The organism is Bradyrhizobium sp. CSA112, from assembly GCF_029051645.1.
Lineage (GTDB): Bacteria > Pseudomonadota > Alphaproteobacteria > Rhizobiales > Xanthobacteraceae > Bradyrhizobium.
Genome location: NZ_JAACFS010000018.1, coordinates 1 through 57,671 on the forward strand (window position 1 = coordinate 1; position 57,671 = coordinate 57,671).

The 57,671-nt window shown below is 63.0% G+C and carries 50 protein-coding genes (1 of these 50 running past the window's edge); 24 read left to right on the forward strand and 26 right to left on the reverse strand.

Translation table 11 applies throughout. The annotated features are described in order from the left end of the window. Positions 1 to 499: 499 nt before the first annotated feature. Complete coding sequence (locus GWE18_RS25455) at positions 500 to 1,519, reverse strand: LLM class flavin-dependent oxidoreductase (RefSeq protein WP_275188440.1); 1,020 nt, start codon at positions 1,517 to 1,519, stop codon at positions 500 to 502. 379 nt (positions 1,520 to 1,898) lie between these two features. On the opposite strand from GWE18_RS25455, the gene metF reads away from it, so the two are divergent. From metF to maiA, 3 genes are all read left to right on the forward strand, one after another. Beyond that, positions 1,899 to 2,813 (forward strand): methylenetetrahydrofolate reductase [NAD(P)H], encoded by a 915-nt coding sequence (gene metF, locus GWE18_RS25460; protein ID WP_275188441.1) that lies wholly within the window; start codon positions 1,899 to 1,901, stop codon positions 2,811 to 2,813. Positions 2,814 to 2,817: 4 nt separating this feature from the next. Continuing rightward, positions 2,818 to 6,681: a methionine synthase gene (gene metH, locus GWE18_RS25465; protein ID WP_275188442.1), complete on the forward strand. Its 3,864-nt coding sequence runs from the start codon at positions 2,818 to 2,820 to the stop codon at positions 6,679 to 6,681. 261 nt (positions 6,682 to 6,942) lie between these two features. Next, positions 6,943 to 7,602, forward strand: a complete 660-nt coding sequence (maiA, locus tag GWE18_RS25470) for a maleylacetoacetate isomerase (RefSeq protein WP_275188443.1) — start codon at positions 6,943 to 6,945, stop codon at positions 7,600 to 7,602. Positions 7,603 to 7,807: 205 nt separating this feature from the next. On the opposite strand, the gene GWE18_RS25475 is transcribed toward maiA, so the two are convergent. Then, the gene (locus tag GWE18_RS25475; RefSeq protein ID WP_275188444.1) at positions 7,808 to 8,440 is read right to left on the reverse strand and encodes a glutathione S-transferase family protein; all 633 of its coding nucleotides are present in this window, start codon (positions 8,438 to 8,440) and stop codon (positions 7,808 to 7,810) included. 181 nt (positions 8,441 to 8,621) lie between these two features. Between GWE18_RS25475 and GWE18_RS25480 the strand changes: the two genes are divergently transcribed. After that, a complete protein-coding gene (locus GWE18_RS25480) occupies positions 8,622 to 9,038 on the forward strand; it encodes a DUF6636 domain-containing protein (RefSeq protein ID WP_275188445.1) in 417 nt (138 codons plus the stop codon). Positions 9,039 to 9,216: 178 nt separating this feature from the next. Here GWE18_RS25480 and GWE18_RS25485 read toward each other — a convergent pair whose 3' ends face one another. The 7 genes from GWE18_RS25485 to GWE18_RS25515 form a co-directional block, all read right to left on the reverse strand. After that, a complete protein-coding gene (locus GWE18_RS25485) occupies positions 9,217 to 9,810 on the reverse strand; it encodes a GNAT family N-acetyltransferase (protein WP_275188446.1) in 594 nt (197 codons plus the stop codon). 6 nt (positions 9,811 to 9,816) lie between these two features. Next, positions 9,817 to 11,319 (reverse strand): glycerol kinase GlpK, encoded by a 1,503-nt coding sequence (glpK, locus tag GWE18_RS25490; protein WP_275188447.1) that lies wholly within the window; start codon positions 11,317 to 11,319, stop codon positions 9,817 to 9,819. A 239-nt stretch (positions 11,320 to 11,558) separates the two neighbouring features. Beyond that, positions 11,559 to 12,332, reverse strand: a complete 774-nt coding sequence (locus GWE18_RS25495) for an SDR family oxidoreductase (RefSeq protein ID WP_275188448.1) — start codon at positions 12,330 to 12,332, stop codon at positions 11,559 to 11,561. Between the two features lie 226 nt (positions 12,333 to 12,558). Further along, positions 12,559 to 13,701 carry a pimeloyl-CoA dehydrogenase small subunit gene (gene pimD, locus GWE18_RS25500; protein ID WP_275188449.1) on the reverse strand — a complete coding sequence of 381 codons (1,143 nt, stop codon included), beginning with the start codon at positions 13,699 to 13,701 and terminating at the stop codon, positions 12,559 to 12,561. Between the two features lie 293 nt (positions 13,702 to 13,994). Further along, positions 13,995 to 15,185, reverse strand: coding sequence for a pimeloyl-CoA dehydrogenase large subunit (gene pimC / locus GWE18_RS25505; RefSeq protein WP_275188450.1), 1,191 nt, complete (start codon positions 15,183 to 15,185; stop codon positions 13,995 to 13,997). A 183-nt stretch (positions 15,186 to 15,368) separates the two neighbouring features. Continuing rightward, complete coding sequence (pimA, locus tag GWE18_RS25510) at positions 15,369 to 17,060, reverse strand: dicarboxylate--CoA ligase PimA (protein ID WP_275188451.1); 1,692 nt, start codon at positions 17,058 to 17,060, stop codon at positions 15,369 to 15,371. A gap of 152 nt (positions 17,061 to 17,212) precedes the next feature. Next, positions 17,213 to 19,309, reverse strand: coding sequence for a 3-hydroxyacyl-CoA dehydrogenase NAD-binding domain-containing protein (locus GWE18_RS25515; RefSeq protein ID WP_275188452.1), 2,097 nt, complete (start codon positions 19,307 to 19,309; stop codon positions 17,213 to 17,215). 164 nt (positions 19,310 to 19,473) lie between these two features. Between GWE18_RS25515 and GWE18_RS25520 the strand changes: the two genes are divergently transcribed. From GWE18_RS25520 to GWE18_RS25560, 9 genes are all read left to right on the forward strand, one after another. After that, entirely contained in the window at positions 19,474 to 20,337 is an 864-nt protein-coding gene (locus tag GWE18_RS25520; RefSeq protein ID WP_275188453.1) for an IclR family transcriptional regulator, read from the forward strand. 69 nt (positions 20,338 to 20,406) lie between these two features. Continuing rightward, positions 20,407 to 21,204, forward strand: a complete 798-nt coding sequence (locus tag GWE18_RS25525; protein ID WP_275188454.1) for an ABC transporter ATP-binding protein — start codon at positions 20,407 to 20,409, stop codon at positions 21,202 to 21,204. Next, complete coding sequence (locus tag GWE18_RS25530) at positions 21,201 to 21,914, forward strand: ABC transporter ATP-binding protein (protein ID WP_275188455.1); 714 nt, start codon at positions 21,201 to 21,203, stop codon at positions 21,912 to 21,914. The genes GWE18_RS25525 and GWE18_RS25530 overlap by 4 nt, the downstream gene beginning before the upstream one ends. 11 nt (positions 21,915 to 21,925) lie before the next feature. Further along, entirely contained in the window at positions 21,926 to 22,804 is an 879-nt protein-coding gene (locus GWE18_RS25535) for a branched-chain amino acid ABC transporter permease (protein ID WP_275188456.1), read from the forward strand. Between the two features lie 2 nt (positions 22,805 to 22,806). Further along, on the forward strand, positions 22,807 to 23,820 hold the full coding sequence (locus tag GWE18_RS25540; protein ID WP_275188457.1) for a branched-chain amino acid ABC transporter permease: 1,014 nt from the start codon (positions 22,807 to 22,809) through the stop codon (positions 23,818 to 23,820). Positions 23,821 to 24,108: 288 nt separating this feature from the next. Continuing rightward, positions 24,109 to 25,338 carry an ABC transporter substrate-binding protein gene (locus GWE18_RS25545; RefSeq protein WP_275188458.1) on the forward strand — a complete coding sequence of 410 codons (1,230 nt, stop codon included), beginning with the start codon at positions 24,109 to 24,111 and terminating at the stop codon, positions 25,336 to 25,338. A gap of 161 nt (positions 25,339 to 25,499) precedes the next feature. Beyond that, a complete protein-coding gene (locus GWE18_RS25550) occupies positions 25,500 to 26,726 on the forward strand; it encodes an ABC transporter substrate-binding protein (RefSeq protein ID WP_275188459.1) in 1,227 nt (408 codons plus the stop codon). A 123-nt stretch (positions 26,727 to 26,849) separates the two neighbouring features. Then, complete coding sequence (locus GWE18_RS25555) at positions 26,850 to 28,139, forward strand: glycerate kinase (RefSeq protein WP_275188460.1); 1,290 nt, start codon at positions 26,850 to 26,852, stop codon at positions 28,137 to 28,139. Between the two features lie 180 nt (positions 28,140 to 28,319). Further along, positions 28,320 to 30,467: an EAL domain-containing protein gene (locus tag GWE18_RS25560; protein ID WP_275188461.1), complete on the forward strand. Its 2,148-nt coding sequence runs from the start codon at positions 28,320 to 28,322 to the stop codon at positions 30,465 to 30,467. Between the two features lie 118 nt (positions 30,468 to 30,585). Here GWE18_RS25560 and GWE18_RS25565 read toward each other — a convergent pair whose 3' ends face one another. After that, positions 30,586 to 31,116 (reverse strand): MarR family transcriptional regulator, encoded by a 531-nt coding sequence (locus GWE18_RS25565; protein WP_275188462.1) that lies wholly within the window; start codon positions 31,114 to 31,116, stop codon positions 30,586 to 30,588. A 174-nt stretch (positions 31,117 to 31,290) separates the two neighbouring features. Here GWE18_RS25565 and GWE18_RS25570 point away from each other — a divergent pair, with 174 nt between their 5' ends. From GWE18_RS25570 to GWE18_RS25580, 3 genes are read left to right on the forward strand one after another with little or no spacing between them, the layout of a single operon-like run. After that, the gene (locus GWE18_RS25570) at positions 31,291 to 32,331 is read left to right on the forward strand and encodes a branched-chain amino acid ABC transporter permease (protein WP_275188463.1); all 1,041 of its coding nucleotides are present in this window, start codon (positions 31,291 to 31,293) and stop codon (positions 32,329 to 32,331) included. A 4-nt stretch (positions 32,332 to 32,335) separates the two neighbouring features. After that, complete coding sequence (locus GWE18_RS25575; protein ID WP_275188464.1) at positions 32,336 to 34,105, forward strand: branched-chain amino acid ABC transporter ATP-binding protein/permease; 1,770 nt, start codon at positions 32,336 to 32,338, stop codon at positions 34,103 to 34,105. Continuing rightward, positions 34,102 to 34,833 (forward strand): ABC transporter ATP-binding protein, encoded by a 732-nt coding sequence (locus tag GWE18_RS25580; protein WP_275188465.1) that lies wholly within the window; start codon positions 34,102 to 34,104, stop codon positions 34,831 to 34,833. Before GWE18_RS25575 ends, GWE18_RS25580 begins: the two co-directional genes overlap by 4 nt. Positions 34,834 to 35,037: 204 nt before the next feature. On the opposite strand, the gene GWE18_RS25585 is transcribed toward GWE18_RS25580, so the two are convergent. The 9 genes from GWE18_RS25585 to GWE18_RS25625 all read right to left on the reverse strand — a co-directional run bounded on the left by GWE18_RS25585 (position 35,038) and on the right by GWE18_RS25625 (position 43,980). Then, positions 35,038 to 36,189: an ABC transporter substrate-binding protein gene (locus GWE18_RS25585; protein WP_275188466.1), complete on the reverse strand. Its 1,152-nt coding sequence runs from the start codon at positions 36,187 to 36,189 to the stop codon at positions 35,038 to 35,040. A gap of 108 nt (positions 36,190 to 36,297) precedes the next feature. Further along, complete coding sequence (locus tag GWE18_RS25590) at positions 36,298 to 36,717, reverse strand: thioesterase family protein (protein ID WP_275188467.1); 420 nt, start codon at positions 36,715 to 36,717, stop codon at positions 36,298 to 36,300. Between the two features lie 9 nt (positions 36,718 to 36,726). Next, on the reverse strand, positions 36,727 to 37,488 hold the full coding sequence (locus GWE18_RS25595; RefSeq protein WP_057848688.1) for an SDR family NAD(P)-dependent oxidoreductase: 762 nt from the start codon (positions 37,486 to 37,488) through the stop codon (positions 36,727 to 36,729). Positions 37,489 to 37,523: 35 nt separating this feature from the next. Then, positions 37,524 to 39,410, reverse strand: a complete 1,887-nt coding sequence (locus GWE18_RS25600; protein ID WP_275188468.1) for a feruloyl-CoA synthase — start codon at positions 39,408 to 39,410, stop codon at positions 37,524 to 37,526. 1 nt (position 39,411) lies between these two features. Next, the gene (locus GWE18_RS25605) at positions 39,412 to 40,212 is read right to left on the reverse strand and encodes a crotonase/enoyl-CoA hydratase family protein (protein ID WP_057848690.1); all 801 of its coding nucleotides are present in this window, start codon (positions 40,210 to 40,212) and stop codon (positions 39,412 to 39,414) included. Between the two features lie 258 nt (positions 40,213 to 40,470). Further along, positions 40,471 to 40,932 carry a DUF3237 domain-containing protein gene (locus tag GWE18_RS25610; protein WP_275188469.1) on the reverse strand — a complete coding sequence of 154 codons (462 nt, stop codon included), beginning with the start codon at positions 40,930 to 40,932 and terminating at the stop codon, positions 40,471 to 40,473. Between the two features lie 121 nt (positions 40,933 to 41,053). Continuing rightward, the gene (locus GWE18_RS25615) at positions 41,054 to 42,370 is read right to left on the reverse strand and encodes a TRAP transporter permease (protein ID WP_275188470.1); all 1,317 of its coding nucleotides are present in this window, start codon (positions 42,368 to 42,370) and stop codon (positions 41,054 to 41,056) included. Positions 42,371 to 42,375: 5 nt separating this feature from the next. After that, a complete protein-coding gene (locus GWE18_RS25620; RefSeq protein ID WP_057848693.1) occupies positions 42,376 to 42,885 on the reverse strand; it encodes a TRAP transporter small permease in 510 nt (169 codons plus the stop codon). Between the two features lie 78 nt (positions 42,886 to 42,963). After that, positions 42,964 to 43,980, reverse strand: coding sequence for a TRAP transporter substrate-binding protein (locus GWE18_RS25625; RefSeq protein WP_275188471.1), 1,017 nt, complete (start codon positions 43,978 to 43,980; stop codon positions 42,964 to 42,966). 221 nt (positions 43,981 to 44,201) lie between these two features. Between GWE18_RS25625 and pobA the strand changes: the two genes are divergently transcribed. Both pobA and GWE18_RS25635 read left to right on the forward strand, forming a co-directional pair. Beyond that, positions 44,202 to 45,371 carry a 4-hydroxybenzoate 3-monooxygenase gene (gene pobA, locus GWE18_RS25630; RefSeq protein WP_275188472.1) on the forward strand — a complete coding sequence of 390 codons (1,170 nt, stop codon included), beginning with the start codon at positions 44,202 to 44,204 and terminating at the stop codon, positions 45,369 to 45,371. Positions 45,372 to 45,614: 243 nt separating this feature from the next. Continuing rightward, complete coding sequence (locus GWE18_RS25635) at positions 45,615 to 46,034, forward strand: PaaI family thioesterase (protein WP_275188473.1); 420 nt, start codon at positions 45,615 to 45,617, stop codon at positions 46,032 to 46,034. A gap of 107 nt (positions 46,035 to 46,141) precedes the next feature. Here the strand turns inward: GWE18_RS25635 and GWE18_RS25640 are convergent, their stop codons facing one another. Further along, positions 46,142 to 47,035, reverse strand: coding sequence for a LysR family transcriptional regulator (locus GWE18_RS25640; protein ID WP_275188474.1), 894 nt, complete (start codon positions 47,033 to 47,035; stop codon positions 46,142 to 46,144). A gap of 116 nt (positions 47,036 to 47,151) precedes the next feature. Between GWE18_RS25640 and GWE18_RS25645 the strand changes: the two genes are divergently transcribed. Then, entirely contained in the window at positions 47,152 to 47,781 is a 630-nt protein-coding gene (locus GWE18_RS25645; RefSeq protein ID WP_275188475.1) for a pyridoxamine 5'-phosphate oxidase family protein, read from the forward strand. Between the two features lie 3 nt (positions 47,782 to 47,784). Here GWE18_RS25645 and GWE18_RS25650 read toward each other — a convergent pair whose 3' ends face one another. Continuing rightward, on the reverse strand, positions 47,785 to 48,519 hold the full coding sequence (locus GWE18_RS25650) for a glutathione S-transferase family protein (protein ID WP_275188476.1): 735 nt from the start codon (positions 48,517 to 48,519) through the stop codon (positions 47,785 to 47,787). Positions 48,520 to 48,582: 63 nt separating this feature from the next. Further along, a complete protein-coding gene (locus GWE18_RS25655) occupies positions 48,583 to 48,831 on the reverse strand; it encodes a hypothetical protein (RefSeq protein ID WP_275188477.1) in 249 nt (82 codons plus the stop codon). A gap of 103 nt (positions 48,832 to 48,934) precedes the next feature. On the opposite strand from GWE18_RS25655, the gene GWE18_RS25660 reads away from it, so the two are divergent. Both GWE18_RS25660 and GWE18_RS25665 read left to right on the forward strand, forming a co-directional pair. Then, positions 48,935 to 49,633, forward strand: a complete 699-nt coding sequence (locus tag GWE18_RS25660) for a YafY family protein (protein WP_275188478.1) — start codon at positions 48,935 to 48,937, stop codon at positions 49,631 to 49,633. 252 nt (positions 49,634 to 49,885) lie between these two features. Then, positions 49,886 to 50,233 (forward strand): YkgJ family cysteine cluster protein, encoded by a 348-nt coding sequence (locus GWE18_RS25665; RefSeq protein ID WP_275188479.1) that lies wholly within the window; start codon positions 49,886 to 49,888, stop codon positions 50,231 to 50,233. Between the two features lie 96 nt (positions 50,234 to 50,329). Here GWE18_RS25665 and GWE18_RS25670 read toward each other — a convergent pair whose 3' ends face one another. Both GWE18_RS25670 and GWE18_RS25675 read right to left on the reverse strand, forming a co-directional pair. Then, positions 50,330 to 50,734, reverse strand: coding sequence for a hypothetical protein (locus tag GWE18_RS25670; RefSeq protein WP_275188480.1), 405 nt, complete (start codon positions 50,732 to 50,734; stop codon positions 50,330 to 50,332). A 203-nt stretch (positions 50,735 to 50,937) separates the two neighbouring features. Beyond that, the gene (locus tag GWE18_RS25675) at positions 50,938 to 51,291 is read right to left on the reverse strand and encodes a DUF3307 domain-containing protein (RefSeq protein WP_275188481.1); all 354 of its coding nucleotides are present in this window, start codon (positions 51,289 to 51,291) and stop codon (positions 50,938 to 50,940) included. A gap of 416 nt (positions 51,292 to 51,707) precedes the next feature. Here GWE18_RS25675 and GWE18_RS25680 point away from each other — a divergent pair, with 416 nt between their 5' ends. Beyond that, positions 51,708 to 53,117: a TAXI family TRAP transporter solute-binding subunit gene (locus GWE18_RS25680; RefSeq protein WP_275188482.1), complete on the forward strand. Its 1,410-nt coding sequence runs from the start codon at positions 51,708 to 51,710 to the stop codon at positions 53,115 to 53,117. 100 nt (positions 53,118 to 53,217) lie between these two features. Here GWE18_RS25680 and GWE18_RS25685 read toward each other — a convergent pair whose 3' ends face one another. Together GWE18_RS25685 and GWE18_RS25690 are read right to left on the reverse strand one after the other, a co-directional pair. After that, on the reverse strand, positions 53,218 to 54,072 hold the full coding sequence (locus GWE18_RS25685; protein ID WP_275188483.1) for a DUF6537 domain-containing protein: 855 nt from the start codon (positions 54,070 to 54,072) through the stop codon (positions 53,218 to 53,220). A 19-nt stretch (positions 54,073 to 54,091) separates the two neighbouring features. Continuing rightward, positions 54,092 to 54,757 (reverse strand): cyclic nucleotide-binding domain-containing protein, encoded by a 666-nt coding sequence (locus GWE18_RS25690; protein WP_275188484.1) that lies wholly within the window; start codon positions 54,755 to 54,757, stop codon positions 54,092 to 54,094. Positions 54,758 to 55,049: 292 nt separating this feature from the next. On the opposite strand from GWE18_RS25690, the gene GWE18_RS25695 reads away from it, so the two are divergent. Together GWE18_RS25695 and GWE18_RS25700 are read left to right on the forward strand one after the other, a co-directional pair. After that, positions 55,050 to 55,835, forward strand: a complete 786-nt coding sequence (locus GWE18_RS25695) for an enoyl-CoA hydratase/isomerase family protein (RefSeq protein ID WP_275188485.1) — start codon at positions 55,050 to 55,052, stop codon at positions 55,833 to 55,835. Between the two features lie 333 nt (positions 55,836 to 56,168). Continuing rightward, positions 56,169 to 57,671, forward strand: partial view of a hypothetical protein gene (locus tag GWE18_RS25700; RefSeq protein WP_275188486.1) — the 5' portion only. The gene runs 138 nt beyond the window's last position; the window shows 1,503 of its 1,641 coding nt (coding positions 1-1,503); its start codon is at positions 56,169 to 56,171; the stop codon falls past the right edge of the window.

Sequence of the window (57,671 nt, forward strand, 5' to 3'; positions counted from 1 at the left end):
ACCCTGGACGCGGACCCCACCCTGGACGGGGCCCCCATCCTGGACGCGGACCCCACACGGGCCGCGGGCGCCAAGCTGGCCCGCCCCAAGCATAGGCGCCGCGCCATCCCGGACGCCACACGGGGCGCGGGCCCCAACCGCCGGCGACCCATCTCGGACCCGGACGCCACACGCAGCGACCCCAGGCGTTGCAGACCCAGCGGACCTGCTCGGTATTCGCAGCCTGGCGTGAGATCTGGTCGGCATGCGGAAGCCCGTTCGGCATCGCGGCGGAAGCTGAGCCGGCGGCGAGCATAACGCCGCCGAGGGCGGCCAACCCAACAACTGCAGATTTCAGTTCCATGCTTTTGTCTCCTTGGCTGGAGACTTCAACAACAGGTTGGACAACGCTTGGTTGCTTCTGAGGCTCGAACAAACGCAGGCATGCAGATCAGGAATGCTGAAAAAGCAGGAATGCTCAGGAGAATGAGATACAGATTCGCAGAAAAATCATCACGATCTAGGCGGCGGCTTTCTTGCTCGGCCCGAACGCTTCCGCGAGCAGGCTGTACGATTTCTTCCGCGCCTCGTGGTCGTAGACCGCCGTGATGATCATCAATTCATCCGGCTGACTTGCCGCAATCATCGGCTGCAGCTTCGCCATGATCGTCGCCGGACTGCCGACGAACAGCCGCGAGCGGTTGCGGGCGATGGAGGCGCGTTTGGCGTCGGTGTAGGGATAGGCCAGCGCTTCCTCGACGCTGGGCAGAGGCAGATACTGGCCGCGGTCGCGGCGCAGGCGGTTGAGGTCCATCGAGGAAGCGAGCTTCTCGGCCTCAGCATCGGTTTCGGCGGCGACCGCTGCGATGGCGAGGATGCCGTGCGGGGTCTCCCGCCAGCCGGACGGCTTGAAGTGGCTGCGATAGTTCGTCATCGCCGCGATCGCATCATAGGACGCGAAGTGGTGCGCGAACGCGAAGCCCATACCGACTTGTGCCGCCAGCTCCGAACTGTAGTCGCTAGAGCCGAGCAGCCAGATCGGCGGCAGCGGCGTATCGTCCGGCATCGCCACCACATTGTTGTAGGGATGGCCGGCGGGGAAATCGCGGGTTTCCCACAACACCAGTTCACTCAGCCGTTCGAGAAAATCGTCGCCCTCGCGGCGGTCGAGCCGGCTGCGCAGCGCATGCGCCGTCGCGCCATCCGTGCCGGGCGCGCGCCCGAGACCGAGATCGATGCGGCCCGGAAACAGCGCCTCCAGCATCTTGAAGCGCTCGGCCACCACCAGCGGCGCGTGGTTGGGCAGCATCACGCCGCCGGAACCGACGCGGATGTTGTTCGTCACCGCCGCGATCTGCCCGATCATCAGATCCGGCGCGGGGCTCGCCACCGAGGCCAGATTGTGATGCTCGGCGAGCCAGTAGCGGACGTAGCCGAGCCCATCGACGTGGCGCGCCAGATCGATGCTGTTGCGCAGCGCGTGGGCCGGGCGGGTTCCTGTGGTGACGACGGAGAGGTCGAGAACGGAAAGCGGGATCATGGCGCTAAACTAGTGCGAGACGAGAGGGCGACAAAGGCCCGGCCGACGCAGATCAGGCCCGCGCCTGTGGGGAAAGGTGTGTCGCGCCGCATCCTGAGTGGGCCGATCTATGGCATATTCACGAAATACGCGCCTTTGCCCACAACGACCTGCCCTCCGCTAGATCGATGCCCTGCCTAATAGACTGTTTTGACTATATAAAATTTCAGATCCACTGCCCACCGAACAACCTACACGATCCATATTTCGTACATTTTTGTTCTGATTGGGCTATTTCCCATCAAAGATGGGCTGTTTGGTGGGCTCCATTTGGCTTATTTTGGCTGATGGCCGCTAGGCCTGATGTCCGCCCATCCTTTTCGGAGCCTCGTGAAGTGCCATGACCGAGATTACGCCCCCCGCTTTCGACGGCCATCGCGCGCTGCACTCGCCAAAAATCTCCTTTGAGTTCTTCCCGCCCAAGACGGAGGACATGGAGCGAAGCCTGTGGGAGACCATCAACCGGCTGGCGCCGCTGACGCCCAATTTCGTGTCGGTGACCTATGGCGCCGGGGGGTCGACCCGCGAGCGCACCCATTCGACCATCGCCCGCATCCTGAAAGAGACCAGCCTGACGCCGGCCGCGCATCTGACCTGCGTCGGCGCACCGAAGGGCGAGATCGACGACGTGGTAGCGCGCTACCACGAGATCGGCGTCCGCCATATCGTCGCTCTGCGCGGCGACCCCACCACCGGTATCGGCACCGCCTATCACGCTCACCCGGATGGGTATCAGAGCTCGCCTGATCTCATTGCGGGAATCAAGAAGCGCTATCCCGATATCGAAATCTCGGTTTCGGCCTATCCCGAAAAGCACCCCGAGAGCCCGACGATCGACGCCGACATCGACACGCTGAAGGCCAAGGTCGACGCCGGCGCGGCGCGAGCCATCACCCAGGTGTTCTTCGATAACGACCTCTATTTCCGCTATCTCGATCGCGTCCGCGCCCACGGCATCGATATCCCTGTGGTCCCCGGCATCATGCCGATGCACAATTTCAAGCAGGCGCGCAGCTTCGTGACCCGCGCCGGCACCACGGTGCCGGACTGGCTCGCCGACAAGTTCGAGGGCCTCGACGATGACGCCGAGACCCGCAAGCTGGTCGCCGCCACCGTTGCGGCCGGCCAGGTGCAGAAGCTCGCCAAGCACGGCGTCGATACCTTTCACTTCTACACCATGAACCGCGCGGACCTCGTGTTCGCGATCAGCCATTTGCTGGGCATTCGCCCCAATGGCGCACAGAAAGCCGCTTGATCCGATGAGTGTTTCGATTTCGCCCAAGAGTTCGCCGAAGCGAACTGCCCTGCTCGCCGCCGCCCGCGAACGCATCCTGGTGCTCGATGGCGCCATGGGCACCATGATCCAGGGCCTGCAGTACGACGAAACAGCGTTTCGCGGCGAGCGCTTTGCGGATTTTCATCGCGATGTCCGCGGCAATAACGACCTGTTGATCCTGACCCAGCCGAAGGCAATCGAGGATATCCACGCTGCGTACTTGCGCGCGGGCGCCGACATCGTCGCGACCAACACGTTCTCCTCGACCTCGATCGCGCAGGCCGACTACGACATGTCGGACCTCGCCTACGAACTGAACCGCGACGGCGCAAAACTCGCCCGCGCCGCGGCGATGCGCGTCAGCGCCGAGGACGGCAAACCGCGTTTTGTCGCGGGCGCGCTGGGTCCGACCAACCGTACCGCCTCGATCTCGCCCGACGTTTCCAACCCCGGCTATCGCGCCGTCACCTTCGACGATTTGCGCAAGGCCTATGGCGAACAGGTCAACGGCCTCTTGGACGGTGGCGCCGATCTGCTGCTGGTCGAAACCATTTTTGACACGCTGAACGCCAAGGCGGCGCTCTACGCCATCTCCGAAATCACCGAAGAACGCGGCATCGACGTGCCCGTAATGATCTCGGGCACCATCACCGACAAATCCGGCCGCCTGCTCTCGGGGCAATTGCCGGAAGCGTTCTGGAATTCGGTACGGCACGCCAAGCCGATCACCATCGGATTCAACTGCGCGCTCGGCGCCGAAGACCTGCGCGCCCATATTGCCGACATCGGCCGCGTCGCCGACACGCTGGTCTGCGCCTATCCGAATGCCGGCCTGCCCAACGAGTTCGGCCAGTACGACGAGACGCCGGAATACATGGCGCGGCTGATCGGCGAGTTCGCCGAGGCCGGCCTCGTCAACATCGTCGGCGGCTGCTGCGGCACCACGCCGGACCATATCGCGGCGATTGCCGCAGCCGTCGCGCCGCACAAGCCGCGCATCGTTCCCGCGATCGAGCCGCGGCTGCGGCTCTCGGGCCTCGAGCCGTTCGAACTGACGCCGGCGATTCCGTTCGTCAACGTCGGCGAGCGCACCAACGTCACGGGATCGGCAAGATTCCGCAAGCTGGTCACGGCCGGTGATTACACCGCAGCCCTTCAGGTGGCGCGCGACCAGGTCGAGAACGGCGCCCAGATCATCGACGTCAACATGGACGAGGGCCTGCTGGATTCGGAAGCCGCGATGGTGACCTTCCTGAATCTCGTCGCCGCCGAGCCCGACATCGCGCGCGTGCCCGTGATGGTCGACTCCTCGAAGTTCAACGTGATCGAGGCCGGCCTGAAATGCGTCCAGGGCAAGCCGGTGGTGAACTCGATCTCGATGAAAGAGGGCGTGGAGAAATTCATCCACGAGGCCCGCATCGCGCGCCGCCATGGCGCCGCCGTGGTGGTGATGGCGTTCGACGAGGTCGGTCAGGCCGATACGTTCGCGCGCAAGACCGAGATCTGCAAGCGCGCCTATGATATCCTGGTCAACGACGTCGGCTTCCCGCCGGAAGACATCATCTTCGATCCGAACATTTTTGCGATCGCGACCGGGTTGGAAGAGCACAACAATTACGGCGTCGACTTCATCGAGGCGACGCGCTGGATCCGGCAGAACCTGCCGGGCGCGCATATCTCCGGCGGCGTCTCGAACCTGTCATTCTCGTTCCGCGGCAATGAGCCGGTGCGCGAGGCGATGCATTCGGTGTTTCTGTATCACGCCATCCATGCCGGCATGGACATGGGTATCGTCAATGCCGGACAGATGATCGTCTATGACGACATCGACCCCGAGCTGCGGCAGGTGTGCGAGGACGTCATCCTCAACCGCGACGCGGGCGCTTCCGAGCGGCTCTTGGCGCTGGCGGAAAAATTCCGCGGCAAGGAGAAGCAGACCAAGGAGCAGGATCTCGCCTGGCGCGAATGGCCGGTCGAGAAGCGGCTCAGCCACGCGCTGGTGCACGGCATCACCGAATTCATCGAAGCGGACACCGAAGCCGCGCGGCTGACGGTCGAGCGTCCGCTGAACGTGATCGAGGGCCCGCTGATGGCCGGCATGAACATCGTCGGCGACCTCTTCGGCGACGGCAAGATGTTCCTGCCGCAAGTGGTAAAGTCCGCCCGCGTGATGAAGCAGGCGGTGGCCTATCTGATGCCGTTCATGGAAGAGGAGAAGGCGCGCAACCTCGCCAATGGCGTTGCCGGCGACGGCCGCAACGCGGCGGGCAAGATCGTGCTCGCCACCGTCAAGGGCGACGTCCACGACATCGGCAAGAACATCGTCGGCATCGTGCTGCAATGTAACAATTTCGAGGTGATCGACCTCGGCGTCATGGTGCCCGCCAACAAGATCATCGAAACCGCCAAGGCCGAGGGCGCCGATATTATCGGACTGTCCGGCCTGATCACGCCCTCGCTCGACGAGATGAGCTTTCTCGCCGGCGAGATGGAGCGGCAGGGCATGAAGATGCCGCTGTTGATCGGCGGCGCTACCACCAGCCGCGTCCATACGGCCGTGAAGATCGACCCGAACTACAAGGGCGGCCCGGTGGTGCATGTCAACGATGCCAGCCGCGCGGTGGGTGTTGCATCCTCGCTGCTCTCGCCCGACAGGCGCGAGGCCTATGCAGCCGACATCCGCGCCGAATACGCCAAAATTTCCGCGGCGCATTTCCGCGCGCAGGCCGACAAGAAGCGGCTGAAACTGGCGGACGCCCGCGCCAATGCGGTCAAGGTCGACTTCGCCAAGACGCCGCCGAAGAAGCCGTCGTTCCTCGGCATCAGGAGTTTTGACGCCTACGATCTGGCGGAGCTTGCCGAATACATCGACTGGACGCCGTTCTTCCAGACCTGGGAATTGACCGGGCGTTTCCCGGCCATCCTCGACGATCCCAAGATCGGCGAAGTGGCGCGCTCGCTCTATGACGACGCGCGCAAGATGCTCGACCGCATCATCAAGGAAAAATGGTTCACCGCGCGCGCCACTGTCGGCTTCTGGCCGGCCAATGCCGATGGCGACGATATCGCCGTTTATGCTGACGATACGCGAGCCAGGAAGATCGCGACCTTCCACACGCTGCGCCAGCAACTGGAGAAGCGCGAAGGCCGCTTCAACGCCGCGCTGTCGGATTTCATTGCACCGGTGGCGTCGGGCGTGCCGGACTATGTCGGCGCCTTCGTGGTCACCGCCGGGATCGGCGAGGACGTGGTCGCCGACCGCTTCAGGAACGCCAATGACGATTACTCCTCGATCCTGTGCAAGGCGCTGGCCGATCGTCTCGCCGAAGCCTTTGCCGAGCGGATGCACCAGCGCGTGCGCAAGGAATTCTGGGGTTATGCGCCGGACGAGGCGCTGGCCTCGGACCAGCTCATCCTCGAGCAATATGCCGGCATCCGCCCCGCGCCCGGCTATCCCGCCCAGCCCGATCACACCGAGAAGGCGACGCTGTTCCGCCTGCTCGATGCGGAGAACACCGCCGGCGTGAAGCTGACCGAGAGCTTTGCGATGTGGCCGGGCTCGTCGGTATCGGGACTTTATTTCTCCCACCCCGAAAGCTTCTATTTCGGCGTCGGCAAGATCGAGCGCGACCAGGTCGAGGACTATGCGGCACGCAAGGGCATGAGCGTCGCCGAGACCGAGCGCTGGCTGGCCCCGGTGCTGAACTACATCCCTTCGCAGGAGCAGGCGGCGGCAAAGGCAACGGTGGTGGCCGAGATCGTCCCCGCCAACGATGTCGCTTCGCATCCGCCCGGCTGCACCTGCGCCGTGCACCTGGCCTGGCGGAAGAAGGCGGTGGGGGCGTAACTGCCGCTTCCTTCTCCCCTTGTGGGAGAAGGTGGCAGCCGAAGGCTGCCGGATGAGGGGTCTCTATCCGCGGAGAGAACCCCTCACCCGTCTTCGCTTCGCGAAGCCACCCTCTCCCACAAGGGGAGAGGGGAAGCACTGCCGCCGCCGCGACAAGCTGTCATCGCCGGGCTTGACCCGGTGATCCATCTTCAAGAGTCTTACGAAGGTGATGGATGCCCGGGTCAAGCCCGGGCATGACACAGTGCCCGAGGTTCTCCCATGAAATTCTTTTCCTTCTGGCGATCGCTGGCGAGCTTTCGCGTTCGCATCGCGCTCAATCTGAAAAATGTTCCGGTCGAAGTGATCTTCGTCGACATCGACGCCAACGCGCATCGCGACGCCGAGTACCGCCGCGTCAACCCGCAGATGGCGCTGCCGGCGCTGGTGGAGGATGACGGCACCACGCTGTTCCAGTCGCTCGCCATCCTCGAATATCTCGATGAGAAATATCCCTCCCCTCCGCTGCTGCCCACTGACCCCAGCGGCCGCGCCCGCGTCCGCGCGCTGGCGCTGATGGTCGCCTGCGAGGGCCATCCGCTGCTGACGCCGCGGGTGCGGCGCTATCTCGACCACGAGCTGAATCTGCGCGACACGCAGCAGGCGGCGTGGCGGCGGCACTGGATCGCCGAGGCGCTGGCGGCGCTGGAGGGACATCTGGCTGATAACAAGAACACCGGCCGGTTTTGTCATGGCGATACGCCGACGCTCGCCGACATTTGCATGGTGGGGCACGTCACGATCGCCCTGAACCAGCAGATCGATCTGAAGATCTATCCCACCGTGAAGCACATCTTCGAGACCGCAATGGCGCTGCCGGAATTCGCCAAAGCGCATCCGCTGGCGCAGCCGGACACGCCGGAAGCGATGCGGATGAAGTAGGGTGGGCAAAGGCGCGCTTGCGCCGTGCCCACCATTTATCGGCAGACCATCCTGGATAGTGGGCACGCTGCGCTTCGCCCACCCTACGAAAGCCCCTCACCCCTTCGGCGGGGCCAGCGGCTGCTGAACAAATCGCGAAAACAACCCCATGCAAAGTAGGATTGGGCTGGCTGCGCGGCCGTGGCCGGGCGCGGCCCCGTCCAGCTCAATCGCCGCTCGGCGGGGCCAGCGGCTGCACGATTTCCCTAAACGGCGGCAGCGCCTCGCAAGTGGCGGAATGCGCTTTCAGCGCCCGATAGCTGGCGTCGAACAGCTCCGGATGCGCCTCGCCGACGAAGCGCAGCACGCAGGCGACCGCGATATCGGCGTGGCCGATGTTTTCGCCGAACCAATACGGCGTCTTGACCGCCGCGCGCTCATTTTCCAGCACGTCGAGCACGCCTGATATCTGCGACTTGCAGCGCTCGACCCAGAGATCGAGCTGCTTGTCCTTGCGCAGCACGCGCTCGTACAGCAAGCTGACGCCCTTGTCGCCGAGGCCCATTGCCAGCGCAGCGATCCGCAAATGCCGCCGCCGCGTCTCGCCGTTCCGCGCGATCATCGCCCTGTCGGCGCCGACGACATCATCGAGATAGTCCAGGATCATCGCGCTCTCGATCAGCGCCTCGCCGTCATCCAGCACCAGCGTCGGCACCCGCCGCAGCGGATTATACGGCGCGATCTTGTCGGCATCGCCGAAGGTCGACCACGGCTTGTGCTCGAAGGCGATGCCGTAGAGCCGCATGGCGATGGCGACGCGGCGAACAAAGGGGGAGTCGTATTGGCCGATCAGGATCATGATGTCTCACACTCAGGTTCGTCATTGCCGGGCTCGACCCGGCAATCGATCCTCTTCGAAAGAATCTTCCGGAGAGGATGGATGCCCGGATCAAGTCCGGGCATGACAGGCGGGGTCGGGGTTGCGCTCCTCGTCATCCTAAGTACGCTGCTTCACATTGCAACCAATGAGTCACAAGATGATGCGCGCCTTACCTATGCTTTCCGCGCTGTCCGTACTGACATTTGCCGCCACATCGCACGCCCAAGCTGCCCCAGCCGGCTTCCAGTCACCGTCGAAGAACATCGCCTGCCAGTATTTCGATTACGATAAGCAGAACATCCTTCGATGCGACATCAGCGCGATGGAAACAAAGCCGCCGCGGCCTGCCGATTGCGAGCTCGACTATGGCGGCGCCTTCGAGATGAACGCAAAGGGCCCCGCCATGCGGCTCTGCCACGGCGACACCGTGATGGACAAGTCGCTGCCGGTGCTTAGCTACGGCGAGGTGTGGCAGCGCGGTGGATTTACGTGCAAGTCGGAGCAGGCGGGCGTGACCTGCTTCAATGCGGATCGGCGTGGGTTTTCGCTGGCGCGGGCGAAGCAGGCAGTATTTTGAGAGAGACGCTTTGACGGGCCCAAGCACACATCGTCATACTCCGCGAAAGCGGAGTATCCAGTACGCCGCAGCGTCTCGGCTTTGTCGCAACTGCTCTGGAATACTTGGATCCCCGCCCCCGTGCGCAATTGCGCACTAGGCGGGGATGACGGCGGAGGGTGAGGATGCGTCTACTGCGTCACTCGATCACCGGCACATGCTTCGCCACATCGCGCGGCGCTGTGCCGTCGAGCCGCGGATCGTCGGCGATTTCGACCTGCCTACGGAACGGGCGAAAGCCCGAGCGCTGGTAGAAGGCGAGTGCGGCGGGATGATCGAAGGTGCAGGTGTGCAGCCAGACGCGCATCACCGGCCGCGACCAGGCGATTTCCAGCGCGCGGTTCATCAGCCAGCGGCCGGCGCCGGTTCCGACCAGTTTTGCAGTAACGCCGAACATGCCGATCTCGCATTGCCCGGGCTCGCGAAAATCCAGCTCCAACAAGCCCTCGTCGCGGCCGCCATCGACCAGCGCATAGACTTCGAGCTGCTGCACGTGAAGCCTTGCTGCGAGTTCAGCATCGGGCATCTGTATCCGCGAGAACCATAGCCATTCCTCACCGACGCGGCGATAGAGATCGCGAAACCAGTCGAGCGGCGGCGTCTCTTCCTGGCGCAGTGACCAGGCTCCGAGCGGATCAGAACGCGGCGCGGGGCGCGCGGTCATCTCCAGATGCGTGACGATCGCGGCGATCTTGCCGGCGGGGACGTCGGAATATCCGTCGGGCAAAATCATCCGGCGCTACTCCCCCTCATCGCTCGCCAGCACACCCTTCACCGCCCTCGCCCAACCCGCCAGTTTCCGCTCGCGCGTGGCCTTGCTCATCGCCGGCTTGAAGCGATGTTCGAGCCGCCAGTTGTCGGCGAATTTTTCCGGCTCGGGATAGACGCCGGCGTTCAGGCCCGCGAGATAGGCGGCGCCCAGCGCTGTCGTCTCCTGGATCATCGGGCGATCGACCGGGGCGTCGAGCAGGTCCGCGAGACGCTGCATGGTCCAGTCCGACGCCGTCATGCCGCCGTCGACGCGGAGCACGATGTTGGCGGCGGTCGCATCCGGCCAGTCGGCGCGCATCGCGGCCCAGAGATCGAAGGTCTGGTAGCAGACGCTTTCGAGGGCGGCATGCGCGAGTTCGGCCGGACCGGTGTTGCGGGTGAGGCCGAACAGCGCGCCGCGGACGCGGGGATTCCAGTGGGGGGCGCCGAGGCCGACGAAGGCCGGCACGAGATAGACGCTCTGCATAGAATCGGATTTGTCGGCGAGCGGGCCCGTTTCGGAGGCCTGCTTGATGATGCCGAGGCCGTCGCGCAGCCATTGCACCGCCGAGCCCGCGACGAAGATCGAGCCTTCGAGCGCATAGGTGCGTTTGCCGTTCAATTGATAAGCGATGGTGGTGAGCAGCTTGTTCCTGGAGGTGACCGGCGTCGTGCCGGTGTTGAGGAGTGCAAAGCAGCCGGTGCCGTAGGTCGACTTGATCATGCCCGGCGTGAAGCAGGCCTGGCCGATGGTCGCGGCCTGCTGGTCGCCGGCGATGCCGGATATTGCGATCGGGCCGCCGAACAGGTCGGGTACGGTTTCGCCGAACTTGGCGGAGGAATCCTTGACCTCGGGCAGCATCGAGCGCGGCACGCGCAGGATTTTCAAGAGCTCGTCGTCCCAGTCGCCGGTGTGGATGTTGAACAGGAGCGTGCGCGAGGCGTTGGTGGCGTCGGTGACGTGCACCTTGCCGCCGGTCAGCCGCCATAGCAGATAGCAATCGACGGTGCCGAACATCAGTTCGCCGCGGCCGGCGCGTTCGCGCGCGCCCGGCACGTGATCGAGGATCCATGCGACTTTGGTGCCGGAGAAATAGGGATCGATGATCAGGCCGCTCCTGGCCGAGATCGTCGGCTCGTGACCCTCCGCTTTCAATCTCGCGCAGATGTCTGATGTGCGGCGGTCCTGCCAGACGATGGCGCGGTGCACCGCCCGCCCGGTGGCGCGGTCCCACACCACCGTGGTCTCGCGCTGGTTGGTGATGCCGATCGCGGCGATGTCTTTTGCTTTCAGGCCGGCCTTTTCCAGCGCCTCGCGGCAGACCGTGACGGTGGAGGTCCAGATGTCCTCCGGCTCGTGCTCGACCCAGCCGGACGCCGGAAAATGCTGCGGGAATTCGGCTTGCGCCGTCGCGGCGACGGAGATGTCACTGCGGAACACCATGGCGCGCGAGGACGTGGTGCCCTGATCGATGGCCAGCACAAAGGACATGACGTTGCTTCCCCGGGAGGTTTTGGTTGCGCAAGAGGCAATCCGATTGGGAGGCGAAGGTCAATATGGCAGCGGCGAGCGGGCTCCCTTCCTTCTCCCCTTGTGGGAGAAGGTGGCGCGGATGCAATCCGCGCCGGATGAGGGGTCTGCATCCGCGGAGACAGACCCCTCACCCGTCTCAATCGCGCTTTGCGCGATTGATCCACCCTCTCCCACAAGGGGAGAGGGGAAGAAAGAGGCTACACCGACGCTGTCGTCACGCCGCCGTCCACCACGATGGTCTGGCTGGTCATGAAGGTGGAGGCATCGGAGGCGAGATACGCCACGGCGCCCGCGATTTCGTCGGGCTCGCCGATGCGGCGGAGCGGAGTCGTGGCGGTGCGGCGCTTGAGGTTATCAGGATCTTCCCACAGCGCGCGGGCGAAATCGGTTTTGACGAGGCCCGGCGCCACGCAGTTGACGCGGACGCCTTTCGGGCCCCATTCGCCGGCGAGGCTGCGGCACAGTGCGAAGTCGGCAGCCTTGGAGATGCCGTAGGCGCCGATCACGGTCGAGCCGCGCAAGCCGCCGATCGAGGAGATGATCACCACCGAGCCATTACCGCGCTCGGCCATTTGCGGGATCGCGAGCGCGCAGAGCCAGATGTTGCTCTTGACGTTAGAGCCCATGATCTTGTCGAAGGCCTCGTCCTTGATGTCGAGCAGCGGACCGTAATATGGGTTCACTGCGGCGTTGCAGACGAGGATATCGACCTTGCCGTAATGCTTCGTGGTGCCCGCAATCAGCGCCTCGACGTCCTCGCGGCGCGAGATGTTGCAGGGAATGACATGGGCGTCGCCGCCGGCCTTCTTGATGCCTTCGGCCACTTCCTGGCAGGCATCCGCCTTGCGGCTGGAGATCACGACCTTTGCGCCGAGTTTGGCGAGCAGTTCGGCGGAGGAACGGCCGATGCCACGGCTGGAGCCGGTGACGACGGCAACTTTTCCGGTGAGATCGAACGGGGTGTTTTTCATTGTTGTTTGATTCCTCTCTCTCCCCGTCATTGCGAGGAGCGAAGCGACGAAGCAATCCATCTATCCCCGTGCGGCACTATGGATTGCTTCGCTTCGCTCGCAATGACGGGGCAACATCTGCCCCGCAATAACAATGTGTAGCCCGGATGGAGCGAAGCGCAATCCGGGAGCGGCGTTGGAGTGGTCCCGGATTTCGCTTCGCTCCATCCAGGCTACGGCAGGATAACTACACCAGCCCGCCCGCGTCCGTGACGCGGCGGAGGTGGTAGTCGGTATCGCCAAAGGTGTTCTCGATCATGGTCAGCCGCTTGAAGTAGTGGCCGATCTTGGCTTCCTGGGTCATGCCGATGCCGCCGTGGAGCTGGATCGACTGCTGGCCGATGAACTTGCCTGATTTGCCGATCTGCACCTTGGCGGCGGCGACCGCGGTCGCGCGCTCCTTGGCACTGTCGAAATCGGCGGCCATGGTCGCGAACATCGACATGCTGCGGGCCTGTTCGAGCGCCACGAACATATCGGCGGCGCGGTGCTGCAGGGTCTGGAAGCTGCCGATCGGCACGCCAAACTGCTTGCGGGTCTTGAGATACTCGACGGTCGCCTTCAGCGATTCATCCATCGCGCCGACCGCTTCCGCGCACATCGCGGTGCGGGCTTCGTCCACCACGCGCTCGATCAGCGGCAGGCCGTTCTCGGGATCGCCGATCGCGGCATCTGCGCCGACCTCGACACCGGTGAACGTGATATCGGCGGCATGCAGGCCGTCCTGGGTCGGATAGCCCTTGCGGGTGACACCCTTGGCGTTCGCCGGCACGATGAACACGCCGATGCCGCTTCGGTCGCGCTGGCCGCCCTTGGTGCGTGCGGTCACGATCAGAGTGTCGGCGTTCTCGCCGTTGAGCACGACGAATTTCTCGCCGTCGATGACCCATACCGCGCCCTTCTTCTTGGCGGTGGCTGCGACATCGCCGAGATCGTAGCGCGAGTTCTTCTCGAGCTGCGCAAACGCAAAGGTCTTGCCGCCGTCGATGATGCCGGGAATGTGCTGGGCTTTCTGCTCGGCCGAGCCGCCGTGGCGCAGGAAGCCGCCGCCGATCACGACGGTGGCAAGATACGGCTCAAGCACCAGCGCCTTGCCGAGCGCCTCCATCACGATCATGGTCTCGACCGCGCCGGCGCCGAAGCCGCCATCGGCTTCCGCGAACGGCAGGCCCAAGAGGCCCTGCTCGGCGAGCTTGGCCCAGACGGCCTTGCTCCAGCCGCCCTTCTCTTTCTGATACTTCTTGCGCGCATCGAAATCGTAGGAGTCGGTCAACAGACCGTCGATGCTCTCCTTGAGAAGGCGCTGCTCCTCGGACAAATCAAAATCCATGTTCTTTTGCTCTCTCAAATCATGCCGGAGGCATGGAAATCGAACGAACCCGTAGGATGGGTAGAGCGAAGCGAAACCCATCGCACTGTTCGGACTTGCTGTGATGGGTATCGCTTCGCTCCACCCATCCTACGAACTGACTTTTCAACCTCGCCCCGCTTGCGGGGAGAGGTCGGATCGCATCGGAGATGCGATCCGGGTGAGGGGGTACAGGTCTCTCGACAATCATTGCTGGGAGAGAGGCCCCTCACCCCGCCCCTCTCCCCGCGAAGAGCGGTGAGAGGGAGAGGAAATCAAAGCCCCAGCACCGCCTTGGTGATGATGTTGCGCTGGATCTCGTTGGAGCCGCCGTAGATCGAGACCTTGCGGTTGTTGAAGTAGCTCGGCGCGATCTGGGCGGTCCAGTCCATGGTCTCGTTGGAACCGTCGTCGCCATGCACGTCGTAAGGCGCGGCGAACGGGCCGATCACTTCCATCAGGAGCTCGGTGGTGGTCTGCTGGATTTCCGAGCCCTTGATCTTCAGCACCGAGGACGCCGGGTTGGGCTTGCCCTTGCCGTGCTTGCCTTCGTCGGCGACGACGCGGAGCTGGGTGAGCTCGAGCGCCTTCAGTTCGATCTCGCAGGCGGCGAGCTTCTCGCGGAAACCCTGGTCCTCGATCACGGGCTTGCCGTTCTGTTCGACCTTGGAGGCGAGGTCCTTGATGCGGCGCAGCCGCTCCTTGGAGACGCCGACGCGGGCGATGCCGGTGCGCTCGTTGCCGAGCAGGAATTTAGCGTAATCCCAGCCCTTGTTCTCCTCGCCGATCAGATTCTCGACCGGCACCTCGACATCGTCGAAGAACACTTCGTTGACCTCGTGGCCGCCGTCGATGGTCTCGATCGGACGCACGGTGACGCCCTTCGACTTCATGCTGAAGACGATAAAGGAGATGCCCATCTGCTTCTTCGCAGTCGTGTCGGTGCGGCACAGGCAGAAGATCATGTCGGCGTGCTGGGCCAGCGTGGTCCAGGTCTTCTGGCCGTTGATGATGTACTTGTCGCCCTTGCGCTCGGCTTTGGTTTTCAGCGAGGCGAGGTCCGATCCAGAGCCGGGCTCCGAAAAGCCCTGGCACCACCAGTCGTCGACATTGGCGATGCGCGGCAGGTACTGCTGCTTCTGCTTCTCGTTGCCGAAGGTGTAGATGACCGGGCCGACCATGCTGACGCCGAAGGCGAGCGGCGCCGGCGCCGGATGCATCTGCAGCTCTTCGTTGAAGATGTAGTGCTGCACCGAGGTCCACCCGGTGCCGCCATATTCCTTCGGCCAGTGCGAGACGCCCCAGCCCTTCTTGTTGAGGATGCGCCACCAGGCGACCATCTCGTCCTTGGAGAGATGACGGCCCTCGACCATCTTGCGCCGCGTTTCCGGCGGCACGTTGTCCCGGAAGAAGGCTCTTACCTCCTCACGAAACGCGATTTCTTCCTTGCTGAAAGCGAGATCCATCGGATCCTCCTGTGAGCGAATGAATTACATTCGTAGTAACGCGAACTCTCTTTTCCGTCGTCCCTGCGAACGCAGGGACCCATATCCACCGTCGCTAGTGTTGCAAAAGCCGTCTCCCCAACTGCCTCAAACCAAGGCCGCGGCGTATGGGTCCCGGCTCAAGGCCGGGACGACGGCGGAGTGCTAAGAACGACCTCCTGATACGACTTGTTGTTTTGATGAAGTGCCCTGCGAAGGCTGTTGCTGCATCCGCAGTTCGTGGCGCGACAATTTTCCGACCGGTGTGCGCGGCAGCTCGTCGACGAAATCCACCGCAGCGGGCAGTTCATGCTTGCCGATCTTGCCGGTGAGGAACGCGCGCAACTCATCGAGCGTGAACGGCTTTGCGCCGCTGCGCAGCTTGATGAACGCCTTTGCGGCCTCGCCGCGGTAATCGTCCGGGATGCCGATCACGATCACTTCCTGCACGGAAGGGTGCGTATAGATCGCCTGCTCGATCATCTGCGGATAGACGTTGAAGCCGCCGGAGATGATCATGTCCTTCTTGCGGTCGACCAGATAGAAATAGCCGTCGGCATCCATGTAGCCGATATCGCCGGTGAGGAAACGGTCGCCGACAAAGGCTTCGGCGGTTTCCTTCGGCCGGTTCCAGTAGCCCTTGGTGACGTTCGGGCCGCGGATGCGGATTTCGCCGACTTCGCCCACCGGCATCAGCCTGGTCGGGTCTTCCAGCGACACCACGTCCATCTCGATGCCGGGCAGCATCAGGCCGATCGAGCCGGGCTTGTCCGGCCCTTCCTTGGGGTGTCCGGTGCCGGGCGAGCAGGTCTCGGTCATACCCCAGCCGCTCTTCAGCTTCATGCCGACCTTGCGCTCGAAGATTTTGGCGACCTCGACCGGCAGCGGCGCGCCGCCGGAGCCGCAGGACACCAGCGACGACAGGTCGCGCTTGTCGAGATCGGGCAGCGCTGCGATCGCGATCCACATTGTCGGCACGCCCGGAAAGACGGTCGCGCGCTTGACCTCGATGTCGCGCATCACGGCCTCGACGTCGAACCGCTGGTGTAGCGAGATCAGATGGCCGCGCCGGATTGCGGAGAGCAGCACCACCGTCAGCGCGTAGATATGAAACAGCGGCAACACGCAGATCACGCGTTCGATCGCGTTGCGCTCGGCGCGCGCCGGCCTGCCCCAGACGTCGTAGACCGACACCGCCGAGGTCAGGTTGCCGTGGCTCAGCATCGCGCCCTTCGGCAGGCCGGTGGTGCCGCCAGTATATTGCAATAGAGCGACATCGTCGGTCGAGATTGCAGGCCACTGCGCCGGCCTGGTCGCGCCATCCGTGAATTGCCTGTAGGTGACGATGGCAGGATTATCCGGCAGCGCCGCTTGCTGTGTGCCGACCTTGCCCCAATGATCGTCCTCGCAAACGATCAGGCGATCGAGCAGGCCGCGAGCGAGGAATTTCAGCGCGGTCGGCAACAGCCCCGACAGATTGCTGGTGACCAGCACGCGCGCCCCGGAGTCCGAAAGCTTGTGCGACAGCGCGATCTCGCCGTCGAGCGGCGACAGGTGCACGATTCGGGCGCCGGCCTTCAGCGCGCCGAAGAAATTGACGGGATGATCCGGCGAATTGCCGAGGAACAGCGCGACCGAACTGTTCTTGCCGTAGCCGGCGCGCAGGAAGGCGCTGGCTGCCTTCTCGACCATCGCTTCGAGTTCGCTGTAGCTGATCGGCCGGTCGCGGAATTCGATGGCCGGGCGCGAGGCGAATTCGGCGGCAGCGTCCGACAACAGGTCCGGCAGCGTGCCGCGCGCGATCGGTTCGTCCCAGCGGACGCCTTGCGGATAGAACTGTTCGCCGGGATGGGTCATGGCTCTCTAGCTAGAAGATAGGTCGTCATTCCGGGATGGCCCGAAGGGCCAGGCCCCGAATCCATTGGGCCACATCCTCCGTGGTGAAATGGATTCCGGGCTCGACGCTGACGCGTCGCCCCGGAATGACGTGTGGCGAGAGCAATGACCCATCAAGCCGCTTTCGACTGCTGGGCCAGCGACGCAAAAGTCTTGCCCTCCGCGGCGAGGCGCTTGAGCAGCGGCGCCGGCTCGAGCGAGGGATCGTTGGTCTCCTTGGCGTAGTACGACAGCCGGTCGGCGATGTGCTTGAGACCGACCTGGTCGGCATAGAACATCGGCCCGCCGCGATAGATCGGCCAGCCATAGCCATAGAGCCAGATCACGTCGATATCGCTCGGACGCGCCGCGATACCCTCCTCGAGGATCCGCGCACCCTCGTTGATCATCGGGTACATCATGCGCTCGAGGATTTCGTCGTCGCTGACGACGCGCTTCTTGCGGCCAAGACGCTGCAACGTCTCGTCGATCAGCTTCTCGACCTCAGGATCGGGCAGCGGGGCGCGTGAGCCGCCTTCATACTTGTAGTAGCCCTTGCCGGTCTTCTGGCCGAAGCGTCCGGCCTCGCACAGCGCGTCGGCGATTTCCGACTTGATGCCGCGGTCTTTTCGCGAACGCCAGCCGATATCGAGGCCGGCGAGATCGCTCATCGCGAACGGGCCCATCGGCATGCCGAACTTCGTCACGACAGCGTCGACCTGCTGCGGCAACGCACCTTCGAACAACAGCTTTTCCGACTGCTTGCCGCGCTGCGCCAGCATGCGGTTGCCGACAAAGCCGTCGCAGACGCCGACCACGGCCGGCACCTTTGCGATTTTGCGGGCGATGGAAACGGCCGTCGTCAACGCATCCGGCGCGGTCTTGTCGGCGCGAACGATCTCGCACAGCTTCATCACGTTGGCCGGCGAGAAGAAGTGCATGCCGAGCACGTCTTGCGGACGCTTCGTCACCTTCGCGATCTCGTCGATATTGAGGTACGAGGTGTTGCTGGCGAGCACGGCGCCCGGCTTGGCGTATTTGTCGAGCGCTTCGAACACCTCTTTCTTGACCGCCATGGTTTCAAACACGGCTTCGATCACAAGGTCAGCGTCCCTGACGTGCTCGAGGCCGACCTTGCCGTCGATCAGGCCCATGCGCTTGGCCGGGGCATCCGCCGGAATGCCGCCGCGCGCCGCGGTCGCCTCGTAATTCTTCTGCATCACGCCCATGCCGCGCTTGAGCTGCTCTTCGCCGGTCTCGATCAGCGTCACCGGAATACCGGCATTGGCGAACGACATCGCAATGCCGCCGCCCATGGTGCCGGCGCCGATGATGGCGACGCGATCGACCTTGCGCGGCTTGGTTCCCTCGGGCACGCCGGCGATCTTCGCGGCTTCGCGCTCCGAGAAGAAGGCATAACGCTGTGCCTTGGACTGGTCGCTGGCGACGAGCTTGAGGAAACCTTCGCGCTCTTTCTTCAGCCCTTCATCGAACGGCAACTCGATCGCGGCGCGCACGGCGTCGGCAGCCGCGAACGGCGCTTCCAGCCCGCGTGCTTTCTTGGTGAGCGCGGCGACCGCATTGGTGAAGATCGAGATGTCGGCCTTGGCGGCCGCGAGCTTGGAATCGTCATCGCGCAACTTGCGCAATGGGCGCTTCTCCGCCAGCACCTTGAGCGCGAATGCTTCGCCGCCCGTCGCCCGGCCCTCGACGATCTCCTCGATCAGGCCGTTCTTGAGTGCGTCCGCCGCGCTGATCGGATCGCCACTGACGATCATCTTGACCGCGAGCTCTGGGCCGACCGCGCGCGGCAGGCGCTGGGTGCCGCCGGCGCCCGGCAGAAGTCCGAGCTTCACTTCGGGCAGCCCGAGCCTGGCGTCCTTGGTTGCAACGCGATAGTGGCATGCCAGAGCAACTTCGAGGCCGCCGCCGAGCGCGGTGCCGTGAATGGCGGCAACGATCGGCTTCGGCGATTTCTCCATGAGCTCCAGCACTTCGGCGAGACCGGGGGGCTTCGGCGGCTTGCCGAATTCGGTGATATCGGCGCCGGCGATGAAGGTGCGGCCGTCGCAGGTCAGCACGATGGCCTTTACTTCGGCATCGGCGATCGCGCTCTTCATGCATTCGAAGATGCCGCCGCGAACGGCAGCGCTCAGCGCGTTGACCGGAGGACTGTCGACCGTGACGATGGCGATGATGTCATGACGCTCGAGTTTTACCACTTCGCTCACGGGACTCTCCCTGGATCGTTTGTTCTTGGATGCCGCTCAACTTGCGTTGAGTAGCTACGGCTATTTCACCAATTTCGCACTGCGAAATTTAATTCCACACCTTGACAGCGAGGGTTATTTTGAAGCACGTCCCTTGTCAACGAGCTCATCAGCAGTAGCGGGTAATGAAACGTCCAGGGAAGAAAGTGGCGACTGATCGCAGCTTCGTCGTCGCGCTTTCCCGCGGACTTGATGTGTTGCGCGCATTTCATCCCAACGACGGGCTTCTCGGCAATCAAGAACTCGCCGCCCGCACCAATTTGCCGAAGCCGACCATTTCCCGGCTGACCTACACCCTGACCAAGCTGGGCTATCTTACACCCGTTCCGCGCTTCGAGAAGTATCAGCTCGCGCCATCAGCCATGGCGCTGGGGTATGCCGCGCTGGCCAACCTCGGCGTTCGGCATTTGTCCGAACCGTACCGTGAAGAACTGATGCGCGAGACCGGCGGCGCCGTTGCCGTCGGCGGACGCGATCGTCACAGCATGATTTATTTCGGGCAGAGCCGTGCCGGGCTGCTCGGCGTGCAGCTCGACGTCGGTTCGCGGGTGCCGATCGCGACCACCGCGATGGGTCGCGCCTATATCTGGGCGCTGCCCGACGATGAGCGTGCCTCCTTGTTGCGCGAACTGCGCGACCACTACGGCAATCGCTGGCCCAAAATGCGTGACGGCATCGAGCGCGCGGGCGAAATGCTCGCGCGTCACGGATTCACCATCTCTGCCGGCGAATGGCAGGACGATGTGCACGCCGTAGGTGTGCCGCTGAAGCTCAGCGACGGAACCGGACCGTATGCCTTCAATTGCGGCGCGCCTGCTTTCCGTTTCACGGAAGATCGCTTGATCAACGATATTGGACCGCGCCTTGTGACGATGGTAAGGAACATCGAGGCAGCGTTGGGCGGCGCGGCCCCGCAATCCAAAAAAACAGAGAACAAGAAGTTGAAAGCAGGAGGAAAAGTTGCACGTGTATCCGAGGGGATCAGATAGCTTTCATCACGGCTGGCGAAAATCTTCGCGTGGTCATTGCCGCTCCGCAATCAGCGCGGGCGCGACGAGATGACTAAGGCCCAGCTCGCGCAGGGAAGCTCTCCCCTGCTCGCGGTTCGCGACGTCAGCGTCGTGTTCGGCGGCATCATCGCGTTAAACGGCGTGTCCTTTGACATGCATAAGGGCGCAATCCTCGGCCTGATCGGACCGAACGGTGCCGGCAAGACGACGCTGTTCAATTGCCTCTCCCGGCTCTATCAGCCGAGCTCCGGCGATATCCTGATGGAAGGCGCGAGCATCCTGACGCGTCCGCCGCACCGGATCGCCGAGATCGGCATCGGCCGCACCTTCCAGAACGTCGCACTGTTTCCAAATCTCTCCGTGCTCGACAACGTTCGCGTCGGCACCCATTGCCGTTCCAACAGCGACATCATCAGCGACTCCTTGCGGCTGGGCTGGGTGCGCCGTGGCGAGGCCGAACTCAACAAGCACGTCCACGAGATCGTTACCTATCTCGGCCTCGATGACGTCGCCCACACCATCGTGTCCGGCCTGCCGTTCGGTACCCAAAAACGTGTCGAGCTGGCGCGCGCACTGGCCGCGGATCCCAAGATCCTGCTGCTCGACGAACCCGCCGGCGGTCTCAATCACGAAGAAGTCCACGTGCTTGGCGATCTGATCAAGCGCATTCGCGACGAGCGTCACGTGACGGTGCTGCTGGTCGAACATCACATGGGTCTGGTGATGTCGATCGCCGACCACGTCGTCGCACTTAACTTCGGCCGCAAGCTCGCCGAAGGAACGCCGGCCCAGGTCCAGGCCGACCCGGATGTCATCAAAGCCTATCTGGGGAGCAAGGACCAATGACCGCGATGCTCAACGTCAAGGATCTCCGCGCCTATTACGGCCAGGTCCAGGCGCTTCACGGCTTAAGCTTCTCCCTCAACGAGGGCTCGCTGACCACCCTGCTCGGCGCCAACGGCGCCGGCAAGACCACCACTTTGCGGGCGATCTGCAACATGGTGCGTTCGACCGGCGCTATCGAGTTCGAGGGCAAGCCGCTCTCCGGCCAGTCGACCGAAAACGTCGTCCGTCTCGGCATTGCGCATGTGCCGCAGGGCCGCGGCACCTTCACCACCATGACGGTGGAAGAAAACCTGCAGCTCGGCGCCATCACCCGCAATGACAAGAAGGGCGTGGTCGCCGACATCGAGCGCATGTACGAGCACTTCCCGGTGCTCAAGGAACGGCACACCCAGCAGGCCGGCACGCTGTCGGGCGGCGAGCAGCAGATGCTCGCGGTTGCGCGTGCGCTGATGCTGCGTCCGCGGCTGATGCTGCTGGACGAGCCGTCGTTCGGCCTGGCGCCGCTGATCGTGCGCGAGCTGTTCAATATCCTCGGCAAGATCAACCGCCAGGACAAGGTCACTATTCTGGTGGTGGAGCAGAACGCGCAACTCGCGCTGGAGCTCGCGGACAAGGCCTACGTTATTGAAACCGGACGTATCGTGATGTCGGGAAGCGCTGCCGAAATCGCGAACAACGAAGACGTCCGTAAATCCTATCTCGGTTATTGAGGAGCGCAGCCGTGGAACTTTTTATCAACCAGGTCCTGGCTGGCATTGCCACAGGTGCGATCTATGCCTGCATGGCGCTCGCCGTTGTGATGATCTACCAGGCGATCGACCATCTCAATTTCGCTCAGGGCGAAATGGCGATGTTCTCGACATTCATCGCCTGGCAGCTGATGCAATGGGGGGTGCCGTATTGGTGGGCCTTCCTTCTCACGCTGGCGTTCTCGTTCGCAGGCGGCATCGCCATCGAGCGTATGTTGTTCAAGCCGCTCGCCAAGGCGCCGATCCTGACGAATGTCGCCGGTTTCATCGCATTGTTTGCGATCGTCAACAGCGTCGCCGGACTGACCTGGGACTTCACGATCAAGCAGTTTCCGACGCCGTTCGGATCCTCGCCCTTTCTCGGCAGTCAGTTGATCTCGACCCATCAGGCCGGCATGATCGGCGTGACGGTCGGACTGTTGATCCTGCTCTATCTGTTCTTTCAGTTCACCCGGATCGGCCTTGCGATGCGCGCGGCCGCGTCGTTGCCGGAATCGGCACGGCTGGTCGGCATCAACACGAGCTGGATGATCGCGCTTGGCTGGGGCATGGCGTCCGCGATCGGCGCGATCGCCGGCATCCTGATCGCACCTGTCGTATTCCTGGAGCCCAACATGATGGGCGGCGTGCTGATCTACGGGTTTGCCGCGGCCGTCCTCGGCGGCCTGACCAGCCCGCTCGGAGCGGTGGTTGGGGGCTTTCTGGTCGGCGTGTTCGAGAATCTCGCCGGGACCTATATCCCCGGCGTCGGCAATGAACTGAAATTGCCGATCGCGCTGGCGCTTATCATCACCGTATTGGTTCTCAAGCCGGCGGGCCTGTTTGGCCGGCCCATCGTGAAGCGAGTTTGATCATGAGCGCAGTTGAGGAAGTCACAAGCGAAGCACCGGCGGTCGAGGCAGTTCCAAAGCGAGCCATGACGCTGGGCTACGGCACCTCGCTCGTGGTGCTGGGGTTGCTGATCATCGCACCGATGTTCTTGAAGAATTTCTTCGTCTTCCAGATGACGATGTTGCTGATCTACGCGCTGGCGGTGCTGGCACTGAACATCCTGACCGGTGGCAGCGGCCAGTTTTCGTTGGGCCAAAGCGCCTTCTACGCGGTCGGAGCCTACACCTCCGCCATTCTGATGGAGCATATGGGCGTGAACTACGCCCTGACATTGCCCATTGCCGGCATTATCTGCTTTGGCTTCGGGTTCTTGTTCGGCCAGCCAGCGCTGCGCTTGAGCGGCATCTATCTGGCGCTGGCGACCTTTGCGCTGGCGGTGGCAATGCCGCAATTGCTGAAGCTCGGCTTCTTCGAGCACTGGACCGGTGGCGTGCAGGGGCTGGTCGTGACCAAGCCTGATGCGCCGTTTGGCCTGCCGATATCCCAGGACAGGTGGCTGTATTATTTCACGCTCGTGATCGCGATCGGGATCTATGTCGCTTCGGTCAACCTGCTGCGTTCCCGTTCGGGCCGCGCCTTCATGGCGATTCGCGACAACGAGATCGCGGCGTCTGCGATGGGCGTCGACGTCGCGCTGTACAAGACGCTGGCGTTCGGCGTCTCGGCCGGAATCACCGGCGTTGCCGGCGGTCTCGGCGCCATCGCGGTGCAGTTCGTGGCACCGGACGGTTACACCATCACGCTCGCAATCTCGCTGTTCCTCGGCATGGTCGTCGGCGGCGTCGGCTGGCTGCCGGGATCGATCGTCGGTTCCGCCTTCATCATCTTCGTGCCGAATATCGCGGAGCACATCTCGAAGGGCCTCTCCGGCGCGGTGTTCGGCGTGCTTCTGTTCCTCGTCATCTTCCTCGTGCCGCACGGCGCAAGGCAGGTCGCGATTGTTGCCCAGCAACTGATCGGCAAACTGAAGAAGTAGTCTCAGCCACAGACTTCGCGCCGATCGAGCAACTTCAGATGATGCGCTTCAAGGGTGAGAGACGGGATATGTTCGGTGAAGTCATCAGCGGCGAATTCAGCCGTTAACCAATATTCCGCCGGACGGTAGTTTCCCGGAGGATCAGACTAAATATCGCCTCCCGCGACCCGTCGCGGGGGGCTTTTTGTTGCTGGACGCGACTGAAAGGTATTCAATATCCCCAAAGAGCCGCCAAGCGCTCCAATCAAAAGAAGATGACACATCCATCGTGATCCTAGGGAGATCAAAATGTCCGTTCTCAACTTGCGACTGGGAGCCTTTGCGGCTGCCCTCGCATTGCTTCCCGCGACCAGCAGCGGCGCGCTTGCGCAGAAGAAATACGACACCGGCGCCTCCGACACTGAAATCAAGATCGGCAACATCATGCCCTACAGCGGACCGGCTTCCGCTTACGGCGTGATCGGAAAAACCGAAGAGGCCTATTTCAGGAAGATCAACGCCGAGGGCGGCATCAACGGCCGCAAGATCAACTTCATCAGCTATGACGACGCCTACAGCCCCCCGAAGACCGTGGAGCAGGCGCGCAAGCTGGTGGAGAGTGACGAGGTGCTGCTCGTCTTCAATTCGCTGGGCACCCCGCCGAACACCGCGATCCAGAAATACCTCAACACCAAGAAGGTGCCGCAACTGTTCGTCGCGACCGGCGCCACCAAGTGGAACGACCCGAAGGAATTCCCTTGGACCATGGGCTGGCAGCCTAACTACCAGAGCGAGTCGGCGATCTATGCGAAGTACATTCTGAAGAACCATCCGAACGCCAAGGTCGGTATCCTCTATCAGAACGATGATTACGGTAAGGACTATCTGAAAGGCTTCAAGGACGGACTTGGCGCCAAGGCCGCATCAATGATCGTCCTGGAGGAGAGCTACGAAGTCTCCCAACCGACGATCGACTCCCACATCGTCAAGCTTAAGTCATCAGGCGCCGACGTCTTCTTCAACATCACCACGCCAAAATTCGCGGCGCAGGCGATCAAGAAGAACTCCGAGATCGGCTGGAAGCCGCTGCATTTCCTCAACAACGTCTCGGCCTCGATCGGCAGCGTGATGAAGCCGGCCGGGTTCGAGAATGGCCAGGACATCATCTCGTCGCAATACTTCAAGGATCCAACCGACGCGCAATGGAAGAACGATGCCGCGATGAAGGCATGGAACGAGTTCCTGGATAAGTATTATCCGGAAGCCAACCGGGCCGATGCATCGGTGATGTACGCCTATATCGTCTCTCAAGGCTTGGTGCACGTGCTAAAATCCTGCGGTGACGACCTGACCCGCGCAAACGTCATGAAGCAGGCGGCCAGCATCAAGGACCTCGAACTCAGCGGCCTGCTACCCGGGGTCAAGGTCAACACGTCGGCGACCGATTTTGCTCCGCTCTCGCAATTGCAACTGATAAGGTTCAAGGGCGAGAACTGGGAACGCTTCGGCGAGATTCTCTCGGGTGACGTCGGCGGCTAACCACGCTGCGAGCCCTGCTGAAGATGCAGCCCCTGCGGCTTTTACCGCAGGGGCTTTTTGTTTGTGAGGCTTCCGGCAAGATGCTAGTCACGACGCTGTCAAAAGAGCCTCGTTAAGAGGCCCGACGGTTACATTAAGAAATCAAAACGGGAGAGACAGAAATGTCCGCATTAAAAAAACTGGCTATTCTTTCAGCCGCGTTTGGACTACTTGCCGCGACGTCAGGCGGCGCGCTTGCGCAAAAGAAATACGATCCGGGTGCGAGCGACACGGAAATCAAGATCGGCAACATCATGCCCTACAGCGGTCCGGCTTCCGCCTATGGCGTGATTGCCAAGACCGAGGAAGCCTATTTCAAGAAGATCAACGCCGAGGGCGGCATCAACGGCCGCAAGATCAACTTCATCAGCTATGACGACGCCTACAGTCCGCCGAAGACGGTAGAGCAGGCCCGCAAGCTGGTCGAGAGCGACGAAGCGCTGATCGTGTTCAATCCGCTGGGCACCCCGCCGAACACTGCGATCCAGAAATACCTCAACAGCAAGAAGGTGCCGCAACTGTTCGTCGCTACCGGCGCCACCAAGTGGAACGATCCCAAAAGCTTCCCGTGGACGATGGGCTGGCAGCCCAACTACCAGAGCGAAACGCAGATCTATGCCAAGTACATCCTGAAGAACAAGCCGGACGCCAAGATCGGGATCCTCTATCAGAACGACGACTACGGTAAGGACTACCTGAAGGGCTTCAAGGACGGGCTTGGCGCCAAGGCGGCGTCGATGATCGTGCTGGAGGAAAGCTACGAAGTCTCCGAGCCAACCATCGATTCCCACATCGTCAAGCTGAAGGCGAGCGGCGCCGACGTGTTCATCAACATCACCACGCCGAAGTTCGCGGCACAGGCGATCAAGAAGAACGCCGAGATCGGCTGGAAGCCGCTGCACTTTCTCAACAACGTTTCGGCCTCGATCGGCAGCGTGATGAAACCGGCCGGCTTCGAGAATGCGCAGGACATCATCTCGTCCAATTACCTTAAGGATACGTCCGATCCGGAGTGGAAGAACGACCCTGGCATGAAAGCTTTCGACGAATTTCTGGCCAAATACTACCCCGAGGCCAACAGGATCGATAGCTTTGTGATGTACGGCTACACGGTCGCGCAGGGCCTCGTGCATGTGCTCAAAGCCAGCGGCGACAATCTCACCCGCGAGAACGTCATGAAGCAGGCGGCCAGCATCAAAGGTCTCGAGATCGGCAGCTTGCTGCCGGGTATCAAGGTCAACACCAGCGCTACCGACTTTGCCCCGATTTCGGCGGTCCAGCTTCAGAAGTTCAAAGGCGAGACCTGGGAACGCTTCGGCGAAGTGATTGATGCCGAGGTCGGCGGCTAATCGCAAAATCCGATCGACCGATTGGTAGCCATTAACGCCCCCGCGGGCATCCCGCGGGGGTTTTCTTTTGCAGCGATTGGATGGATAACCTGACTTCCCATCCCTCTTCGTCCCCGGGCAGACATGACCGACCGACGTTCCCTCTTGCGTGCAATCTTTGACGCGGCCGTTGCGGCCGCGCATCCCGACGTCGTGCTCGCGGCGCATCTGCGCCCGGCGCCTAAGGGTAAGGTGATCTGCCTTGCCGCCGGCAAGGGAGCCGCGGCCATGGCGGCTGCTGCCGAGCGGCACTACCTCGATACGCTGGGCCTCGATCCGTCGCGCCTGACCGGCATCGCCACCACACGCCACGGCCACGGCGTGCCGACGCGGCGGATCAGGGTCGTCGAGGCCGGCCATCCGGTGCCGGACGAAGCCGGGTTGAAAGCCGCCGACGAAACGCTGCGTCTCGCCTCTGAGGCAGCCGCGGACGATCTGTTGCTGGTGCTGTTGTCCGGCGGCGGCTCGGCAAACTGGATCGCGCCGGCCGACGGCGTTTCGTTCGCGCAGAAGCAGCAGGTGAACCGCGCGCTGCTGCGTTCGGGCGCGCCGATCGGCGAGATGAACATCGTCCGCAAGCATCTGTCGCGGATCAAGGGCGGCCGGCTGGCCCGCGCCGGGCAGCGCGCTGCCGAGATCGTTACGCTGGCGATCTCCGACGTGCCGCATGACGATCCTTCAGCGATTGCATCGGGACCAACGGTGCCGGATCCAAGCACGCTGGCGGACGCCCGCGCGCTGGTGGCGAAATATAATCTCAGGGTTGACGATGCCGTCAGGCGCGCGCTCGAGGATCCCAGAAACGAGAGCTGCAAGCCCGGCGATGGCGCGTTTGCCCGCGCGCAATTCGAGATGATCGCAAAACCGAAGGCGTCGCTCGACGCGGCAATCAAGGTCGCAAAGGACGCGGGGTATGAAGTCATCGGCCTGGGCGCGGATCTCCAAGGCGAGGCGCGCGATGTCGCGGCTGACCATGCGCGGATAGCGCTGCAGGCGCGCAGCGAGGGCAAGCGCATGGCGATCCTGTCGGGCGGCGAACTCACGGTGACCGTGCGCGGCAATGGCCGTGGCGGCCCCAACCAGGAATATGCGCTGGCGCTGGCGGACCTTCTGAAGGACACAGCGGGGATCGTGGCGCTCGCCGCGGACACCGACGGTGCCGACGGCGGCGCCGGCAGCGCAACCGATCCGGCCGGCGCCGTGATCGACCAGATGACATTTGCGAAGATGAAGTCGCTCGGGCTCTCACCTGCGGCCTATCTCGCCAACAACGATGCGACCGCATTCTTTTCAGCCACCGGTGATCTCCTGCTGACGGGCCCGACGCTCACCAACGTCAACGACGTCAGGGTGATCCTGGTGGATTCCGCCTAGGTTTTCCGGGCGGCTGCCGGCACCCTGTACGTGTGATCACGGCGTTAACGCTCTGTTGAGCAAGCTGCGAGGAACCGGCGCGCATTGGCCGGTCTCGAACATGCAATTCACCAGCTTGGCCTTCTAATGCCCGTTCTCCTGGAGGAGGAGCGCCGCCGATAGCGGCTGGGGAAACGCCATATGACGGATCACGGCCAGATCACCGCCCCGCGGTCGGCGCATTTGAGTGCGCGACTCGAAGAGGCGATCAACCATTTGTCGCTCGGCATCGTCATCTTCGACGAGAAGCGCGAAGTCGTTTTCTGCAACGGTCGTTACAGGGAAATGTACGGGCTCTCGCCTGAACAGGTGAAGCCGGGGACACCGACCCTTGAACTGATCCGGCATCGGCTGAAGCTTGGCCTGAAGTTGCAGGCCGAACCCGATGATTACATCCGCGAGCGCATCGGCCGCGACATCGCACTCGACACCACGGTGCAGGAGTTCACCGACGGCCGGATCATCGCCTACACCGTCTACCCGATGCCCGATGGCGGCGGGATGGCGACCCATGAGGACATCACCGAGCGTGAAGAGCTCAATGCCCGGCTGAAGAAGCAATACGAACTCGGCAAGGAGCAGAAAGAGGCCCTGCGCGTCAGGAACTTCCAGTTCGATACCGCGATCAACAACATGTCGCAGGGGCTTTGCTTCTTCGATTCCGACCATCGCCTGATCGTGTGCAACGATCGCTTTGTCGAGATGTACGATATCGCTCCCGAGCGCGTCAGCCCCGGCATGTCGCTGGTCGAGATCGTCGACCTGCGCTTCGAAGCCGGCAGTTTCCCCGCCATGACGCGGGACGAATATCTGCGCTGGCGCACCAACGTGGCGGTTTCCAACGAAGCCAAAGACAGCATCGTCGAACTGATGAACGGGCGTACCTTCAAGATCCGGCACCGGCCGATGCCCGGCGGCGGCTGGGTCGCGACGCATGAGGACATCACCGAGCAGCGGCAGTCCGAGGTCAAGATCGAGTATATGGCGCACCACGATGCGCTGACTGATTTGGCCAATCGGGTGCTGTTGAACGACCGGCTCCAACACGCGCTCGGCCGGGTTCAGCACGGCGAAATGGTGGCCGTCCATCATCTCGACCTCGATCAGTTCAAGGCCGTGAACGATACGTTCGGCCATCCCTGCGGCGACAAGCTGCTCAGGATCGTCGCTGAACGATTGCGCTCCCTCGTCGGCGAGGCCGATACGATCGCGCGGATGGGAGGCGATGAATTCGTGATCGTGCAGGCCACGATCACGGACCCCGCCGACGCCACTTCCCTGGCGCAGCGCGTCATCGATGCGCTGAGCGAGCCCTATGACATCGACGGCCAACAGGCCGTGATCGGCGTCAGCATCGGTATTTCGGTCGGTCCCGGTGACGGATCGAACCCCGACAAGCTGCTGCGCAACGCCGATCTCGCGCTCTACCGCGCCAAGAGCGACGGCCGCGGCACGTTCCGCTTCTTCGAGCCCGCCATGGACCTGCAGATGCAGACCCGCCGCATCATGGAGCAGGAGCTGCGCAGGGCGCTGCCGAGAGGCGAGTTCGAGCTGCACTACCAACCGGTCGTCAACCTCGCGAGCCAGGAAATCAGCGGTTTTGAAGCCTTGATACGCTGGAATCATCCGACCAAGGGAATGATCTCGCCGGCTACCTTCATTCCGCTGGCCGAAGAGATTGGCTTCATCGTTCCGCTCGGCGAGTGGGTCATCCGGCAGGCTTGCGCCACCGCGGCGCAATGGCCCGGCGACCTTCATGTCGCCGTCAATATTTCAGCAATGCAGTTTCGCAGCCCCGGCCTGATGCAGGTGATCATCAGCGCGCTCGCGGCTTCCGGCCTCGCCCCCACGCGGCTGGAGATCGAAATCACCGAAACCGTTCTGCTCCACAACAAGGAAGCGACGCTCGCGCTGCTGCATCAGTTGCGTGCGCTCGGCATCCGGATCGCCATGGACGATTTCGGCACCGGATATTCGTCGCTGACCTATCTGCAGAGCTTTCCGTTCGACAAGATCAAGATCGACCGTTCCTTCGTCAAGAACATCACCGAGAATTCGAGCTCGCTCAACATCGTGCGGGCAGTAGCCGCGCTCGCCAATGGAATGGGCATGACGGCTACCGCCGAGGGCGTGGAAACCGCGGAGCAGCTCCACAGCATCGCTTCCGAAGGATGCACGGAGATGCAGGGTTTCCTGTTCTCTCGGCCGCTTCCCGCCGCCGAGATCGAGCGGCAATTCCTGTCGGGCCGCGGGCGGCGAGAGGTTCAAGGCCGTATCGTCGCGGCGTGACGGCTATATTGTCATTCCGGGATGGTCCGAAGGACCAGACCTCAGATGCGCAATTGCGCATCGGGGAATCTCGAGATTCCGGGTTCGTGCTACGCACGCCCCGGAATGACGACGTTACTCAAAACTCCGCCGCGATCTTCGACAGCATTGCGAGCAGGGCTACGCGGTTGGCGGGGCCCAGCAATTCGTTGAGGCGCGCCTCGTGCTTGGTGGCAACGAGCTTCTTGGCGCGCGCCAGCACCGCCCTTCCCTTGTCGGTCAGAACCAGGATGTGCGAGCGGCGGTCGTTGGTCGAGCGCATCCGCGCGCAGAGACCGCGGCTCTCCAGCGCATCCAGCATCGATACGAAATTCGGCCTGAGGATGCCGAGCGTGTTGGCGATTTCGGTCTGGTTGCGCCCGGGATTGCGGTCGAGCAACAGCAGCACCGAGAACTGCGCCGGCGTCAGTTGCAGCGGCGCGACGCAGCGCAGGAAATCTTCGAACACCTTGAGCTGTGCACGTTTGAGCGAATAGCCGAGCAGGTCGGCCAGTTCGCCCAGTTGCAGCCCGGCATTATCAGCGGCGCCATCCACAGCGCCGCTCGCAATTTCCTTGCCGTTGCTGCGCGACGGCTTGACGGCATCGGTAGCTGCCTTGGAAACTGTCATGGCGTGAGACTCGCACCCGAAAAAAGGCTTGGCCGGTGGCCGAGGCCTTGATGTTATATTTGATAATTGTTATTGAATATATCAAATATCGGCTGCTTTCAACTGCCGAGATATGGACGGCCGGCCGACCGCGCGAGGTCAGGACCGGCGACGCTTTTAGGGGGAGCGCCAGTCTTGAACACGACGATCATGCTGTTCCTGCTGCAGGACGGCATCACCAATGGTGCGATCTATGCGCTGCTCGGGCTTGCGCTGGTGCTGGTGTTTGCCGTCACCCGCGTCATCTTGATCCCGCAGGGCGAGTTCGTCACGTTCGGCGCGCTGAGCTACGCCATGCTGGCAACCGGTCAGGTGCCAGGCACCGCAAAGCTGGCGCTCGCCATGGGCATCGTCGCCTTCGGCCTCGACCTGTTTGATATCAGGCGGTCGCTACGGCCAACGCGGATTTTACGTGCCTTTGCCTTCAACATCGTCCTGCCCGCCGTCATCCTCGCTCTGACCTACGGCCTTGCCGGCCCCAAGACGCCAATTGCGGTCAACATCGCGCTGTCGCTCCTGATCGTCGCCGCAATCGGGCTGTTCCTCTACCGCATCGCGTTCCAGCCGCTCGCTCATACTTCGGTGCTGGTGCTGCTGATCGCGTCCGTCGGCTGCCATCTCGCTTTGCAGGGCCTGGGCCTGGTGTTCTTCGGCGCCGAAGGCCTGCGCGGCCCGGCGCTGTCCAGCGCGGCGCTGACGATCGGGCCGCTGCGCTTCACCGGCCAGAGCCTTGCGGTCTACGGGCTGACGATTGCCTTCATCGTCGCGCTGTGGCTTTTCTTCGGCTTCACGCTGATGGGCAAGGCGCTGCGCGCCACCGCCGTCAACCGGCTCGGCGCCCGCCTCGTCGGCATCCGCACCACGCTGTCGGGACAGATCGCCTTCCTGCTGGCGTCCCTGATCGGCGCGATTTCCGGGATCCTGATCGTGCCGATCACCACGCTCTATTACGACACCGGCTTCCTGATCGGCCTGAAAGGTTTCATTGCCGCGATCATCGGCGGGCTCGTCAGCTATCCACTGACTGCGGTGGCTGCCTTGATCGTCGGCAGCGTCGAGGCGTTCTCCTCGTTCTACGCCAGCAATTACAAGGAGGTCATCGTATTCACGCTGATCCTTCCCGTGCTGGTGCTGCGTTCGCTCGCAGCGCCCGCGGTCGAGGAAGAGAAGGAATGACGCGATGAATCAGCGAACCCCTCTCATCATCTTCACGCTCGTTATGGCGGCAATCCCGTTCATCCCTGGCGTTCCGCCGTTCTGGATCGTGCTGCTCAACAATATCGGCCTCGCAGCCCTGGTGGCGATGGGGCTGGTGCTGCTGACCGGCGTCGGCGGCCTCACTTCATTCGGCCAGGCCGCCTTTTGCGGCTTCGGCGCCTATACCACGGCGGTATTGACCACCGCCTACGGCTTCTCGCCGTGGCTGACGCTGCCGCTCTCGCTGCTGGTCAGCGGCATCGCCGCGGTCCTGCTCGGCATCGTGACGGTGCGGCTGTCCGGCCATTATCTGCCGCTCGGCACCATCGCCTGGGGCATCGGCCTGTTCTATCTGTTCAGCAAGCTGGAATTCCTCGGCCGCAATGACGGTATCTCGGGCATTCCGCCGCTCTCGATCGGCGGCTTCCGGATGCTCGATCCCGGCACGATCTATTTCGCGATCTGGATCGCGGTGCTGGTCTCGGCGCTGCTGACCATGAATCTTCTGGACTCCCGCACCGGCCGTGCGATCCGCGCATTGCGGCGCGGGCATATCGCCGGCGAAGCGTTCGGCGTGCAGACGCCGCGCGCCAAGCTGCTGGTATTCATCTATGCGGCGGTTCTCGCGGGCCTGTCCGGCTGGCTCTATGCGCATTTCCAGCGTGCCGCCAATCCGACGCCGTTCGGCGCCCAGGCCGGCATCGAGTATCTGTTCATCGCCGTGGTCGGCGGCGCCGGCTACGTCTGGGGCGCGGTGCTCGGCGCAGGTATCGTCGTCGTCCTCAAGGAGATCCTGCAGAGCTACCTGCCCTATGTCTTTGGCGGCCAGAGCCAGCTCGAGACCATCGTGTTCGGCATCCTGCTGGTCATTTTGCTGCAACTGGCGCCGACCGGCGTCTGGCCCTGGCTGATGGCGCGGTTGCCGATCAAGCTGGCCCGCAAGACACCCGACACCTCGCTTCCCCGTGCCGCGCGCATGCGCGCGCCGGCTTCGTCCGCCGCACTGCTGCAGATCGAGAAAGCGCGCAAGCAGTTCGGCGGCGTGATTGCCGTCAACGACGTCTCCTTCGACGTCCGCTCCCGCGAGATCGTCGCCCTGATCGGGCCCAACGGCGCCGGCAAGAGCACGACCTTCAACCTGATCACGGGCGTGCTGACGACGACCGGCGGCACCATCTCGGTGCTTGGCAACAAGGTCGACAACGCCCCGCCGCAGGATGTCGTCAAGCTCGGCGTCGCGCGCACCTTCCAGCACGTCAAGCTGGTGCCCGACATGACCGTGCTGGAGAACGTCGCGATCGGCGCGCATCTGCGAGGCTCTTCGGGCGCGATATCAAGCATGTTCCGGCTCGACCGGGCCGATGAGGCGAAATTGCTGGCGGAAGCCGCGCGCCAGATCGAGCGCGTCGGCCTCGGCGACCAGATCGACCAGTTGGCGGGCAGCCTGTCGCTCGGTCAGCAGCGTATCGTCGAGATTGCGCGAGCGCTGTGCGTCGATCCGCTGCTGCTGCTGCTCGACGAGCCGGCCGCCGGACTGCGTCATATGGAAAAGCAGCGGCTCGCTGCGCTACTCCGTCAGTTGCGCGACGGCGGCATGTCGGTGCTGCTGGTCGAGCACGACATGGGTTTTGTGATGGATCTCGCCGACCGCATCGTGGTGCTCGATTTCGGCACCAAGATCGCCGAGGGCACGCCGGCTGAAATCAAGACCAACCCCGACGTGATCAAGGCCTATCTCGGAGCTGCCGCATGAGTGCGCTGTTATCGGTCTCCGACGCCCACGTTTCCTACGGCAAGGTCGAAGCCGTGCGCTCGGTTTCGCTTCAAGTTGCCGACAACGAGATCGTCACCATCATCGGCGCCAACGGCGCCGGCAAGTCCACGCTGTTGAACGCCATCATGGGCGTCCTGCCGCTGAAGGGCGCCACTGCGTTTGCCGGCATCGACATGGCGCCGCTCGACATCGAGGATCGCGTCGCGGCGGGTCTAAGCCTCGTGCCCGAGCATCGCGAACTGTTCGGCACCATGAATGTCGAGGACAATCTGCAACTCGGCGCCTTCCGGATTCCGAAGGCGACCGCAGCCCATTCGTTCGAGCGCGTCTACACGCTGTTTCCGCGGCTGAAGGAGCGGCGCAAGCAACTGGCCGGCACGCTTTCCGGCGGCGAGCAGCAGATGCTGGCGATGGGCCGCGCCCTGATGGGCGCGCCAAAACTGTTGATGCTGGACGAACCGAGCCTCGGGCTGGCCCCGATCATCGTCGCCGATATCTTCCGCACCATCGGCGAACTGCGCGCCGCCGGCGTCTCGGTGCTGCTGGTCGAGCAGAACGCGCAGGCCGCCCTGCAAATCGCCGACCGCGCCTATGTGATGGAGCTCGGCGAGTTCATCTTGAGCGGATCGGCAAAGGATATCGCGAGCAACCAGCGCGTCGCTGCGAGCTATCTCGGCTTCCAGCACGAGGGCGCGAGCGGGATTTAGGCTCGGCCGCGACAGCCGCACGTTGAAACAGGGTGGGCAAAGGCGCCCATCGCGCCCCGCCCACCCTTGTCAGACCTCATCCTGAGGAGCGGCTCTTCGCCGCGTCTCGAAGGATGAACGGCACCAGCCGGGCCTCATGGTTCGCCCGGCGATGCGAGCATCGTCCGGAGACGGCGCCTTCGCGCCTCCTCACCATGAGGATCCTCACTTCGCCGGGACGTACTTTCCGTCCTTCACGGTCAGGATGATGCGCGAGCGGTCGTCGAGGCCGTAGCGATCCTTTTCGGTGAAGTTGTAGACGCCCTGGCTGGCCGCGATTTCCTTCTCGGACATCAGCGCCAGGCGAATTGCCTCGCGGAATTCCGGCGTTCCCGGCTTCGCCTTCTTCAGCGCCACAGGCACCACGCGCTTGAGCACTTCGAAGGCGTCGTAGGAATGGCCGGCAAACTGGCTGCGGCTGTTGACGCCGTACTTGGCTTCATAGGCGGTATTGAGCGCGAGACCCGGCTTCTTGGTCAGCGCGCTGTCGGGCTGGGTTTCCGGCGACATCACCGGACCGGACGCCATGATCACGCCCTCAGCCGCCGCACCTGCGATGCGGATGAAGTCCATGCTGGCGGCGCCGTGGGTCTGGTAGATCAGGCCCTTGTAGCCGCGCTCGCGCAGCGCGCTCTGCGGCAGCGCTGCGGCGGTGCCGGAGGCGCCGACCAGAATAGCGTCGGGATTGGCGGCGACCAGCTTCAGCACCTGGCCCGCGACCGACGTATCGGGACGAGCGTAGCGCTCTTCGGTCACCATGGTCAGGCCCATCGGAACGGCCTGGGTTTTGAAGTCGTTGACCCAGAGATCACCGTAAGAATCGGAGTAGCCGATATAGCCCACGGTCTTGATGCCGTGCGCCTTCATGTGCTCGTACAGCACCTTGCCCATGATCGGGATCGGCTGCGGCATGGCAACCGACCACTTCATGCGCGCTTCGTTGATCGGGAGCGGCGCAAGGCCGAAATGCGGAATCCCCGCCTCGTTCGCGACGGTGGAGACGGCAACCGTCGGCGGCGTCGTCGAGGAGCCCATGATGATGTCGGCCTTGGATTCCGTCACGAACCGGCGTGCATTGGTGGTGGCCGTCGTCGGGTCACCGCCGTCGTCAAGCACGATGATTTTGATCGGCACGCCGCCGATTTCCTTCGGTACGAAATCGAGCGAGTTGCGCTCGGGAATACCCAAGGCAGCTGCGGGCCCAGTCGTGGTGACGGTGATGCCGATCGTGATTTCGTTGGTCTGCGCAACTGCCGGCGAGCCCGGCAAGGCGAGAGCCGCTACAATTGCTGCAGCGGACAGAAAAGTCTTCTTCATTTATTCCTCCCTGGATTATCTATTTATCGTTTTAAGCAAAATTGGGTGCCTTGTTCAGCCCCTTCTTTAGGTCATGCAGGAGACTGAGTCAGCCCTGAGGTAACTCAGTCAGCCCCGCATGAATCGCTCGATGATCTCCGGCGGCATCGGGGCTGATTTGAGCTTCGCAGGGTCGTCCGGGTGCTTGCCGACCAGCACACGGGTCTCGAACGCCTCGATCGCCAGTGCCTCGCCCTTGAACACGTTGTGGATCACCTCGAAAGAGGATCGCTTGAAACTCTCGATCCGGCTTTCGATTCTGATCCATTCGCCATGGGTCGAGGGGATGTGGAATTTCGCCCGCGTGTCCACCATGGGGATGCCGACCAGGCCATATTTGTGGATGAGGTCCTGCTTCGAATAACCGGCCGCTTCGAACATGATCGACGTGGAATCGTCGAACATCGCGAAATAGCGCGGGTAGTAAACGATGTTGGCGGGGTCGCAGTCGCCCCACTGGATCTGTACGTCGCGCCGGTTGACGAACATGGATTATCCCTAGCGCGGCGCCATGCGAAGCGCGGCATCGAGCCGCACCACTTCGCCGTTCAGGTAAGGATTGTCGATCATGTGCAGCGCCAGCGAGGCGAACTCATCGGCCTGACCGAGGCGGCGCGGGAACGGGATCGAAGCGGCAAGCGAGTCCTGCGCTTCCTGCGGCAGGTTGGCGAGCAGCGGCGTGAGGAAGAGGCCCGGCGCGATCGTCAGCACGCGAATGCCAAACTGCGCCAATTCGCGCGCGATCGGCAGCGTCATGGCGACGATGCCGCCCTTGGAGGCCGAATAGGCGGACTGCCCGATCTGGCCGTCATAGGCCGCGACCGAGGCGGTTGAAATCACCACGCCACGTTCGCCGGTCGCAAGCGGCTCCAGCTTCGACATCGGGGCCGTCGCCAGCCGCAGCATGTTGAAGGAGCCGATCAGGTTGACCTTGATCACCTTGTCGAAATCGCCGAGGGCCATCGGCCCGTCCTTGCCGATCACGCGCTTGGCGACGCCGATGCCGGCGCAGTTGACCAGCACGCGCGCCGGCCCATGGGCCGCCGCGGCCTTGGCGATCGCGGCCTCCGCCGAGGCTGCGTCGGAAACGTCGCAGGTCACGGCGACGCCGCCGATCTCGGCGGCAACGGTTTCGGCAAGCTGGGCGTTGAGATCGCAGATCGCAACCTTGGCGCCCTGCGCCGCGAGCCGGCGCGCGGTCGCCGCGCCCAATCCCGATGCACCGCCGGTGACGATGGCGGCCTGGTCCTTCAACTGCATGGTGCTCTCCCTGACAAGCTCTTGTACTGATACGGCTACAGCGTAATCACCTGCGCCGGCGGCGCAGGCGAATAAATCTCCTCGATCAGCGCGCTGCGATTTTCCAGTACCGCACGCTGGTTGATCGAGCCCTTGTCGGTGACCTCGCCGCGATCGATCGACAGCGGCGTATCGAGCAGCACCGCGCGCGTGATCCGGGTCGACGAGCCGGTCGCGCTTGCGACAAGCTTCTGGAAGCGTTCGCGGAACGCAGCAACGATCAGCGGATCGGACGCAGCAGTGGCGAGGTCGTCAGGCGGAAGCGTTGGGTTGATCAGCCGGCAACCGTCGAGGTCGAGCACCACCAACGCCGATATTTCGTCGCGGTTGATGCCGGCAATCACGACATCGCGCACCAGCGGCGCGCAGGCCGCAACGAAGCGCGCACGCAAGGGGCCAACGCTGACCCAGGTGCCGCTGGCGAGCTTGAAATCCTCGCCGATGCGGCCGTCGAAATCGAAGCCGGCGTCAAAATCATCTGCAACGGCCGGCTTGAGCGCATCGCCCATTTTGTAGAAGCCTTCCTCATCGAACGACTTCGCCGTCATATCAGGCTGACGCCAATAACCCGGCATGACGTTCGGCCCCTTTGCGCGAACCTCCAGCTTGCCGTTGTTGAGCACCAGTTTCGCATCATTGCCCAGCACCGGCAGCCCGACATGGCCGGAGCGGCTGGTGTGCGGATTGACCGACATGAAGAACGGCGCGGTCTCGGTGGCGCCGAGGCCGGTCAGCATCGGCACGCGATAGCCGGTTTCCTGAACCGAAAGTTCGTCGAGGCTGTTCCAGACAAAGGCCGATAGCGCGGCGCCTGAGAAGAACATCGCATGGAGGCGAGCAAAGAATTTTTTGCGCAAGCCCGTATCGTCGCGCAGATAGGGCAATAGCGATTCATAGCCCTTGGGCACGTTGAAATAGACGGTCGGCGAAATCTCCTGGAGATTACGCACGGTCTCCTCGATGCCGCCGGGCATCGGCTTGCCCTCGTCGAGATACATCGAGCCACCATTGTACAGCGTCAGCCCGATATTGTGATTGCCGCCGAACGTATGATTCCACGGCAGCCAGTCGACGATGACCGGGGGCTCATCCTTCAGGAACGCCAGCGTCTCGCGCAGCATCACCTGGTTGGCGCAGATCATGCGTTGGGTATTGATGACCGCCTTCGGATTGCCGGTCGAGCCCGACGTCAGCAGGAATTTCGCGATCGTGTCCGGGCCGATGGCCCCGTGCACCGCGTCAAGGCGCGGGTGCAATGGCGTCGCCATCAGGTCCGCCAGGCTCGTAACGTCGCGGCCGGGCATGACGCCGCGCGAAGCCGCGATCTCAGTACCAAAGGACACATTTGCCGCGAGCGCGTCGGCGAATTTCGTGGCGTCGTCGGCGAAGACGAGGCCGGGTGTCAGCAGCTTCATCAGATAGCTGAGCTTGCCGTAATCCCGCGACACCAGCGAATAGGCCGGCGACACCGAGCAGAAGGGAATGCCGGCATAGAGCGCGCCGAACGCGATCAATGCATGATCGACCGAATTGCCGGACAGGATAACGACCGGCTTCTCCGCCGAAAGGCCGCGCGCCAGCAGCGCGGACGCGATGTGACGTGAGGATGTCAGGAGTTCGGCATAGGTGATCTGCCGCCAGCCCCGCGCGGCGTTCCGCTCCGCCATGAAAACGCGATCGGGCACGGCCGCGGCCCAATGGTGCAGGCGGTCAGTGATGCGCGCCGGATAGTCGCGCAACTGCGCTTTTGGGCGCAGGTAGATGGTGCCGTCGTCGCGGCGCTCGACATGCACCGCAGGCGTGCCGAACGAGATCGGACGCAGCGGATGAACCCCGCGCGCGGCGGCATCGGTCGAGACGGACATGTCGGGCTTGGCGCTCATGTCAGGTCGGCTTCACCTTTGCGGTCTTGTGATCGAGAAACGCGCGAATGCGGCGTTTTGCCTCTTTGTCGCTCTGCGCCACGGTCGCCATCAAGGATTCCATCAACAGGCCGGTCTGCGGATTGGCCTCCGCGATCATCGGCAACGCCTGCAGCACGGCAAAATTGGTCAGCGGCGCATTCGCGGCTACCCGCTCGGCGAGTTCCAGCGCCTTCGGCAGCGCGCCGCCGGCTTCGGTGAGGTATTGCGAGAAACCATAGGCCGAGCCTTCGGTGGCCGAATAGACCCGGCCGGTGAGCATCATGTCGATCATCCGCGCCACGCCGATCAGCCGCGGCAGCCGCACCGAGCCGCCGCCGCCGACGAAAATGCCGCGCTGGCCCTCGGGCAGCGCGAAATAGGCCGAGGGTTCGGCGACGCGGATATGCGCCGCGCAGGCCAGTTCCAGGCCCCCGCCGATTACCGCGCCCTTCAGCGCCGCGATCACGGGGACGCGGCTATACTGGATGCGGTCGAATACCCGGTGCCACATCTGGGAGTGCCGCAGGCCCTCGGTGGCGTCGTGTTCGGTCAGTTCGGACAGATCGAGGCCGGAGGAGAAATGGTCGCCGACGCCATGGATAACTACGGCGCCGATGCCTTCAGGAAGATGGGAGAAGCAATCCTGGATCGCCAGGATGATGCCGTCGTTCAGCGCATTGCGCTTGGCCGGGCGATTGAGGCCCACGGTCAGCACCGCGCCGACCTGCTCGATCTTGAGCAGGTCTGATGGACCCGCTGAGGCGGTGGAGGCGTTTCCCATGGGTCTGTATTACTTCCTGTGCAGAATAGTTATATTTTATAACGATCATGGCGGGAGTCAATCGGGCGACGACAATAAGTGGTGGCCGTACCCTCCCCTGGAGGGGGAGGGTCGACGCTCATGTAATGAGCGGCGGGGTGGGGTGACGGTCTTTCCTCTCGAACAGTGCCCGTGGTGAGAGATCACCCCACCCCGTCCCACATTTCGCTACGCTCAATGTGAGCCGACCCTCCCCCTCCAGGGGAGGGTAAGAGGGCATCACAACACCTGATGCACGTCGATCACCACGCGGTCGGCGTGGCGGGCGGCGGAGCCGATGAACAGGTTTTCCATCAGCCAGCGGTACTTTTCGCTGCCGGTCTCGAACCGCGGCACGGTGCGGCAATAGATCAGCTTGGGATCGACCGGCTCGCCGCGCTTGAGCTTCTGCAGCAGTTCGACCGGGCCGAAGCGCAGGCCCTTGTTCTCGATATAGACCACCGCGCCGTCGTCGGTCTCGAAGGCGTACTTCGCCTCCAGCTCGATCAACTCGTTCGGCCGGATGATCTGGAAATCGGCGCCGAAGGCGCAGACCTTGCCGTTGACCTTCTCGCCCCTCACCTCGCCGCCTGTTATCGGAATGATCCGGCGCACGCCGGTGCCGATGTCGCCGGCCGAAGTCACCTCACCGATCCGGGCGGTGATGGTGAAGACGTATCTGGTCGAAAGCTGTGGGATCATCGCGCCACCAAATTTTCGAGTGCAAAACATCGTAGCCCGGGTGGAGCGCAGCGTAACCCGGGGGCTCTCTCGTACCGGCTGAAGCTGTCCCGGATTGCGCTTCGCTCCATCCGAGCTACCTCTATCCGGCCATACGTTGCGGCAGCCACAGCGCCAGTATCGGAAATGCGATCAGGATCACCAGCCGGATCAGGTCGGTCACCACGAACGGCATCACGCCCCGGAAGATCGTGGAAAACGACACGTCCTTGACGACGCTTTTGATGACAAAGACGTTCATGCCGATCGGCGGAGAGATGAGGCCAAGTTCTACCGTCATCACGATGATGACGCCGAACCAGATCGGATCGAAGCCGAGATGGACGATCACCGGAAAGATGATCGGCACCGTCAGGATGATCATGGCCATGGCGTCCATCAGACAGCCCAGCACCAGATACATCACCATGATGAGGGCGAGGATGCCGTAAGGGCCGAGCCCAAGGCCGGTGAGAAGTTCCGTCACCTTCTGCGGGGTCTGCGTCACCGTCAGGAAATAGCCGAAGATCAGCGCGCCGATCAGCACCGTGAACACCGCGGCCGCGGTGCGGGTGGCCTGCAGCAGCGAGTTCAGGATTTTCTCCTTGTCGAGCCGCCCGGTGAGCACGCCGATCAGGAACGCGCCGGTGGCGCCAACGCCGCCCGCCTCGGTGGGCGTGAAGCGCGGCAGGAACGGCAGACCGTAGAGCCCGCCGATGACGAAAACAAACAGCAGCACCGGTGCCCAGATGTTCTTCAGGCCGGCAAAGCGCTCGCGCCATTTGGTCTGCGGACCCGTCGGCAGGAAGTCCGGCCGCAACCAGCCGATTACTGCGATCGTAAGCATGTACATCGCAATAGCGAGCAGGCCGGGAATGATGCCGGCGATGAACAGTTTACCGATGTCCTGCTCGGTAATGATGCCGTAGACCGCGAGCACGGTCGACGGCGGCAGCATGGCGCCCAGCGTGCCGCCAGCCGCGATCACGCCGGTGGCGAAGGATTGCGGATAGCCGAAGCGGCGCATTTCCGGATAGGCCACCGCCGAAAAGGTAGCGGCAGTGGCGACCGACGAGCCGCAGATCGCGGCAAAGCCGCCACAGGCGCCGACGGTTGCGATTCCAAGCCCACCACGCAAATGGCCGACAAATCCGTTGGCGGCGCGGAACAACTCGCGGCTCATGCCGGAATTGCTGACGAACGCCCCCATCAACAGGAACATCGGAATCACGCCGAACGTGTAGTCGGTCACCGTGCGCATCGAGGTCTGGCCGACCATTTTCAGCGCCGGCGCGAAGCCGACCAGATAACCGAAGCCGCAGACGCCGACGAGGCCCATCGCCATGCCGACGGGTACGCGCAAAAGCATCAGCGCAAACAGCGCGACAAACCCAACGACGGCGACGGCGTCTGTGCTCATGTCGCCTACTCCACCGTCTTCACTTTGGCATCATGGATATCTTCCGGATGAAAGATCAGCCGGTAGGTACGGATCGCGATCAAGAGCACCGCGGCGCCGTCGCCGGCCCAGGCGATGGCGAAGAACGGCCAGGTCGGCATGTGCATGTCGAAGGTGAGCACGTTGTCGTTGTAGGTGCCGCGCACCTTGTCGAACAAGGTGTAGGTCTGCGCCGTCACGACGAACAGCAGCACCAGCGTCGCGAACACGTCGATCATGCGCTGGTATTTCGGGCCGACATTGGCCCAGACCAGATCGACGGTGATATGGCCGCCGCGATAGCTGGTGGCGGCGATGCCCCAGAAGATCAGGATGCCGAGCAGCATGCGCCCGATATCGAAGGAATCCGGGATCGCATAGTTAAGCGTGTTGCGCAGCAGGACACCGATGAAGATGTTCAGCGCCACGATACCGACAAAGCCGGCGGCGATCCATTCGATCGTGTCGATGAAACGATCCATCCACGCGCGATTCATGTCCGCTCCGAGCGGCTGGCAATGGCAGGAGGAACGGCGGCAGGAGAATTCCTGCCGCCGGCCAAGGTGCTTACGTTTCTACTGCGCGAGCGCGTTGTATTTGGTGAGCGATGCCTTGAGCTCGGCGAGCGCCGCGTCCGGGTCGCCGCCGTTCTTCTTGACGCCCTCGCCCCAGGTCTTGACCAGCGGCTCGGCCGCCTTTTTCCACTGCGCGGTCTGCTCGGGTGTGAGCTTGTAGACTTCGTGACCCGACATCGCCTTGATCTTTTCGATGCCGCCATCCTCGTACTTGCCCCAGGGTTCGCCAACGCGGCCGGCGGCTTCCGTGGTGCAGTTGTTGTCGATCGCCTTCTTCTGCTTGTCGGACATCTGATTGTATTTGTCCTTGTTCATCACGAAGGCAAAGGTCGTGACATAGATCGGTGCTTCGATGTGATACTTCGTCACCTTGTCGATGCCGAACAGCACCACTGATCCCCACGGGAACGTGACGGCGTCGGCCACACCACGTTCGATGATGTCGCGCACCTCAGGCGCCGATGATTGCACGTTGGTACCGCCGAGCTGAGTTACGAAATTGGCCATGGTGGCGTGGGCGGGGCGGATCTTCATGCCCTTGATGTCGTCGGGCGTGACGATTTTCTTCGTGCGGGAGTGGAACGTCGAGGGGGAATGGATAAAGGCGAGGCAGAACTTGACGTCCTTCATCTCCTTCTCGGCGTATTTGCGATACCAGGCGTCGAGCGCCATCGAGCCGCCCTTGGCGTCCGACATCAGGAACGGCAGTTCGCCGGCGCCGATGATCGGGAAACGGCCGGGCTGGTAGCCGGGATTGACGTAGGTGATGTCGGCGATGCCGTCGCGCGCCATGTCATAGTGGTCGAACGCCTTGCCGAGCTGCTGGGCGGGGAACACTTTGTATTTGACGGTGCCGCCGGTCTCCTTCTCGACCGCGGCACCCCAGTCTTCCAGCGCCTTCTGCAGCGGGTGCGAGGCCGGCACCCAGTGCGACAGTTTCAGCTCGAAGGTTTTTTCCTGCGCCAACGCAGGCGTCACACCGGCTGCAAGCAGCAGCGCCAACAACGCTTTTCTCATGGACATCTCTCCCCTGGCATGACAGGCCATCTGCGCGGCCCCGTTATTTAACATGTTATCTAGCTCGCCCGCTTTTTCAAGGCGGACATCCGGCTGCATCGTTTTGCAGTGCGGCGCGGTTTTTGCAGCAACGCGCTTTGCCAAGACTGTTATATGATATAATCATCACTGCAAGTCCGCGGGCTACCGACCTGCAGACTACAGCAATCGGGGAGCCAGGATTGAGGACAAAAGTAGCAATCATAGGTGCAGGTCCGGCAGGATTGTTGCTTGGGCAACTATTACACCTTTACGGGATCGAAAATATCATTCTCGAGCGCCAGACGGGCGAATATGTGCTCGGCCGTATCCGCGCCGGCCTGCTCGAGGAAGGCACGGTGGCGCTGCTCGACGAGGTCGGCGCCGGCGAACGCGCCCATCGCGAGGGACTGGTCCACCACGGCGTCGAACTCGCGTTCGGCGGCGCGCGCCACCGCATCGATATGTATGGCGCCACCGGCAAGACCGTCATGATCTACGGCCAGACCGAGGTCACGCTCGACCTGATGAACGCCCGCAAGGCGGCCGGCCTCACCACGGTCTATCAGGCCGCCGACGTCAAACCGCTCGATTTTGATACCGACCGCCCGCGCGTCAGCTATGTCAAGGATGGCGCCACCCACGAGATCGAATGCGACTTCATCGCCGGCTGCGACGGTTTTCATGGCGTCAGCCGCGCCAGCGTAAAACCGTCGGCGATCCAGACCTACGAGCGGATCTATCCGTTCGGCTGGCTCGGCATCCTGTCGGAAACCCCGCCGGTCAGTCATGAGCTGATCTACAACAACCATGCGCGGGGGTTTGCGCTGTGCACCATGCGCTCGACCCACCGCAGCCGCTACTACGTGCAATGTCCGCTCGACGATCATATCGACCAATGGCCGGATGAACGCTTCTGGGAGGAACTGAAGAGCCGGCTGGACCAGAAGGCGGTCGACGAGCTTGTCACCGGGCCCTCGATCGAAAAGAGCATCGCGCCGCTCCGCAGCTTTGTCGCCGAGCCGATGCGCTTCGGCCGGATGTTTTTGGCCGGCGACGCCTCCCACATCGTGCCGCCGACCGGCGCCAAGGGGCTGAACCTTGCCGCCAGCGACGTGCATTACCTCTCGCAGGCATTTCGCGAGTACTACGACGAGAAATCCTCCGCCGGCATCGACGGCTATTCGGGACGCGCGCTGGCACGGGTCTGGAAGGCGGTACGCTTCTCCTGGTGGATGACCTCGATGCTGCACAAATTTCCCGACCAGGGCGAATTCGGCGCGCGCATTCAGCTCGCCGAGCTGGAATATCTGGTGAGTTCGAAGGCGGCGTCAGCTTCGCTGTCGGAGAACTATGTGGGGTTGCCGTTTTAGGATGTTGAAGCCGTAGGGTGGGCAAAAGGAGCGTTAGCGACGTGCCCACCATCTGTCACCGATCGTACTTGCAAATGGTGGGCACGCTTCGCTTTGCCCACCCTACAAAATCCTGCTCGCTTTGCGCTTCATCATCTCATTTCAAACGCCCCGTCGAAATCACGTTTAAAACTTTGTAGGCGGTGACTTCGTAACGCGCGTTGCGTTCAATGACGGCAACATCATCACGGACGCGAGTTGCAAATGACAGCCACGGACATCCCCGAAGGCTTTGAACGCCGTACCCGCAAGAGCCCGCTCACCGACCCCTGGGAGCCGCTTTACTCCAAGCAGACCGACAAGGCCGTCATCATCGGGTTGCGTCTCGCAAGACCGCACACCAACGGCCGCGGCCTGATCCATGGCGGCCTGATTGCAGCGCTGGCTGACGCCGCCATGGGCCATAGCTGCGCCCATTGCATGGGCGGGGTGTCTTCGCTGGTGACGATCGGTCTCGCAGTCGATTTCATCGGTACCGCCGAAGTCGGGCAATGGCTCGCGGTCGAGAGCGACGTCGTCAAAACCGGCAGAACGATCTGCTTTGCGCAGAGCCTGATCAAGGCCGATGACGTCGTGATCGCGCGGGCCAACGCAACGTTTCGCGTGGTGCCGAAAAAGGAATGAGGTCATTCCGGGATGGTGCGCTAGCACCAGACCCGGAATCTCGAGGTTCTCAGGTGCGCAATTGCGCACCATAGTTCGATGCTGCGCATCGCCCCGGAATGACGATCCTACCCGAAATGCCAGTCGGCCATTTCGGTCACGAGGTCGATGAACGTCCGCACCTTGGCCGACAGCAGCCGCGACGTCGGATAGACGATGTGGATCGGCATCGCCGGCTGTTCGAACTGCGCCAATACGATCTTGAGCCGCCGTGCCTTGAGCGATTCGGCGGCCTGGTAGGCCATCACCCGCGTCAGCCCGCCGTCCGCTTCGGCATATTGAATGGCGGCATCCGAGCTGTTGGTGGCGAAGCGCGGCGTGGTCGCGACGCGGATCTCGCTGTTATCCTCGACGAAGCGCCAGTCGAGCGCCGCCGTCATGGCGCCGAACTGGATCGTATCATGGGCGGGAATCTCCCGTGGCCGCTTCGGCTCGCCGCGTGCTTTGAGATATCCGGGCGAGGCCACCACGATCCGCCGCATCTCGCCGACATGGCGCGCCACCAGGGTCGAGTCGGGCAGATGGCCGATTCTAACCGCGAGATCGACACCGTCTTCGACGAGGTTGATCATGCGGTCCGACAGGCGGAGGTCGACTCCGACGTCGGAATAGCGCTTGAGGTAAGCGGTTACGATTCCGCTGACGTGCAGCCGGCCGAACCCGACCGGCGCCGAGATGACGAGCTGTCCCTCCGGCCGCGTGCGCTCGCCCTCGATGGCAGCCTCCGCCTCCTCGACATCAGCCAAGATCCGCCGCGCGCGCTCCAGGTAACGTGAGCCCGCGTCCGTCAGCGTCACCTGCCGCGTGGTTCGTTGCAGCAGCCGCGCGCCGAGCCGATCCTCCAGCGCCGCAACCAGCCGCGTAACGCCCGAAGGCGACAGGCCGAGCTTGCGCGCCGCGGGGGCAAAGCCGCGCAGGTCGGCCACCGCGACGAAGGCCTGCATGCCGTCAATCCGGTCCATCCGACTATTGCATATCCAGCAATAGTGAAGTGTCAATTCGCAAGATTGTTTAATTTATGGAAACGTCCATCTTGTAGCTGAAGGACGACCGTTTTGGCGCTCCACGGGAAGCTTTGATGTCCGACGTTCACACCTATTCCAGCGATGTCGCCTTCACCCCGGCGGTGAAAGCGATCCAGAGCCGCAAAGGCTCGCGCGAGGCCTATGCCAATGTCGAGCAGCGCGGCGGCTGGCGCGTCGAGATCGACGAAAACCTCGCCGGCTTCCTCGCGGAGACCACGAGCTTTTACCTTGCGACTGCATCGGCGGATGGTCAGCCCTATATCCAGCACCGCGGCGGACCGAAGGGCTTTGTCAAGATCGTCGACAAGAACACCATCGCGTTTGCCGATTACAGCGGCAACCGGCAGTACATCACTCAAGGCAACCTGTCGGAGAATCCGAGAGCGCATATTTTCGTGATGGACTATACGCATCGCCGGCGTGTGAAGATCTGGGGCGAGGCGCGCGTGGTGGAAGACGATCCCGCTCTGACGAAATCGCTGATGCCGCAAGGATACAAGGCGAGGCCCGAGCAGGTCATCCTGTTCAAGATCTCCGCCTGGGACACCAACTGCCCGCAGCATATCCCGCAGAAGTTCGATGCTGCGGATGTTGCCCAAGCTCTCGCAGTGCGCGATGCCCGCATCGCCGAACTCGAAGCGGAGCTGGCCAGCTTGAAGGGCCAGCCCGCCTCGGCCGACTAGTTCTCACGCGGCTTGCTCCTGCTGCACCGGCGCCCAGGCGAATTCCGGATAATACAGCAGCATCATCCGGTCGACATAGGCGGTGAGGTTGGCGAACTGCTCGGTCCGCTGCCGCAGCGCCGAGTCGAAGAACGGCGTCAGGATTCCGGCGAGCGCGCCGAAGGCGGTGGCGTCCATGCCGCACGGCGTTTCGCCCATCAGAAACGGCTTGTCGCCAAGCTGGACCGACAACGCAAACAGCGAGCGAACGGCAAGATCGACATCCTCTTCGGGGGCGTGGCGGCCAAGGCCGCTGAGCAGGTAATTCTCGGCGACGCGGAACTGCGCGTCCTCGCGCATCTTTTCGCGCAAGTGCACAGGCGCGCCGTCGAAGAAATGCGAAGGGCCCTTGGCAAAATTGTCGCCATCGACCCAGCGCGCGCCGACCAGCGCCCAATAGACATGGTGCTCGATCATCCGCTCGAACGCCCAGGCCTGCGCACGCGCCTGCAGGCTAAGCGGCGCGTCGAAATCGAAACCGTATTTGGCTTCCAGGTGCGCGCGAATGAAGGTGGAATCGGCGACCGTCTCGGCGTCATCGACGATGTAGGGCAATTGGCCCTTGGGCGAGGCCGGGGGCTTGGCCTTCTCCTTGCGATAGGCGAGACCGGCCATCTTAAGCTGAACCTCGGTTTTGGTCACAAAGGGGCTGATCTCCGGCAGGCCGAAACCGGCGCCGAAGCCGTAGAGGGTAATCATTCTGGTCTCCCGATCTCCTAAAAACGTGCCGGAGGCTAGCGCCCCCCTGCTGCCACCATGGTGTCAGCAGCAACAATGCCGGCCGCGGCCTTCCTCCGGCCGCGGCGTACGGGCCTTGCGCACCCACGAGACAAGCTGCGCTTGCGCAAAGGCGCACATTGCGGTGAATGAACGCCACGCCAGCTCAACCATCGCCCAGCGCAGGTCGGTGATGACGCAATGGATGGAAACGAGCTGTTCCAATGCAAATCCCTGGGCATTGGCGAGTGGTCCGCGGCCTCCCCGGAGGCCGAATTCGCTGAAAATCGTCATGGACAAATTCCCTTCACTTGAGGTGTTGTCCCGATATACCCACCTCCTGCTGCCAACATGCTGTCAGCATCGAGCAGGTGCCTTTTAGAAAAGAGAACGAGCCATGCGACGGGCCGACCGGCTGTTCCAGATCATTCAGGTGCTTCGGCGCACCCGAAAGCCGATGACGGCGGACGCGATCGCGGCCGAGCTGGAAACCTCGAAGCGGACCATCTACCGCGACATCACGACCCTGATCGAACAGCGCGTGCCGATCCGCGGCGAAGCCGGCGTGGGCTACATCCTGGAAAAGGGTTTTGACCTGCCGCCCTTGATGCTGACCCCCGATGAGATCGAGGCCTGCGTGCTTGGCGCGCAATGGGTGGTCGGCCATGCCGATCCCGCGCTGGCGCGCGCCGCGCAGGACCTGATGGCCAAGGTCGCCGAAACCGTCCCTGAGCGCCTGCGGCCATTCGTGCTGGAGCCAGCCAGTCGCGCCCGGCGGGCATGGAACCGGGAGCCGGACCGTATCGACATGGTGCGGACACGGACGCAGATCCACGAAGGCAAGAAGATCACGCTGAACTATCGCGACGAGCATGGCCGCGACAGCCAGCGCACGATCTGGCCGATCGCCGTCGGCTATCACGAGGCGGTGCGGATACTCGCGGCGTGGTGCGAGCTGCGCAAGGATTTCCGCAGTTTCCGCACCGACCGCGTGGTCGAAGCGGTCTATCACAACGAAAAATATCCGGAACGTCGCGACATCCTGCGCGCAAAATGGCGGCGCAGCCTGGTCTGGGAGGCGCCGAAGGATACTTGAGGCGGTTGATTCCACTGGTCATGCTGTTCAAACCCTCATCCTGAGGAGCCCGCAGAGCGGGCGTCTCGAAGGGTGTGGGCCACAGACGGGGCCTCATGGTTCGCCCGGCGATGCGAAGCATCGTCCGGAGACGGCGCGGAGCCTGTCATCGGGCCGCGCTACGCGCGGACCCGTTGGCGCTCCTCACGATGAGGGGCTTGTGACAGCAAGGTTAGCTGGCCGCGGCCGTCATTCCGGGCTAAACGCTGAAACATGCAAGGAATCACCGCCGACAGCCAAAACCCCTGCCAGGCCTGCGGCGCCTGCTGCAGCTACTCGCAGAACTGGCCGCGTTTCACCACCGAGGATGATGCGGCGCTCGACCTGATTCCGGAAAGATTCGTCAACGAACGGCTGTCGGGAATGCGCTGCGAGGGCGAGCGCTGTTCGGCGCTGTCAGGCAAAGTCGGCGAGGCGGCGTCGTGCCTGGTCTACGCGGTGCGGCCCGAGGTGTGCCGCACCTGCATGCCCGGCGACGTCGAATGCGCGATGGCGCGAAAGCGGCACGGATTGCCGGCGCTTCCCGTCGTCCCTGCGGACGCAGGGACCCATACCGCGTGATCTATCGATAAGATAGTTTGGCCGACGCCTTCTGTAACAACCAAGGCCGGTGGCTATGGGTCCCTGCGTTCGCAGGGACGACAGCATTGGACTCCGTCAGACCGTCACCGCTTCGGCAAAATCTTCGTCGTCGATCTCGTCGTCGATCGGCTTGAAGGTCGAGAGCGGCTTGGTCGAAAGGGTGATCGGCTTGCGGCCGCCGTGCGATGACGACGAGGCGGAACGCGCGGCCGGTTCGCGCGACAACGCATAGAGCGTGGAGCCGACCCGGCCGCCGAAATGGATCAGCTCGCGTTCGGTGCAGCTCGCCGCGATGGCAATAGCCAGCGCGTGGAGGTGGCTGCGGCGATAGCAGAACAGCGCCAGCATGGCGCGGACCTCGGACGAAACGCTGTCGACCAAGAGCGGCAGGCCGTGCGCGTTGGCGCGATACATCTCGCCGAGCAGCTCGTCCCGGACCGGACAAAAATCGTTCTCGAAGGCGTCGCGGCTTGAAAACATTGCGGGTTCTCCCTTTCCGGAAGATGCAGCGCAATTCTCTAATGAAGGGTTAACCACGCCCACCAGTAGTGTTCCGGAAGACTTGCCAGTCTTGACTGAATCGAAATCGGAACATGATTCGCGCCAGTGCCGATGCGCGCCCTCCCGTCCAGGCGGATGGTTGAAAATTGAAATAAGGAGGTCGATGCCGGGCGGCCGCGGAATCAGTTCGCCGCCATGAAGATAGCCAGGCCGAAACCGGTGAGATGGTGCAGCGCCTGATCGACGCCGATCAGCGTCCAGAACCACGGGTGCTCGTTCTCCAGCGTCACGCCGTACCGGGAAGCGATGATCCCCTTGAGACGGTCGACGGTGATGTGAATGGCGAAGTCGATAAAGGCGACGAACCAGAATCGCGGCGCGACGATCAGGATCAGCGCCAACGATACCGCGAGGTGCACAGCGCAATGCGCCAGTAGCGGCATCGCCCAGCCGGTCTTTTGATCCTTGCCGATCGCCATCCAGGAAGTTTGCAGCATGAAGTCGGCAATGACGTGCTTCACGGTGAGAAGCAGCATCCATCCTACCAGCGCACCTACCGGGACCGAGGACGACATTGAAGGAAACAACAAAGCTGACGCCCTTTGCTGGGACTGACGGGATGGCGAAATACCGGGGCCTAGGCTGTCAGCGCAATGTTCTTCTCAACCCGGAGTAATCGAACGTTGCCTTCATTTATGACATCTCTCTCGCCGGAATGCACCTGTGGGTGGTCTGAAAATCGCATGGTGTGGCGGAACTGCGATAGTGCGGCAAGGGCGCGCAGCGTGGTCCGCGGAGTAAGGTTACCGGGGGGCGCGGTTTGCAATCCCATAGGAGCGGGCTATCATCGGCGGGCGGGCAAAATTATCGTTCTTTTCTAGGTATTTACGAATTCATTCGGACGGCCTGCGGCCTGCTCGGCGATACGTCCCTGACTTTCCGGGTACGAGCCATGAGTGCTGAAGCCCCAACGCCGCATCCGAAAATGCCGCGTCGCCGCGCGCGGGTCGTCAAGAGCAACCGGACCCAGATCCTGCTGTTTTCCATCCTGACACTGGTCCTGACCGCCGCCGTGGTGTGGGGCGGCCGCACCTGGGTGCGCAATTCCGAGACGCTGGCGTTTGCCGTCGGCGAGGCCAATGGCCCCGAGGCGCGCTTCGCCGCCCGGCTGGCGACGGTGCTGACGAACAATTCTTCGCGGCTGCGGCTCAAGATCGTGCCCAACAACGACAATGCAAAGGCGTTGTCGCAGTTCGACCGCAGGGAAGCCAACCTTGCGATATTGCGCACCGACGCCAGGATCCCGCCCCGCGCGCGTGCAGTTGCGATCCTTGAACACGATCTGCTTCTGCTGATCAGCCCGAGCGGCAAGAAAATCAAATCCATCGCGGAGCTGAAGAAAAAGAAGATCGCAGTCATAGCCGACAGCGAGAGCGGCGGCGCGCTGGTGCGCAACATTCTCGACCTCTCGGACGCCCCGGATGCCGCGACGCGGGTCCAGATGGCGCCGCCGGGCGCGACCTTCGACCAGTTGTTCGCCGCGGGCTTCGGCGCCGTGGTCAAGATCGCGCACGCCTCGCAGATCGTAAAGGACAAGAGCTACGAACAATATGCCAGGCGCGGCGGCTTCACCCTGAATGCGATCGATTCGGCGAAAGCGATCGCCAGGAAGTACCCGGCGATATCAGAGGAAACGGTGGCGACCGGAATGCTGTCTGCCTCACCCGCCGTGCCCGCGGAAGACGTCGATACCATCGGGCTCGAATGGCTGTTGGTCGCCCAATCCAAGCTCTCGACCACGACCGTGAGCGACCTTGCGCGGATCATCTACGAGAACAAGGCCGAGCTCTCGCTCACAGACGGCTTCGCCTCCAAGATCGAACCGCCAGCGACCGACAAGGATGCCTTCATCGTGGCGCATCCCGGCGCTGCCGAATACATCAACGACGAAATCAAGTCCTTTATCGAGCGCTACAGCGACCTGATGTATGTTGCCCTGGCCGCGCTCAGCATCATCGGCTCGATCTTTGCCGCCATCTACACCAAGGTCACCCGGATCGCGCCGGAGAAGGCCAGCCAACTCGCGACCGCCATTCTCGATATCGGCGAGCGCATGGAATACGCCAACTCGCTGGACGCCCTCGACGAACTGCAGGACGAGCTGAAAGCGACCCTGCGCGGCGTGGTGATCGGGTTGCGCGACGGAACCATCTCCAGCGACGGGCTGGATACCTTCAAGCTCGGCTATGAATTCGTGCGCAACGAAATCGGCTTGCGCCGCGAACATCTCAAGCGGCACGCCGTTCAGGATCATGCGCAAGACGATAAGGTCGTGGTCGTGAAGACTGCGCAGAGCGCGTAAACTCGAGCTCTTGTAGGGTGGGCAAAGCGAAGCGTGCCCACCATCAGGACCTCGCGCATGGATAGATGGTGGGCACGTCGCTCACGCTCCTTTGCCCACCCTACACGTTAACGGGCACCCGTGCCCTTATCTCGGCGATCTTGCGCTTGAGCACCACCTGCCGCGGGTCGGGCATTGCGGCGGCGCGTGCTTCGGCCACCGCGCCGGCGAGATCGGGCAAGGCCAGCACGCCGTCGAAGGTCGGCTTGGCAAGGCCGTCGATGATCGCGTTCCAGTCTGCCATGCCCTGCCGATAGACCTCGCCATATCCCACGATCATCGTTGCGGTATGGATCATCGCCGACGCGGCCTGGGGCTGTTTGGTCAGGCTGCGATCGATCATGTGCAGCCAGCGTTCGACCCAGACCCGCTCCTTGGCATAACGCACCGAAAGCAGCCGCCATCGGCGCAGCCCCGCTTCGATCTTGAGGCGGCGAATGCCCAAGCGACTTGCCGTGCTGAACCGGATGGAGACGGTCTTGTGCGCCCACCCAATCCATTCGAGCGCATCGAGGACGTACTCGGCGACGACTGCGGGGAGCGCGCCGATCAATTCATCGAGCCGGAGTTTCCTGACATCGACGGACCCCGGCCGGCCATCGAGTTCGGCAAGCTTGAGCTGCGCGATCCGGATCGGGTCCTCATAACTCATGCGCACCGCCATCAGCCGTGCAATTTCGGTAAGCATCGCGTCGTCGACGCCTTGTTTGCCGATGAACCGCCGCAGCCGGTGGACATAGAGCCCGGCGTAGCTCGGGCTCTGATAGTCGATGAGGAGATGGATGGCGTCGCTCGCCACCGCCGTCACCGGCTCCGGCAGCCCCTCGGGCAGGAACGGTGCTGTGTCGTCATCATCCTCGCCGATGAAGTCCGCGAACAGGTAACGCAACGACGACAGGATACCGCGGTCTGTCACTCCTCTGGACTCCCGGCCTCTATGCGGGCTTCGGCGCCGCAGCGGACGCCATTTGCTGGTTCAACTGCTGCTGCAGCGTCTCGAGGTTCTGAAACAGCCGGGCGCTGGCAAGGCGAAGGAAATAGAAGCCGAAAGCCGGATTCTGCACATAGAGCTCCTCGACTTTGGTGTAGCTGACACTGAGGACGAGGCCGGCTTCCACGCATTCCAGCGTCTGGGTTCGCATGTTCGACGGCGACAGCATGCCGAGTTCGCCGACGATGGCGCCGACCGGCAGCACGATGCCTGATTCGACCAGCTTGAACTTTCCGCTGACGATATAGAGCATGTCCTCGGCTTTTTCGTCCTTGTAGAACAGGATCTCGCCGGCCGCGCATTGGCGCTCGGTCATGAACGGCTTCAGCCATTCCATCGAGAGGTCGCTGTTGACGGACTTCTTAACGTCGCGCACCAGTTGCAGCATCTGGTGCAGGCGATAGGAGTTGACGAGCAGCATGAGCACCTGCACCACCATGACCAGATAGTTGCGGGCCGGGATCGCGGTCAGGATCAGGATGACGTTGGCGAGAATGCCGAAGATCCGCAACGGGATCATGGTCTTCATCGTGGTGGTGGCGACCACGAAAATCGTCGCAAACAGCGCGCCCGCCGTTCCTGCGTGTTGTGCCAGATGAGACGTATCCATCGGAAACCAACCAATATCTAAACGAGTGCGTTTTCACGATTCTACTGCAGTGCCCGCTATCGTAATGTCCGCGGGGCCATTTTGATATACGAGGAAAGAACGACGATTTGTCGGGATTCTCACGATTCCCGGGTAAAATTCGCCCCTCGACCCCGCTCCCGGCCGCGGCCCGGCGCGCGGGGCCCCGGGGGCCGCGTAACGCTGTGTAAAGGCCGTCGTTGACGGCCTCCCCGCTGGCGGGCAGTGCCAAGAAAACAGATAGTTCAAACAAGCAAGAAGAATGGAGAACAGCATGCCCGATGCGGCCAAGGCGGCGAGCGCGCCTATCATTGAAATCAGCGGCGCGCGCGCCACCATCCGCCTCAACCGGCCGAAACATCTGAACCGGCTGCAGAGCGAGGATCTCGGCGATCTCACAAAACTGTTCGACCGGATCGAGGCCGATCCCGCGATCCGGGTGCTGGTGCTGACCGGCACCGGCCGCGCCTTCAGCGCCGGCTATGATCTCAATTCGGTGGCGGATCGGGCAACCAGCGAGACGGAACAGCAGAGCGCGGGATCGGCGTTCGAGCTCGTTGTCAACCGGCTGGAGGACCTTGGCGTGCCGACGATCTGCCGGCTCAATGGCGGCGTCTATGGCGGCGCCACCGACCTAGCGCTGGCCTGCGATTTCCGCATCGGCATCGATACCGCTGAAATGTTCATGCCCGCGGCGCGGCTCGGCCTGCACTACTACCCAAGCGGAATTAAGCGCTACATCTCGCGGCTCGGCGTCGACAACGCCAAAATGCTGTTTCTCACCGCCCAGAAGATCACCGCGCCGGAAATGCTGCGGATCGGCTACCTCACCGCCATGGTGCCGGCGGAAGCGCTGGACGAGGAAGTCGACCGGCTCGCCGATATCCTGGCCGGCAACGCGCCGCTGGCGATGCGCGGCATGAAGCGCGCCATCAACGAATTCGCCCGCGGCAAGCTCGACGAGGATGCCGCCGACCGTCGCCATCGCGAAAGCATGCGCAGCGCCGAGATCAAGGAAGGCATCAAGGCGTTTGCGGAAAAGCGCCCGCCGAAATTCTAGACGCTTTCCAGTTGCGTGGAATCGTCTCCCGTACCCGGTGGCCTGGTGGTTCGAGACGCGCGGCTTTGCCGCGCTCCTCACCATGAGGGTCTAAGACCTCATCCTGAGGAGCGCGGAACGCGCGTCTCGAAGGATGAAGGCCCCTGACCTCACCCGCAGATCGTGGCAAACATTGACCGTCGCCCTGCCCGGCCATATGGTAGCGGAAGCGGTGCAAGCCGCTCCCGGGCCCGCGGGAAGGGTTGAACCCACTTGCAGCTTTCGAGCGACATCTAGAGCCTTTGTGCAGCCGGTATTGCGGGCCTTCGGCGATGTCATGCACGGAGGTGTCTGATGAACCGGTCTCCCGATCGATTGAATCTCGATCATCTGAAGAAACAAGCCAAGGAATTGATCCGCCTCTATCGAAGCCGCGATCCGGCTGCGATGGCGCGGTTTCGCCGCGCGCTGCCGGCGGCGTCCGGCCGCAGCGATGAGGACATTGCAGCGCTGCAACTGCGCCTGCACGACGCGCAATCATGCATCGCGCGCGAGCACGGCCTGGCTTCCTGGCCCGACCTGAAGCGTTACGTCGAAGTGCAGATGGCTGCGCGCGACGAGCGCAGGGCCCGCATCCTGCACTGGGCTCAGCTTATCTATTCCGGAGATGTCAGCGGCGTCGCCAACCGCGCGAACCCGCGCGTTGCCTTGCGGATTCTGGCTGACGACACTGAACTCGTCGCCGGCGACCCCTATCTTGCCTGCGCGATCGGTGACGAAAGCGCGCTGCGGCGGGCGACGCAGGCCGATCCGGCATGGATCAACCGGGCTGGCGGTCCACTGCGATTGCCGCCGCTATTCGCCGTCACGCATTCGAGCCTGCTGCGCGTGGAGGAATTTCGCGAGCGCCTGCATCGCGGCGCGCAATTGCTGATCGCTGCCGGCGCCGACGTCAATCAGCACATCCATAGCCGCTGGCCGCCGGGATCGCTGAACGAGCCGGATCAGCGCTATCCGCTCTCGACGCTCTATGGCGCGGCCGGTAGCAACCACGATCCGGCACTGACCAGACTGTTGCTCGACGCCGGCGCGGACCCCAATGACGGGGAATCGCTCTATCACTCCCTGGAGAATCCGGCTTGCACCCGCCTGCTGCTGGAGCACGGCGCGCCCATTGCCGGGAGCAATGCGATTTATCGGTCGATCGACCTCGATGACGATACCGCGCTAAAACTACTTCTGGAGTATGGCGGCGACCCGAACGAGCCCGCGCGAAATGCACCGCTGACCGATTGGGGTTCGCCGCTCACCTGGGCCATCTACCGCCGCCGGCCCCGCCACGTGAAGGCCCTGCTGGATGCGGGCGCCGATCCGTCGGCGACGACCCCGGAGGGGATCAGCCCGTACCGGCTGGCGTTGCAGTTCGGGCTTACCGATGTTGCCGCCCTGCTGCGGGCGCAAACCGACGCACCTGATATTTCCGACGAAGAACGCTTCGTCGCCGCATGCGCGCGTGGCGACGAGAAAGAAGCGCGTGCGGTGGCGTTGCGGCGGCCCGATCTGCCAGCCTCGCTGTCGCCGCCACAATTGCGACTGTTGCCCGATATGGCCGCCGCAGGCGCCGATGACATCGTCAGGCTGATGGTCAGGCTCGGCTGGCCGATCGCGGTGCGCGGCGGCGACTGGGATGCATCGGCCCTCAACCTCGCAGTGTTCAACGGCAACGCCGCCTTGACGCGCTTCCTGCTCGAACACGGCGCGAAGTGGACGGAACAGCACGGCCACGGCGACAATGCCTGCGGCACACTGGGCTGGGCATCCTGCAACGAGCCGGTGGAAGGCGGCGACTGGGTCGGC

Coding starts and splice junctions, on each gene's coding strand:
- GWE18_RS25485 (WP_275188446.1), bottom strand. CDS start 9,810: ATGATTTTGCCCGACGGATATTCCGACGTCCCCGCCGGCAAGATCGCC.
- GWE18_RS25590 (WP_275188467.1), bottom strand. CDS start 36,717: ATGTTCGTCAACCGGCGCGACGTACAGATCCAGTGGGGCGACTGCGAC.
- GWE18_RS25585 (WP_275188466.1), bottom strand. CDS start 36,189: ATGAAGAAGACTTTTCTGTCCGCTGCAGCAATTGTAGCGGCTCTCGCC.
- maiA (WP_275188443.1), top strand. CDS start 6,943: ATGAAATTCTTTTCCTTCTGGCGATCGCTGGCGAGCTTTCGCGTTCGC.
- GWE18_RS25575 (WP_275188464.1), top strand. CDS start 32,336: ATGAATCAGCGAACCCCTCTCATCATCTTCACGCTCGTTATGGCGGCA.
- GWE18_RS25690 (WP_275188484.1), bottom strand. CDS start 54,757: ATGGATACGTCTCATCTGGCACAACACGCAGGAACGGCGGGCGCGCTG.
- metF (WP_275188441.1), top strand. CDS start 1,899: ATGACCGAGATTACGCCCCCCGCTTTCGACGGCCATCGCGCGCTGCAC.
- glpK (WP_275188447.1), bottom strand. CDS start 11,319: ATGTCCTTTGTGCTGGCCATCGATCAGGGCACCACGTCCTCGCGCGCC.
- GWE18_RS25555 (WP_275188460.1), top strand. CDS start 26,850: ATGACCGACCGACGTTCCCTCTTGCGTGCAATCTTTGACGCGGCCGTT.
- GWE18_RS25665 (WP_275188479.1), top strand. CDS start 49,886: ATGCAAGGAATCACCGCCGACAGCCAAAACCCCTGCCAGGCCTGCGGC.
- GWE18_RS25565 (WP_275188462.1), bottom strand. CDS start 31,116: ATGACAGTTTCCAAGGCAGCTACCGATGCCGTCAAGCCGTCGCGCAGC.
- GWE18_RS25640 (WP_275188474.1), bottom strand. CDS start 47,035: ATGGACCGGATTGACGGCATGCAGGCCTTCGTCGCGGTGGCCGACCTG.
- metH (WP_275188442.1), top strand. CDS start 2,818: ATGAGTGTTTCGATTTCGCCCAAGAGTTCGCCGAAGCGAACTGCCCTG.
- GWE18_RS25635 (WP_275188473.1), top strand. CDS start 45,615: ATGACAGCCACGGACATCCCCGAAGGCTTTGAACGCCGTACCCGCAAG.
- GWE18_RS25475 (WP_275188444.1), bottom strand. CDS start 8,440: ATGATCCTGATCGGCCAATACGACTCCCCCTTTGTTCGCCGCGTCGCC.
- GWE18_RS25615 (WP_275188470.1), bottom strand. CDS start 42,370: ATGAGCACAGACGCCGTCGCCGTCGTTGGGTTTGTCGCGCTGTTTGCG.
- GWE18_RS25580 (WP_275188465.1), top strand. CDS start 34,102: ATGAGTGCGCTGTTATCGGTCTCCGACGCCCACGTTTCCTACGGCAAG.
- GWE18_RS25560 (WP_275188461.1), top strand. CDS start 28,320: ATGACGGATCACGGCCAGATCACCGCCCCGCGGTCGGCGCATTTGAGT.
- GWE18_RS25605 (WP_057848690.1), bottom strand. CDS start 40,212: ATGGGAAACGCCTCCACCGCCTCAGCGGGTCCATCAGACCTGCTCAAG.
- GWE18_RS25495 (WP_275188448.1), bottom strand. CDS start 12,332: ATGAAAAACACCCCGTTCGATCTCACCGGAAAAGTTGCCGTCGTCACC.
- GWE18_RS25600 (WP_275188468.1), bottom strand. CDS start 39,410: ATGAGCGCCAAGCCCGACATGTCCGTCTCGACCGATGCCGCCGCGCGC.
- GWE18_RS25695 (WP_275188485.1), top strand. CDS start 55,050: ATGCCCGATGCGGCCAAGGCGGCGAGCGCGCCTATCATTGAAATCAGC.
- GWE18_RS25625 (WP_275188471.1), bottom strand. CDS start 43,980: ATGAGAAAAGCGTTGTTGGCGCTGCTGCTTGCAGCCGGTGTGACGCCT.
- GWE18_RS25595 (WP_057848688.1), bottom strand. CDS start 37,488: ATGCAGTTGAAGGACCAGGCCGCCATCGTCACCGGCGGTGCATCGGGA.
- GWE18_RS25655 (WP_275188477.1), bottom strand. CDS start 48,831: ATGACGATTTTCAGCGAATTCGGCCTCCGGGGAGGCCGCGGACCACTC.
- GWE18_RS25550 (WP_275188459.1), top strand. CDS start 25,500: ATGTCCGCATTAAAAAAACTGGCTATTCTTTCAGCCGCGTTTGGACTA.
- GWE18_RS25530 (WP_275188455.1), top strand. CDS start 21,201: ATGACCGCGATGCTCAACGTCAAGGATCTCCGCGCCTATTACGGCCAG.
- GWE18_RS25660 (WP_275188478.1), top strand. CDS start 48,935: ATGCGACGGGCCGACCGGCTGTTCCAGATCATTCAGGTGCTTCGGCGC.
- GWE18_RS25545 (WP_275188458.1), top strand. CDS start 24,109: ATGTCCGTTCTCAACTTGCGACTGGGAGCCTTTGCGGCTGCCCTCGCA.
- GWE18_RS25520 (WP_275188453.1), top strand. CDS start 19,474: ATGAAACGTCCAGGGAAGAAAGTGGCGACTGATCGCAGCTTCGTCGTC.
- pimD (WP_275188449.1), bottom strand. CDS start 13,701: ATGGATTTTGATTTGTCCGAGGAGCAGCGCCTTCTCAAGGAGAGCATC.
- pimC (WP_275188450.1), bottom strand. CDS start 15,185: ATGGATCTCGCTTTCAGCAAGGAAGAAATCGCGTTTCGTGAGGAGGTA.
- pimA (WP_275188451.1), bottom strand. CDS start 17,060: ATGACCCATCCCGGCGAACAGTTCTATCCGCAAGGCGTCCGCTGGGAC.
- GWE18_RS25540 (WP_275188457.1), top strand. CDS start 22,807: ATGAGCGCAGTTGAGGAAGTCACAAGCGAAGCACCGGCGGTCGAGGCA.
- GWE18_RS25620 (WP_057848693.1), bottom strand. CDS start 42,885: ATGAATCGCGCGTGGATGGATCGTTTCATCGACACGATCGAATGGATC.
- GWE18_RS25525 (WP_275188454.1), top strand. CDS start 20,407: ATGACTAAGGCCCAGCTCGCGCAGGGAAGCTCTCCCCTGCTCGCGGTT.
- GWE18_RS25650 (WP_275188476.1), bottom strand. CDS start 48,519: ATGATTACCCTCTACGGCTTCGGCGCCGGTTTCGGCCTGCCGGAGATC.
- GWE18_RS25480 (WP_275188445.1), top strand. CDS start 8,622: ATGCGCGCCTTACCTATGCTTTCCGCGCTGTCCGTACTGACATTTGCC.
- GWE18_RS25675 (WP_275188481.1), bottom strand. CDS start 51,291: ATGCTGCTTCTCACCGTGAAGCACGTCATTGCCGACTTCATGCTGCAA.
- GWE18_RS25645 (WP_275188475.1), top strand. CDS start 47,152: ATGTCCGACGTTCACACCTATTCCAGCGATGTCGCCTTCACCCCGGCG.
- GWE18_RS25610 (WP_275188469.1), bottom strand. CDS start 40,932: ATGATCCCACAGCTTTCGACCAGATACGTCTTCACCATCACCGCCCGG.
- GWE18_RS25455 (WP_275188440.1), bottom strand. CDS start 1,519: ATGATCCCGCTTTCCGTTCTCGACCTCTCCGTCGTCACCACAGGAACC.
- GWE18_RS25680 (WP_275188482.1), top strand. CDS start 51,708: ATGAGTGCTGAAGCCCCAACGCCGCATCCGAAAATGCCGCGTCGCCGC.
- GWE18_RS25670 (WP_275188480.1), bottom strand. CDS start 50,734: ATGTTTTCAAGCCGCGACGCCTTCGAGAACGATTTTTGTCCGGTCCGG.